Raw genomic sequence first — 54,740 nt, 5'->3', positions numbered from 1 at the left:
CCGCTGGCGCCGCCAGCACGCCGAGCTGGTCCGCACGGGCTGGCGGCTCGCCGACCGGCTGGAGCGCGAGCAGCGGGCCGTGGCCGACCGCGCCCGCCTGCGGGAGAGGGCGCGCATCGCGGGCGACATGCACGACTCGCTCGGGCACGACCTGACGCTCCTCGCCGTACGCGCCGGCGCCCTGGAACTCGACCCCGGCCTGGACTCCCGGCAGCAGGCGGCCGTACGCGAGCTGCGTGAGGCCGCCGCGGCCGCGACCGAGCGGCTGCGCGAGATCATCGGTGTGCTGCGCGCGGACGACGACGAGAACACCGCCGTGCCGCCGCGTGAGGAGAGCGTCGAGACGCTCGTCGAGCGCGCCCGCGACTCCGGCGTGCCGATCGTCGTCGAGCACCTGAACGGCCACCTGAACGGCCACCTGAGCGACCACCTGAACGGCCACCTGAGCGACCACCTGAGCGACCACCTGAGCGGCACCGACGGCCTGCCTGCGATGACCGCGCTCGCCGTGCGCCGGGTGCTCCAGGAGGCCCTGACGAACGCCGCCAAACACGCTCCCGGCGCGACCATACGCGTCCGGCTCGCGTCCGACGACGGCGTCGTCACGCTCCGCGTGGTCAACGACCCCGCCCCCGGGGCGGCCCCGCCGGGCGTGGCCTCGGGCGGTTCCGGGCTCGTCGGGCTGGCGGAACGGGTGCGGCTCGCGGGCGGCGTCCTGCGGGCCGGCCCTGCCCCCGGCGGGGGGTTCGAGGTCGCCGCCGAACTACCCGTCGACGGCGTCCCTACGCCCCATGAGCATCCGCGGACCACAGCCGGCCTCGGCACGGCCGTGACCACTGCGGCCCGGGAGCTGGACCTCGCCCGGCGGCGGGTGCGGCGGCGGCTGGCGCAGGCGGCCGGGATTCCCGTGGCCGTGCTGACCGGGATCTTCGTGCTCCTGATCCCGTTGAGCTTCGTCAGCTCGTCGTTGTCGGTCCTCGACCCGGCGGCGTACGAGGGGCTGAAGGTGGGCGAACCGCGCGACGACGTGCGGTCCCGGCTCCCCGCGTTCACCAGGGACGGCCCGCCGGACGGCGCTCCGGCTCCACCACCGGGCCAGGACTGCGACTACTACACCATGAAGACCGATTCCGCCCGCGCCTACCGTCTGTGCTTCGCCGGCGACCGGCTCGTCTCCAAGGACGTCGTCTCCAAGGACCTCGTCCCCAAGGACCTCGTGCCCGCGCCGTGACAACGCGCCCCACCGCCAGGATCACCGCCCGCGCCGGCCGCCGTCCTGGAGGCGCTCGCGGCCCAGGCCGCCGTTCACGCGGGCGGCTTGTCGAAGGGCGGCGGCTTGTCGGAGGGCGGCTACTTGTTGGAGGGCGGCGGCTTGTCGGAGGGCTCTGCTACACACGTTCCATGACTTCACCCGCCGCCCAGCAGCTCGGCATCGTGCCGTCCGTGTTCGCCGTCCAGCACCTGCCGCAGGCGACGTTCCCCGAAGACGACGACTGGATCGCGCTCGTACGCGCCCCTGAGGGCCTCACGGTGGTCCGGGAGACCTGGCCGACGGGGTCCGGCGACCGGTGGATCGGCCTGTACGGCGGGGGCACGGAACACGGCCTGGACGTCCCGGGCATGCTGGCGGCCATCGTGGGCCCCCTTGCCGAGGCGGCCATCTCGGTGTTCGTCGCCTCGACCTTCCACGCCGACCTGGTCCTCGTGCCCGAGCCGAGGATCAAGGAGGCGATCGCCGTCCTGGAGCAGGCCGGACACCGGGTGGACACCCGCCACCTGCGCGCGCCCGACTCCTGACCGCCCCGGGGATGCCGGGTCACGGCATCAGGGGCAGCTTTCCCACGATCTTGTCCACCCGGTTGCGCGGTCCGACCACGCCGACCGCGTAGTACTCGACGTCGTCGGCCGCGGTCTCCTTCATCGCGGCGAGGTAGTCGGCGTAGACCCGCGTCCGCTGGGCCGCGGCGGGCATGTCCGCCACGAAGCACCCGGCGGACGAGGCGGCCTTGGCGCGGATGGCGCGCAGCGTGGCGGCGTCCGCGGCCAGCACCGAGCACCCCGCCCAGGGCAGGCCCGGGTGCGCGCCGCCGTCGGCGTCCACCGCGTCGTCGCCGAGGAGCCCGGTCACCGCCGTCGAGGTCGCCGCGGCCACGCAGACGGCGGCGTTCACCGCACGGCCCGCGGGAAGGTCGCGGTCGACCACGATCACCCACTTCAGGCGGGCCGAGCGGGTCGGGAGGGCCGGGTCGATCTCCTCGGGGGCGAACCCGACACCCGAGGTCGTCTGTTCATCGGCCGTCATCCCGATCTCCTATCCATGCGTTCGGGTGTACGCCGAAGATGCTAGGCACCCGTACGATTGACATGCAAGGAATCCGTACTTGTATCGGAAGTAAGGGCGTGCGGTCGGGCATGGACGAACTTGATAAGGCGATCCTGGCGGAACTGCAGTCGGATGCACGGAAGACCAACCGTGACGTCGCCGCCGCGGTCGGGGTCTCGCCGACCACGGCACTCGACCGCACGCGGGCGCTCCGCCAGCGTGGCGTCATCCGGGGAGCGATCCTCGACGTCGACCTCGCGGAGATCGGGCGCCCGGTCCAGGCCCTCATCGCCATCCGCGTGCGTCCCCCCTCGCGGCGCAACATCGAGGGCTTCCGCAACTGGGTCAGCACGCTCCCCGACACCCTGGGCGTCTACGTGACGACCGGCACGGAGGACTTCATCGTGCACGTCGCGGTGCCGGACAACGCCAGCCTGTACGCGTTCGTGATCGACAAGCTCACCGAACGGCCCGAGGTCGCCGACGTCCGCACGTCGATCGTCTACGAGCACATCCGCAACACCCGGATCAGCCCCGTGTAAGTGAGCGCCGTCGGCCCAACCTTCGGACACCTCCCCGGCGTCGGTAACGGGTGAGAGGAGTCAGCTTGGACCGCAACGACAGCTTCCGTGAGTTCGTCACGGCCCATCAGCAGTCGCTGATGCGCACGGCGTACCTGCTCACGGGAGACGCCCACCTCGCCGAGGACCTGCTGCAGAGCGTCCTTCTCAAAGTGCTCGGGCGCTGGCGCAGGCTGTCGCGCATCGACAACCCCGAGGCGTACGCGCGCAAGGCGCTGCTCAACCAGCACATCTCGTGGCGGCGGCGCCGGGCCGGCGCCGAGCTTCCGAGCACCTCGCCGCCGGAGAGGTCCTACTCCAGCGAGAACACCACGGTCGTACGGCTCGTCATGCGCCAGGCGCTGATGCGGCTGCCGCCGCGGCAGCGGGCGGTGATCGTGCTGCGCTACTACGAGGACCGTACGGAACGCGAGACCGCCGAGCTGCTCGGCTGCTCGATCGGGACCGTGAAGAGCCAGGCCCACCACGCGCTGGCCCGATTACGTGATCTGGCGCCGGAGCTCGCGCCGAAGTTCGCCGAACTGGAGACCATGCAGGAGGGACGCCGATGACCTGGCTGCGCGACGTGCTGGACGATCTCGCCGACGAAGCCCCGCACGTGGACCTGGCCGAGCGGACCATCGCCATCCACGAGCGCAGGCGGCAGACCGCCGTCTCCCTCATCGCGGCGGCGCTGGTGATCGTGACCGCGCTCGGCGCGACGGCCGCCGTACGGCTGCTGCCCGCCCAGCCGAGGCCCGCCGCGAACCCGGGTGCGGTGACCGACCTGCCCGCTCGCGGAGTCGGCCCGCTGAGTCACGCGTACAAGACCTTCTGCCTGCCCGAGAGCGGGCGGGCACCGGCGGGCTGCAGGGACGGCGAATGGAGGGTGGTCACCCGGACCGGCAGGACCTACCGCGTGCCGCAGGCGCTCCCCAGCCTCGACGCCTACCGGAGCGTGGGGCTGCGGGACAGCCCGCTGGCGATCAGCGGGGACGGTCGCAAGATCGCCTACTACGGCGCCAGGGAGCAGACGTTCGTGGTCCGCGACCTGGCCTCGGGCGAGCGGCTCACGGCCCCGGCCAAGATTCCGGAGGCCTGGCTCGGCAGCGTCTCCCACCTGCTGCTGTCCGCCGACGGCCGCTTCCTGGCCTTCACCAAGAACCCGGCGTTGAAAGATCCGGCCATGATCGTCGACATGCGCGAACGCATGGTGCGCCCGCTGCCCAACGGCTGGAACCCCATCGGCATCTCCGACGACGGCGGCACCATCACCTTGGCGCAGTACTCACCCAAACCGCGGCTGCGGACGATGTCCCGGCTGTGGGCGACCTCCACGGCGGGCAACACCACCACCGCCGACCTGCCGGGGAGCTACTTCTTCAGCCCGCTCGCCCCCGACGGGACGACCGTCATGGCAATCGAGAACCTCAGCACGCAGACACGGCCCTGCCGCCACGGCGACCTCGTACGTCTGGACGCGCGGACGGGCAAGACTCTCAAAACGGTCCCCTTGCGCGGGCTGCCCGCGGATGTCTCGCAGATCTCCTTGCGCACGTGGCGGGGCGCCACCGAGGTGACCGCCCTGACGACGTCCGTCCGATGCAGACCGGCGTCCAAGGACGATGGGCCCGCCGAACCGGAGGAACGGCGCGACCCGCCCTACCTGACCATGACCGCCTACGCGGTGGACGTCGGCACCGGCAGGGCCCGGAAGATCGCCACCTACACGGCGCAGGGCTTCTTCGAGATCGTCCTGCCCGGCCCGGCAGGCGCGCTCTGACCTGGGCATTGTCCGCTGGTGACCGCCCGCTCGGGTCAGCTCCAGCTCAGCCGTTCGTGCAGCAGGGCCTGCTGGGCCGGGTTGGCGGTCAGCGCCAGGGCGCGTTCGTCGCACGCCCGCGCCTCACTCGCGTGACCGAGCGCGCGCAGCAGCTCGGCGCGGGCGGCGTGCAGCAGCGGGTAGCGGGACAAGGCCTCCTCCAGACCGGCGAGCTCCGCCAGCGCCGCCGCCGGCCCCCGGACGTAGCGCAGGGCGACCGCCCGGTGCAGCCGGGTGATCGGCGACGGCGCCACGGCCAGGAGCATGTCGTACAACACGAGGATCTGCGCCCAGTCGGTGCACTCGAAGCTGCCGGCCTCGGCGTGACAGGCCACGATCGCGGCCTGCAGCTGGTACGGCCCCGGCCGGCGATGGGCCCTGGCGGCGCGTGTCAGCAACGCGGTCGCCTCGGCGATCGCGGCGCGGTCCCACAGGTCGCGGTCCTGGTCGGCCAGCAGCACCAGGCGTCCATGGGAATCGAACCGGGCCGCGCCGCGCGCCCGATGCAGCCGGATGAGCGCGAGCAGCCCGGCCACCTCCGGCTCGCCCGGCATGAGGCCGGCCAGGAGCCCGGCCAGCCACTCGGCGTCGTCGACCAGGTGGCGCGCCTCGGCCCTACCGCCCGCGCTGGACAGATAGCCCTCGTTGAACAGCAGGTAGACGACCGCGAGCACGCCTGCCAGCCGCTCGGGAAGCTCCTCGGCGGCCGGAACGCGGTAGGGGATGCCCGCCTCGGCGATCTTCCGTTTGGCGCGGGTCAGCCGCTGCGCCACCGTCGTCTCCGACACGACGAAGGCCGCGGCGATCTGCGCGGTGCTCAGCCCGCACACCACCCGCAGGGTCAGCGCGATCCTGGCGGCCGGCGACAGCGCCGGATGGCAGCACGTGAAGATCAGCCGCAGCCGGTCATCGCCTTTCCCCGGCTCTGGCCACGGCAGCTGCGCCAGCTTGGCGCGGTAGTTCGTCTCCCGCCGCAGCACGTCCAGGCCACGCCGGCGGGCCACGGTGAACAGCCAGGCGTCCGGCCGGTCCGGCACGCCCTCGACCGGCCAGCGGCGCAGCGCGGTCTCCACGGCGTCCTGCACCAGGTCCTCCGCGGCGGAGAAGTCGCCCAGCAGCGACACCAGCCGGGCCGCGAGGCGGCCCGCGTGCTCACGCACCACACGGGTGAGCGCCTCGCGGCTCTCCACACTCCCGCCTCGCGCCCGGCCGGCGCCCTCGCGGTCTGGTCCGATCACGAAACCGGGCGGATCTCCACGACCGGGCACGCCGGCCAGGACCTGACCAGGTTCAACGCCTCGTCCAGATCCGCCACCTCCACCTCGGCGTAGCCGCTGACGACTTCCTTGCCCTCCACGAACGGCCCGTCGGTGACGACCGGCTCGTCGCCGAGACGTACGGTGGTCGCGGTGTGCGCCGGCGCCAGGTGGGCGTGATGCGTGATCTTGTCCGAGTTCTCGGCGAACCACCGGCCCACCGCCTCATAGGCGGCGTCGCGCTCGGACTCGTTCATCGCCTCCAGTCGCTTGGCGAACTCCTCGGTCTCCACGAACATCAGGACGTACTTCATCCTCGGCCCCTTCTGCGGGTTGTCGGTCACCAGTCGAGCCGGCTCATCGTGGGCTCCGGCCGAGCCTTCGTGAACCGCCTCCATCAGTAAGACGATCGGCGACAGGCCGCACACGACGCCATGATGAGGTGACCGACGTCGAAGCGATCGACAGACGTACCACGATCGGGAAAAATGGCCTGGGCCGCCCGCGTGATCGTCTTCCGAGAGCCGCCGGCACTTGAGGGGGGAGCAACCCGGATGGGCCTGGACATCGAGAGCCGGTCGTCCGACTCGCCGTACGTCGAGCGGGTCTGGCGGAGCAGCAGCCATGACGTGGAGCGGATGACGGCGGTCGCGACGGCGCATTGGGATCTGGTCTTCTGGGAGCACCGCGGCAAGGTCAGCGCATCCGTCCAGGGGCCGGAGACGAAGGCGAGCCAGGCCCCCGTACCGGAGGACGCCACGTTCTTCGGGATCAGCTTCTCCCTCGGCACCTCGATGCCCCATCTTCCACTCGGCCGGCTCGTGGACGGGGGCGTGGAGATTCCCGACACGACGCGCAGGTCCTTCTGGCTGAAGGGGTCCACCTGGCACCTGCCCGACTACGACAACGCCGAGGCGTTCGTCCAGCGGCTGGTGCGTGAGGGGGTCGTGGAGCGCGACCCGCTCGTCGCCGCGGTGCTCCGTGGCACGTCACCGGACGTGTCCGAACGCACCGTGCAGCGGCGCTTCGTGGCGGCGACCGGGCTCACCCGGGGTGCCGTACGGCAGATCGACCGGGCCAGGCGGGCGGCGGTCCTGATCCAGGAGGGCGTGCCGGTCCACGACGTGATCCACCGGCTCGGATACTTCGACCAACCGCACCTGGCACGGTCCCTGAGCCGCTATATCGGGCGGACCGCCACGCAGTTGAGCGATCGGAGACCGGCGCAGCCGCTGTCACTCCTGTACGCGACCTGACCACTCGCCCTGCCCGTTCTCGATCCGAGCGTCCTCCCATTCACGGCCAACGCCCACGTGGCCATGAACCGCTCGCCCATGCCGTACGACCGCACAAGGTGCCAAAGACGTTCCGACTGCCGCATGTCGCTCCTTCGTCGGTCGCCCACATGATGCCGGAGACGCGGCGCGGCAGCCGTACGGCTCCGCGGCCTGTCAGAAGTGCGTGGTGACGCCGAACGTCGCTCGCAGGCTCGCCATGTCGTGCAGGTCGCGGTCCCTGGGCTCATAGCCCTGGTGGAAGGCGACCTGCTGACCGACGGACAGGCAGCGCACCCGCGCGCCCTCGATCCTGCCCGCGACGAAAGCCGCGGCCGGGTAGTGGAACGCCGCGCCGCGGTCGTCCAGGTGCTGCACGGCCGAACCGTCCTCCGCGAAGTGCAGCGGATGGAGATCGAGCTCGTGCCCGCGGCCGTCGTCCATGACGAACCTGGCCGGCCGCCCCGGCACCGCACCGGGCCGCTCGGCGTACCCGAGCGCCCCCAGCTCGCCGATCACCAGCGGCTCCTGCTCGGCGCGGTGGAGCAGGTCGAGGTCGTGATGCTCCCGGGTGACGCGCCCGACCAGGACGTCGATCCCCCAGCCACCGGCCACCCAGACCTCGCACCCGGCGGCGTCCAACGCGTCCAGCACCCGCAGCATCTCGCCGATCGGCAGCACCGGTCCCCAGCCCCTCATCTCGATCTTGGGGCCACGTTACCCTCGGGAAACCCCGATCCGCGATCAGGTGCGCACCGTGCTCGACGCGTAGCCGACCTTCGCGCGGCGAACCGCACTGCTCACCTCCCATACCGGGTGCTCGTACTCCTCCTGGCTGAACCGACGGTGACGCGGCGCCCCGATCGACGCCTACGCCGCGGTGAGACAGCGCTGTCCGGGCGTGCCACCACAGGTGCCGAAGGCGCGCGACGATCTCGTAAAGCGATCCGCGCCCTCCACATAGCCCGCATGGTCAGGCACGTACCGCCACCTGCTCCCCTCGGCTGCGTGAACAGATGCGCCGGCAGTCACGCGACGCTCTGCTCGGCCGCGCGTTCGGCATCCACCTGGTGCTGTCCGGTCAGCGGATCGGCTGGCCACATCAGCTGGTTTCGGTTCCGCGGGTGTCCCGGCCGAGCTCCTTCAGAAGCCCGAGGAGGGCTCTGTCATCCCACATCTGCGCGAGCATCACGGCCAGGCCTCAATGATGATCGAATTCGATGGGCCAGAAAAGGCCCGCCAGGCTGGTTACCTGGCGGGTCTTCGTTGTTGAGTGGAGCTAGAAGTGGCGGTGGTGGTGGTGCCGGTGACCGGGGTGGTGACCGGGCTGGTGACCGGGCTGGCGTGCGCGTTGTTCCTCGGCGCCGCCGCCGCCACCGCCGCCGCCACCGCCGCCGCCACCGCCGCCGCCGCCGCCACCGCCGCCGCCGCCGCCACCGCCGCCGCCGCCACCCTGGTCAGGGGTCTGAGGCGTGAGAACGGCGTGGTGTGCAGGACTCGACGTCAGCAGTGACGAGAACGCGTCGTGCGTTGCGGCGGTCTCTGAAGCGCTGGCCACTGACGTGTTCGCCGGGCTCGCTACGGCTGAGGCTTGGGATGCCTGACCCAACCCCAGAGTCAGGGCTCCGATGAAAACCGCGCCCATCGCAGAGAGTCGCTTACCCGCCATCGGCGTCTCCTTTCGGTTTCGCGCGACGATTTCGGGTCGCGCGACGATTGCCCTTACGACCCATCGTTAGCCCGGACGCCGCAAGACGTCCAGATGAGTTGACGCGGACTTGCAGGATTTCGCGATCCCGCCATGCTGATGGCACATATCTGCTTTGGATGACCGCCGACACGGTTTACCTGCCCGATGCGATCACAGGAACTCTCGGAGTGACAACGAGAACACATCCATCGCAACACTTGGCATCAGCCGATCAGATCTAGCCGGACCGACTTCGCCCGGTCCCGCCATTCGCGCTGACGATCATTCCGGCTTTCCTTGATTGATTGACGGTTGATGCGGTTCTCCGCACTCGATGTATGCACAGAGACGCTCCCACTCACTTGTTTTCGAGATTTTCGAACGCCGCCGCAAGCCGTTCACGCACCGCTCCGCCTTCCGTAGCCATTGGAAGTTGCCGCCCGCACACCGTGTGCCGGGGCGACGACCGGGTTGGACCTCGAATCCGTGAAGGCGAACTGCTTGTTCTGGGGGAACGCGTTCGAGTCGGAGTCCTGCCAGTGATCTACGCCCCGGCCGGCCTGCCGATCACTTGGGCCCTGGCCACCCCGAAGATCACGGACGCCGGGTCCACGTTGGTCGGCCGGATTGTGGCCGAACATGCGGACCGCGGGCAGCTTCCGAAGTCGGCCGGCGACGAGTGGTGACGCAGGTTGTTGGACGGGGCGCCCGAGGAATCACCGAAAGAAGTCGTACGGGTGATCCGCCGAGCCGGTGAGGCTGGGACGGATGTAGTGATTCTGGAAAGCTCAACTCCGCTGGCTCGTGACGCCAGAGCGAGGGTGCCGAGGAAGGGCCACGCGGGCGGGGGGCGGAGCCCCTGGGGTTCTTTGCTGTGAGTGCTCGGCCAACTGGGCCTGGTCACCCCGGTCCCGGTGGTCTTCGAGTGTCTGGTGTTCCGCCTTCGGGCTAGGTCGTGTCTGACAAATCATGGCCCTGCTGCGCGTGGCCGAGGCGGCGCCTCGCGGCGGTGCCCCATCCACACTCACGACGGGCGGCATTTGTCAGACACTCCCTAGCGGCCGAGGTGGTGGCCGTGGTCATGTCGGTGGTGGTGTCACCCGCCGCCGCCGCCACCGCCACCGTCGATACCGCCGCCGCCACCGCCGCCGCCGTCACCACCGCCGCCACCGCCACCGCCGTCACCACCACCGCCGCCACCGCCGCCCTGGTCAGGGGTCTGAGGCGTGAGATCGGTGTGGTGTCCAGGACTCGACGTCAGCAGTGACGAGAACGCGTCGTGCGCTGCGGCGGCCTTCGAAGCGCTGACCACCGACGTGTTCGCCGGACCCGCTACGGCTGAGGCTTGGGATGCCTGACCCAACCCCAGAGTCAGGGCTCCGATGAAAACCGCGCCCATCGCGGAGATTCGCTTACCGACCATTACTGTCTCCTTTCGGTTTCGCGCGACGATTTCGGATCGCGCGACGATTGCCCTTACGACCCATCGTTAGCCCGGACGCCACAAGACGTCCAGATGAGCTGACGCGGACTTGCAGGATTTCGCGGTCCCGCCATGCTGATGGCACATTTCTGCTTTGGATAACCGCCGACGCGGTTACCTGCCCGATGCGATCACAGGAACTCTCGCAGAGACAACGAGAACACCCCTCGCAACACTCGGTATCAGCCGATCAGAGCGAGAGCCTGTCTGACAGATGATCACGGCTGGTGCGGTTGCACGATCGTCGTGGTGAGACGTGATGAGCTGACCTACAAGGCCTGGCAGCGGATCGAGCCGTTACTGCCGGCCACGGACGGCAAGGGCCGTCCGTGACGCGATCACCGGCAGATTATCGATTCGATCTTGTGACGGCTGCGGACGGGCGGCCCGTGGCTCGACCTGGTGGCTCCCACAGCGGCTTCCAAAGACCGGTGTTCTACAGGCATCGAAGCCAGGCGACCCGTGGATATCCGCCCCCGTTCGGTAGCTCCATCCATCGATAACCCGCCTCGACCCGGGCACCGATGTTCCTGGTCTCTCCTTCTCCCCACAGGCATACAGGGCGACCACCGATGTGGAGCATGCCGTCGCGACCGGTCCACGGCACCTCGGCTGGAAGCTGCACGGCCTGCCCGCCGTCTGGGGTGAACGAGCCGCCACTGCCGTCGGCAACGAGTTGGGCATACCCCTCAGCAGGGATCAACGAGACCTTTCCAATGGGCAGGTTCTGCGCCACCACGCCCCCGAAAAGGGCGGCACCGGCCACGATCGTGGCGAGAAAAGCAGGCCGTATCGAAACTGCGCGTGTGAGTGAACGGGGCAAGCGGCGGGGGAATGACATGTCGGGACTGTAGCGCGCTGCGAATCCGGTCAACAGGTTATGCCTCTCCCGGTCGTCGTACTACCGAGCTCGCATTCCCTCACCGCCTACCAATCCGACAAGCGCCTTCGGCACGATAGGCCTCCTCAGGATCGCCTTTCGGCAAAACGCGGCGGGTTCCGAGCCCCCGCACCGAGCGCCGGACATGGCAAGGGGGTGGACAGCCGTTCTCAGCCTCCTTCTCGACCTCCGTCCTGCCGGGAACTTCGAGGTTCCGGCCGTCTTCCACCCGGAGATCCGGGGGATCCGTGGGCGGCGCTTGCGCCATGAGGTCCCCCAGGCGGTGTCGGGCCGCCGATCTGCCTGCGGGTCCGCAGATCCCATAGCCGGACCGTGCCGTCCTCGCCGCCGCTGAGCAGCACCTGGTCGCCGTTCAGCACGCCGGCCGCCAGCGCGGTCACCGCTCCGTGATGCTGGACGGCCAGTTCCGCCAGGACCGCACCACTGACAGGATCCCGCAGCTGGATTGGCGCCCCGGAGACCTGGCCCGTGACAAGGACGGATCGCTCGCCGTCGAAGGCCGCGGTGAACGAGGGGAAGCGGGAGAGCCGGTCCTCCTGCCGGCGCTCGATGGGCAGGCCGATCCTCTGCCGGCTTTCGAGATCCCACCGTTTCAGGCCGTAGTCGGAGCCGGCGGCGAGGGTGGGCCGTCCACCGAGGGTGAAGACCTGGAAGCGATCGAAGCTCTCGGCCTCGTCGTCGGCGATCAGGACGCCGCTGGACTTGCGGCGGGTGGCGAGGTCCCAAAGCCGCGCGTCGCCGGGGTCGTCCCCATAGCTGTCGACGGCGACGACGAGGATCGACCGGGAGCGCATCGGCACCGACGCCAGCGCGGTGATCTCCCTGTCCGTGCCGGTGTCCAGGCGCGCGGCGAGTGTGCCCGAGGCCGGATCCCAAATCCGGACACGGCCCCGGCGATCGCCGGTGAACAGCGCCGGAGATCCCCGCAGGGTGCCGAAGGCGAACGCGGAGACGGGCGCCGGAACGTGGAGCAACTCCTCGCGGGTGTCGAGATCCCACAGGCGACCGCCGTTCCTGCCGACGGCGAAGACCGCGGACCGGCCACCCAGCTCAACGACGGCGGCGCGGTCGCCGGGCAGCGGGTCCGCAGCCGGCTCCAGCGTGGGCAGCCACCAGATCCTCACGCGCCCCTCAGTCCCTGCGGTGACAGCCACCGGCCTGCCCCGCAATCGACCGAAGGCCACAGACCGGACATTGACCTGCTCATCGGTATGGCCCTCACCGATCGACGTGCGTACCGGAACGCTCGACGATGCCGGACTCTTCTCCGCGGGGGCACCGGATGCGTACCTCGGAGCGGGCGTCTCGACCACGGAGGAGCACCCGGCGAGCCCGGCCACGCAGACACCGACGACCAGGATGGCGACAATCGATCGCCGCAGAGAAAATCCGTATTGGGTGAACCGCAGCGCTGTCGCCGGCTTCTTCGGACGCCCTGATGCCTCGTTCGCCGGCCTAGCGGTTTCACCGCGCAAATGAACCGCCTTCTGGCCTGCTACTGCGGCAGCGTCAGCTTTTAGGCCCTGCAGAGTAAGCCAAATGATCCCATACATGTAGCGGACGGCAAGCTTGCCGTGCCTCGTGGCCACGGACCGGTGGCGTCGAGTGGGGCTGGGTGTGATCCCGTATTCACCCCTGGCCGGCGGGGTTCTCACCGGCAAGTACAGCGCGACGACCTGACCGCGGCGAACGTCACGTCCGACGATCGTGGGCGCAGGCCACTCCGCACCCTGCCGCGGCGAGCGAGGCGCAGGAGGACGTATGCGAGATGCTCCCGTAAGCTTGAGCGGTTACCGTGGGTGCTGTTAGCTTCACCCGGTGGACGACATGCCTGCACGGGCGGAGGCGATCGAGGACTTCGCGGCGGCACTGCGAGAACTTCGCAAATCGGTCGGCAACCCACCTTTCCGAGAAATGTCTGGTCGGTCGGGGGCGATCTCACACACGACGTTGCACGAGGCCACGAAGGGTAACCGGCTCCCGAGTTGGGAGACCACCGTCGAGTTCGTCAAGGCGTGCGGCGCAGACCCGGCCGCGTACCGCGAACGCTGGGAGAGGGCGAACCTGGCGGTCAGATCGGCGAGCGCCGGAGATCCTTCAAACCGCGCGGGCACCTTGGGGGCCCGTCCGCCCGATGGACGCGGAGCCTCCGCCACGAACGTCGCGGACGGTCGTACCGTGCACAGCGCCACCGGGTCGCAAGCCCCACGGTCGGCTGGTGAGACCTCGGCATCTCCGCCTGCGCCGCCAGCGCCCGACGAGATCGCGGGCGACGTCCAGCCGGTCCCCCCTGCGACAGGGGGCCGAGGGCGACTCCGGCCGACCCGCCCGGCTGCGGCCGCGCTCGCAGTAGCGGCCGTCGGTGTGGCGGCAGTGGTCCTCGTCGCGGTCGCCGTCAATCGTGGCTCCGGGACCGACGGGCACACCGTGAACGCGTCCGAGAGCGAATCGAAGACCGGGCTGTCGGCAGCCGACTGCCCGGTGCGCGCCACCAACCCTCCGTCGAGCCCGCCTGCGCACGAGGGTGATTCGGCGAAGTTCATCGGAGACATCACGCTGCCCGACTGCACACGCGTCGGCCCCCGACAGACCGTGACCAAGGTATGGCGGCTCAAGAACGCCGGGACCGTGCCGTGGAAGGGATATTCGTTGCATCGCCTCGACCTCCCGCAGCAACCTGATCAATGCCAGACCGTCTCCGACGTACCGGTCGAGGACACGCGACCCGGAGAGATGGTCGACATCCGGACCGACATCACCACGCCAAGCAAGCCAGGCCTGTGCTACGTGCGGTTCAAGATGATGGAGGGGTCGGGACAGGTCGCGTTCCCGGGGGGCCGGCCACTCAACTTCCAGGTCATCGTCGACTGACGCCTGTTCCCCGCCGTGCATGACACGGCGGGGAACCAGGGGCGGACGGTATCCGGGGGTTCAGGGTTCGAGAACGATCCCCTTGTAGTAGTACGTGAGGATCCTGGAGTAGCTCCAGCCCGCATTGGCCTTGTCGCGAGAGCCGGTCTGCGACATCCAGTCGCCGGTGACCCAGTGGCGGCACGCCGTCGTCGTGGAGCAGTACTGGGCCTTGAAGAGCTTCCCATTGCGTGTCATCCGGGTGCCCCATGTCGCGTCCACCGCGGCGTTCGTCGCCGCCGTCGCGGAGCCGGGCTTGTACATCTGGCTGGACGTGTCGTCGGAGACGTCGTAGCACTGGCCGCTCGGCGTCTTGCTCGCCGACCTCAGCGCCCAGTACCAGCCGAAGTGCTTGACCGCGATCGCCCCGGCCCTGAGAGACTCCCTCGGCCAGTACGACCGCCACTCGTTGGGCAGGACGTTCTTGATGTAGGTCTTGAACTCCACCCGGTCCACGCGATCGAGGGATTTCCGGTAGACGAGGATCGTCGTGGGCAGCTTGCTGTCCGTGCCGTCGGTCTTGCACCCGGTCGGCGGTGCGGAGCTCAGGAACTGGTGGGAGGCGTTCTGGTTCTTGAGGCCGGCCTTGAGGTTGCCCTTGGCACCGGGCGCGAAGTCCTGGTAGACGCTGCCGCCGTAGTTGCTGTTGAAGTAGACGCGGACGGTCTTACTACTGCGGTTCCAGACCGAGGCGGCGGCGTTCTTGACGCACTTGCCCTTGCCCGTGCCGGGTCCCTTGAAGTCGAAGCAGGAGGGCTGCCGGGTGCCGTAGTCACCGACGGGCCCGGTGAAGTCGGAGAGCGACCCCTGGTTGCCGCTGTTGAAGTAGTAGCAGAACTCGCCGCTGTCGCACACGCCGTCGCGGGCGGCCGCCGAGGCGGGCGAGGCGGTGGCGAGCACCGCCCCGCCAAGCACCACCGCGGCCGCCGCGGCTAGAGGCGAGATCAGCCGTGCAGTTCGTGGAGACACAGTTGCCTTCCTTCTCGTCACAGGCCGCGGTGTGCGTCAGCGGACGTTGTAGCCTTGGGAGATCCAGAACGAGTTCGGGTTCGGGTTGCTCAGAGTCGAGTCGCGGACGCTCTTGGCGGCGCGCGTCTGCCGTCCAGGGCGCATCTCGACGTGGGTGTGCGCGACATCCCTGGACGACACCCCGTGCCACGCCTCGTCCGCGATGATCTGGCCGCGCGAGATCTGCTGGCCCACACGCAGCGAGGACAGCGGAGCGGAGTGCAGATAGATGATCGTCTTGTTCAGCGAGGCGTTGTAGATGGCGATCGTGGAGAGCCCCGAGGCGCCGTTGCGCCCGTGCACGAGGTTGATGATCTGACCACTCACCAGTGCGTGGACATCCGAATCCACGCTGCGGGTGATGTCGATGCCCTCATGCCGGCCGGAGGTGTGGACGTAACCGTCGAAGCCGCAGCTGACGTAGCCGCCGCCGGCCTGGTACAGCGCGTACGACATGTTGACGCGCCCCGATGACGGCGACGGGCCGAACTGGTGCGAGGCGTTCTGGTTCTTGAGGCCGGCCTTGAGGTTGCCCTTGGCACCGGGCGCGAAGTCCTGGTAGACGCTGCCGCCGTAGTTGCTGTTGAAGTAGACGCGGACGGTCTTACTACTGCGGTTCCAGACCGAGGCGGCGGCGTTCTTGACGCACTTGCCCTTGCCGGTGCCGGGTCCCTTGAAGTCGAAGCAGGAGGGCTGCCGGGTGCCGTAGTCGCCGACCGATCCGGTGAAGTCGGAGAGCGATCCCTGGTTGCCGCTGTTGAAGTAGTAACAGAACTCGCCGCTGTCGCACACGCCGTCGCGGACGGCCGCCGAAGCGGGCGAGGCGGTGGCGAGCACCGCCCCGCCGAGCACCACCGCGGCGGCCGCCGTGGTGAGGATCTTGTCAAGCGTTCCCATGGTGTTCTCCTTCGTGTCTGTGCAGCCTGGGTTTCGGATGGTCAGCGGCGCTGGTACTCCTCCCATGTGCGGATGGTCACCTTCGGGCCGTCGTCCGGGCCGCGGCCGGCGAGCCCGTTCAGACCGAGGTAGTAGTCACCGATCTGATGCTGGGCCTGGCTGGACAGGTCGGTGTCGTTGATGGCGGCGGCGTGGATGTGCCATGGCCAGTCGGCTTGATCGGGGCTGCGCACCCATGCCGCGAAGCCGACACGTCGCAACGCGCGGACGACGGCGATGCGGGTGGCGGAATCCATCCCCTTGACCGAGATGTCGACGACGCCACCGCCGTCGTGGGTGCCCGCGGACGTGGGGTCGCCGCCGGGGTTGTACGACCCCTGCAACAGCACGAGGTCGCGGCCGAGCAGCCGCTTCGCCTCGACCAGCATGCTCCGCGTGCGGGTGTCGATGACGACGCCGCCGGCGGACACCCGGGCACCCGGCCCGATGAGGTGGGTGACCGTGAAACGGCCGGCTCCGAGCCTGGTGAGCGACGCCTCGCCCGGCAGGCCGTTGGCGGCGAGACCAGTGAGGCCGAGCGACCTCTGGAACTTCGCGAAAGCGACGACCGTTGTGGTGCCGAAGTAACCGTCCACCCACTTCGCGTCGAGCAGGTGCCGGTCGCACAGCGCCCGCTCGACGAGGAGCACGCTGGCCTTGGCGCCCGGGGTCAGCGTGTCGTCAGACCGCCGCGGGTCGATCTGGGCCGCCTTGACAGTGGCTTCCATGTTCACGCTCGGAAGGGCCCTGACGTCGGCTGCCTGCGCCGCCGACATCCCGGACGCTGCGGTCAGGCAAGCGAGCAGGGCGGCCACCCCGAGGGCAGCGGGGCGTGGCGGCAGCTTCATCGTTTCTCCTGGTGTCGAGCGCTGGCAGGTGATTCCTGCGGCGGATCCACGGTTTCGGATCGCTCACGCTGTCCACAAGGAGATCGTGTTGTCAGCCTGTTCGACAGGCTCTCCGTACAGGCGTACGCGGCGCCTGACAGGCAATCCCACGGCGAGCGAGACGCACAGCCGACGTGGGGCGGTGCTCGGGCAGGTCGACGCGATCAAGCGTCACAGGAGCGGGTACAACGCGGAACGCCTCCAGGCCGGCGTGGATCGAGCTCCGGCACTCGGGGGCCTCGTTGATGCTCGCCCAGGAGACGCCGCTGCACGTCGTCTCCGACGTCCTCGGACACGCGAGCATGGCGATCCCAAGGACGTGTACGGACACCTCGTGGACGGCGACAAGCGAGCGGCGACGGAGGCCATTTCGAGCGCTCTACCGGGCCGGCCGAAACGGGTGGCTCCCACAGACACGGAAGACCGTGTGAAGCCCGGAAACGCTAAGGCCCGTTACCAGGTTTTCCCTGGTCACGGGCCTTCTGCGAGGTGCGCGGCCGAGAGGACTCGAACCTGCGGGACCGTCAGCGAGAGCTGATCAGGCGGTGCAGCCGCGCTTCCGCTCTAACGGGCGATCACCTTCACCTCGGGGAACCGCGAGGAACGCCTGTCGAGCAGGTGGCCTTTGCGCCGTAGATGCAGATCGAAGAAGGCCATGGTGTAGGCGCGGGTGACGGCCACGGAACGCGCCGCCGGCAGTGTCCCGTTCACCGCTCGCAACTGCTCCTTTGACAGGCCGATCACCGGGGCCGCCTGCTCGTACAGCAGCGGCAGGTCGGTATAGGAATTGTGCTTGGCACCCTTGGTCTTCACGTGCAGCCGCCAGCCCTTCAGCCGGGACCAGAAGGCCTTCTGCCCGCGGATGGGCTTGTCGAAGATCTCGGCCTCCATGAGCATGTACGGCTTGGTCAGTCCTTTGGCGGCCACCTTGCCGATGGCGGGTCCGTCCAGGTTCAGAACCGCCTTGACCCGCCGATCCTCCAGCATCGTCGCGGCGGCCGTCGCTCCTCCCGCGGAATGGCCGAACATGCCGACCCTGCTCAGGTCGAACGCGCCACGCAGCCCCTCCGGCAGCTTCCGGCCTTCAACATCGGGGTTGCGCCCCTTGTTCAGCTCCTTGAGCTGGTCCAGCACGAAGCGCGTGTCAGCCACCCGCACCTTGATCTCTTCGGCCTTCTCGTCAAGCCGGCTCACCGGGACCGGCTTCAGGACATGGCCGGTGACCGTGCCGTTGGGGAACTCCACCTCGCCGGCATCGCCCGGATGATCGATCGTGACCACCATGTAGCCCCAGCTGGCCAGTTCTTCGACCGTGGCGGTGTTCATGGAACGGTCGGCGCCGTTGCCGGGTGAGAACAGTACGACGGGCAGCCCTCGGCCCGCCACACGGGCCCCTTCGCGGCCATGGGTCGAAGGCAGGCTGACAGCCGCAGGCGAGAGGCTGCTGTTGCGGTAGAAGGCCTCGGCGGCGCGGGCCGGCAGCCAAGGCGCGGCGGGGTGGCCGTCCGGACGACGCGTGGGGTACCACAGGCTGATCATCAGCTCACGCCGGTCATGTTCCTTGATCCATGGGTCGGCCCTGGAGCCGTCACGCAGGTGCAGCGCGACAGTGCCGATCTCGCGTGGACCTGTCGGCTGGGGCAGGGCCACAGTGACGGGCTTTGACATGGCCTGTACGGCGGGCCCGGTGAGCAGAAGGCCGACCACCACGGCAGAGGCCACGCCCCGTCTGAGCAATGCGCGATTCATAACGGCCACGCTAGGGAGGCTCGCTGTCCGGAAACTCCCCACCGGAGATGACTTTGGCACTCATACGAATGAAGGAAGCACCTGTCCGGCCGGAGGGGAGGTTAAGGCCAACTTGAGCTTGACACTGAGGGCACTCCCCGCTAGAGCCTGTACGAGGTTCGGATCTGCAGGCCGGTCAGAGGCTTCGGATCCACAAGACGGCTCCGCGTAGGCGCCGGCCTGCCGGACAGCTGTCGGGCGTCTTGTCGAACCGGAAGGCCGGCCCACTGCCACTCCTTGATTCGATGGCGCGGTCCGGGTCGCCAGGTCGACCTCCTTGGGCGCGCTCAGCAGGTCGCCCAGCACCGCCGACATCCGCTCATTGCGCTGGAGCATCTCGGAGGCGTCCAGCGCCCGCGCCTCGGCCGCGAAATGGGCGATCGGCCGGAGCGCACGCACCATCGGGGCGATCTGGGAAACCACATCAGCGCGGGGAGGCGTCGGACGTCCCGTGCCGGCCCGTGACCTCTCGATACCGCCCCGGTGTGGTGCCGAACTCCCTCTGAAAGGCGTGGGAGAGTGCGTACGGGCTGCCGTAGCCGACGCGGTCGGCGATGGTGGCCAGGGTTTCCTTGGTGTCGCGGAGCAGGGTGGCGGCCAGGATCACGCGCCACCACGTGAGGTACGCCATCGGCGGGCGGCCGACCAGGGTGGTGAACCGGCGCGCCAGCGTGGGGCGGGAGACGCCCGCCTCCGCGGCCAGGCGCTCGATGCTCCACGGCGCGGCCGGTTGCGAGTGCATCGCCCGCAGGGCGGCGGCCGTCACCGGGTCGCCCAGTGCGCTGGGCCAGGTTCCGCTGGTGGTCTCGGTCATCCAGGCGCGGATCATGTAGACGAGGAGGAGGTCGAGCAGGTTCGGGAGCGCCATGCAGGAGCCGGGCCGCACCTCGTCCAGCTCGCCGGCGAGCAGGTCGATCGCGGCGCGGAGTTCGAGGTGGGTGCCTACGCGGCTGGGAAGGTGGACGACCTCGGGCAGCTCCGTCATCAGCGGGTGCATGCGGCTGCAGTCGAGCCAGTATTTGCCGCACAGTATCTCCGTCCCGTCGCGGTCGGGCCGGGCTCGCGGCCCCGTCGCCCCGAGCCACTGCTCGAACGGCACCGCCTTCCGCGCCGCGACTCCCGCGTCCAGGGGAGAGTCGGCGATCACATGGCCCGTGCCATGAGGCAGCAGCACCGCGTCACCCACGCCGAGGCACACCGGGGCGCCGCCGTCGGTCAGGAGGCAGCAGTTGCCCTTCAGGACGACGTAAAAGCCCGCACCCTCGTACGGGTCCAGCCGCGCGCACCAGCTGCCGCTCGTTCGGACCCGGTGGAACCACGGGTGCCCAAGGTGAACGGCGGAGATCGCGTCACTCACCACATCCATCCGCCCAGATTATCTCTCGTATAGGGCGTGAGACGGATTCGTATTTTGTTGAGCTGAACGCGCATTGAGAGGATCGTCCGCCCCTTCTTAGGGTCGTGCCCATGATGAACGGCAACGAGAGTGCGCAGAGCATGACCCTCGGGGATGTCGAGGTCATCCGGGTCGTCGAGTGGCACGCGCCCTTCCTGCCCCCCTCCGATTTCTTCCCGGAAACTAGCCCCGAGGTGTGGAAGGACAACGAGGACTGGCTGGCGCCGGACCACTGGGAGCCGAGCAGCGGCCTGGTGGTGACTGCCCTGCAGAGCTGGGTGCTGCGCAGCGGTGGGCGGACCGTCCTGGTCGACACCGGAGCGGGCAACGGGCGCGAGCGACCGGGCATGGGGCCGTTCCACCAGGCCCGGAGTGATTTCCTCGACCTCCTGGCGAGGGCCGGCGTTCGCCCGCAGGATGTCGACGTCGTGGTCAACACCCACCTGCACGTGGATCACGTCGGCTGGAACACCGTCGACGCGGACGGGCAGTGGGTACCGGCGTTTCCCAACGCCCAGTACCTCATTCCGGCCGCCGACGACTTCCACTACGGCCCGGACAACGCGTACGGCAACGGCGCGCATAAGGTCGACCGCCTGATCTACGAGGACAGCATCGCGCCCATCCACCAGGCCGGACAGGCCGTGCTGTGGGACGGCCACCACCGCATCGACAAACACCTCACCCTGGAGCCCGCGCCCGGCCACACGCCCGGCTCGTCGGTGCTGCGACTCGCCTCCCGCGGCGACCGGGCGGTCTTCGTCGGAGATCTGCTGCACAGCCCGGTGCAGATCCTCGACCCCTGCCTCAACAGCAACGCCTGCCTGGCCCCCGAACAAGCGGCGGCCAGCCGCCAGCGAATTCTCGGGCGGGCGGCCGACGAACGGGAACTGCTCGTCCCCGCACACTTCGGCGGTGCGGGCGCCCTGGAAGTCCGGCGGAACGGTGCCGGGTTCGCCCTCGGCTCATGGGCAGCAGCCGGCCCGGCGAGGGGATCCTCCGCCTCTGAGTGAGGCGTGTCCCCACGCCACCCCACCCCACCCCACCCCGCTCGCGAGCGCGAACGCGAGGCACGCAACGCCCCGGACGGACGGCGCGACCGTCGCCACCTGGCCCGGCCTGTGGACTTTCACGGGCCGAGCCAGGCGAATCCGGCATCCCATACGAAACCACACGCCCCCGGCCTGGAGACCGTCCCTCATGACACACACGTCGACCGACCCTCCCGCGGCCAGAGCGAGCGGCGCTCTCGTCCCGGTGCTCGCCTTCGTGGGCATCGTGGTCTCGGTGATGCAGACCCTGCTCATCCCGGTGCTCAAAGACCTGCCACACCTACTGGGCACCGAGCCGGACAACGCGACCTGGGTCATCACCTCGACCCTGCTCGCCGGCGCCGTCGCCACGCCGATCATGGGCCGCCTCGGCGACCTCTACGGCAAGCGCCGCATGCTGGTCCTCAGCCTCGCGATGATGGTCGGCGGCGCACTCGTCAGCGCCCTCACCAGCGACCTCTACGTGATGATCGCAGGCCGGACCCTCCAGGGCTTCGTGATGAGCGCGATACCCCTCGGCCTCGGCCTGATGCGCGACCTGCTCCCCCGCGAGAGGCTTGGCCTGGCGATGGCCATGATGAGCTCCTCCATGGGCATCGGCAGCAGCCTCGCCCTGCCCGCCGCGGCCCTGGTCGCCCAGCACGCCGGCTGGCGCGCCCTCTTCTACAGCTCCGCCGGCCTCGGCGTCTTCTGCATCGCCCTCACTCTCCTCGCCATCCCCGAGTCCCCGGCCCGTGCGCAGGGCACCTTCGACGTTCGCGGCGCGGTGGGGCTGTCCGCCGGTCTCGTCCTTTTCCTGCTGCCGATCACCAAGGGCGGCGACTGGGGCTGGACCTCCGGCGCCACCCTCGGGCTGTTCGCCGCAGCGGTGGTCGTCCTCGTCCTGTGGGGCGTGATGGAGCTACGGCTCAGGACACCGCTGGTGAACCTGCGCACCACGGCCCGCCCCGCGGCGCTCTTCACCAACCTCGCCTCGATCATGGTCGGCGCCTCCTTCCTGGTCGTCTCGCTGGTTCTTCCCCAGCTCCTCCAGTTGCCGACGAGCACCGGCCACGGCCTCGGCCAGTCCATGGTGGTCGCCGGCCTGTGCATGGCGCCGCTCGGCCTGACCATGCTGCTCACGGCCCCCGTCTACGCCCGGCTGTCCGCGGCACTGTCCCCCAGGGCCGCCCTGATCCTCGGCATGGTGATCATCGCGCTCGGCTACGGCGCAGGCCTCGGGCTGATGAACGCCCCCTGGCAGAGCCTCGTCATCACGGCGATCCTAGGCGTGGGCATCGGCCTCGCCTACTCCTCCCTCCCAGCCCTGATCACCGACGCGACCCCCGCATCGGAAACGGGCTCGGCCAACGCCGTCAACACGCTGATGCGCTCGATCGGCTCCTCGGTGGCCAGCGCCGTCATCGGCATGGTCCTCGCCGGCACCGCGCACCAGGTGAAGGGCGTCACCGTCCCCACCCTGCACGGCTTCCGCGTTTCCTTCCTGATCGCGGCGGGCGCGATGGCGATCGGCCTGCTCACGGCCCTCTTCTTGCCCCGGGCCCGCCCGCCCGGCCGGCCAGGGCACCGGGCCGGCGGCGAGGAGGACGCCAAGGAGCCGGCCGGATTCAGCCGCTGTCGGCGTCCAGGTCGGGCGGGCAAGTCCGGGGCGAAAGGCGGGCATACGGCTACGCGCGGCAGGACCGCCGCTGGTCACCGTCCTACGACGACGTCGGGCAACGCTCCTGATCGCGCCGCCGCCGCGAGCCCCGTCGACATCAACCACTCCACGCACCACAGATCATCCAGTGCGTGACGAACCGCAGCGGAGATGCCGTGTTGTTCCAGGCGACGCCGGTGACATCTTCGCGCTGGGGAACCTGAAGCGGCGCCGGAAGGCTGCCGAGCGCCTCGCCCGCGCAGCCGCCGACGCCGGTAACACCTCGGCACTGGAAGAGCCGGCCCGGCTACGGCTGCAGGAGGGTATGAGGGCTTCTGTGATGTGCGCGGCCGAGAGGGCTCGAGCCCTAACCTTCTGATCGGTAGGTCCCCGAGCGACATCCGCGGTCGTCCAGATCCGTTCGCCGTGCTGCTCCTCGGGACTGTGGTTGTTCGGATCCGTCCGACTCAGTTCGTGATCGTCCGTCCGGGTGGCTCCCAGATCGGGCTAGTCGTACAGGTGGGCGGCGTGGATCTGGAGAGCGAGCGACTGCCATGTCGGCGGGTCGACATCGTCCTTGAACGGGGCTCCTTCACGAATACAGCCGTCCTGGAGCCATCCTGCCCAAGCTCTGAGGAAGTCGCCAACGTACATGCTGCTCCAGCGGCCCTCGACAAACCGCTTCCCCTCGCAAACTTGACGTTCGCGCTCGGCGCGATCGGCATCGAATTCGTCCGCCATGATCTTCAGGTAGGCGGCGAAGTCGCGCATGTCACGAACACGCTCGACCTTCGGGGGAACTTCACGCGGTGGTGTCATGAGGACGAGGGTAAAAGGCGGGCTGTCAGCTTGGGAATTGCATGGATCACGGCCCGTACGGGCGCTGACCTGGGCGTGAGGCGGGTCATGAGTGACCGTGGTTGCCCACCCCTCGTCACCCTCCTTAATGGCACGCTAATGGCACGACGGAGGGCGGCTCTGCGGGGATGAACGAGCAGGTGGCAGCTGAGATTGCAGAGGAGTACCTGTCACGGTGGCGTCGTGTCGCTGTCTATGACGAACTCGTGGTCATGGAGGAGAACGGCGATAAGGACTGGGCGAATGTCACCGGAGAGGACGGGACCGTCTACAAGATCCTGGCTTACGTGCTTCCCGAGGCCGATCGGGCACTCCGGTTGGTTATCGCGGTGAACGATCGCGTGCCCCGTGCAACCGGCGCTCCTGTGACGCGGACTGCGGTCATGCGCCCGGATGGGACGTACACGGGCAACCAGGAGCGATCGTAAGGCCGATACCTATGACGGCGCTCTCCGGCAAACCCACCATTGACATCGTTTCAGCCTCTGAACCGGCCAGCGAGAGGTCTCAACGGTTGGGCAGTGTTGGATGCGGGGCGCTGGGAACGATGCCGATCATGTCGTTGGTGATGGCCCATCGTTCGTGACCTCGCCAGGCGCCGTCAATGAACAGCAGATCCGGTGAGTAACCCTCGTAGCGGAAGCCGTGGCGTTGGACCAGTTTGATGGACGCCTGGTTATCGGGCTGGATCTGCGCTTCCAGCCGGTGCAACCGTAGCTCCTCAAACGCATGACGCAGCACGAGGCCAAGACCTTCTGACATGTACCCCTGCCTAGCGTAGGGCGCGAAGGCCGCGTAGCCCAGCGAGCCGCCTTGGAAGCGTCCGCGAATGATGCTGTTGATGTTGACGTTGCCCGCGATGGCACCCGTGTCACGCAGACAGACCAGTAAGCCTTCGGCGGATTGCCCCTCATCGAATCGGCCAAGGAACGCCTGGAACGCCTCCGGCGTCGCCGGCAGGGACATCCTCGGCTGGTGCAGGTCGACGCTGGCATGGACCCGTTCGAGAAACTCATCTTGATCGAAACTGGTGATCCGGCGCAAAGTAACGCGTGGGGAGCGCCCCAGATCTTTCGCTGGTCCTGCTGTTTGCTCTGCTTTTTTGATCCTGCTGTTCTCAACCATGGACGAGACGCTATCGCGCGATCGCAATCGTGACAGGCGTCTGTCCTGGCGCGCGACGGCATGGGAGCCCATTAAGAAGATGGTCGAGACCACGGGGATCGAGGAGTTGCAGCGGACGTGCTGGAGTCCCGCCGTCCTGATATGCCCAGCTCCCGAAGACCATGCTGCCGTACGGGACGGCGCACTCTTCCCGTTGGCGAAGGAGGGGCTTCTGGAGACCAGCAGGGAGCGGCTTGAACAGGTCTTCCCTGCTGACTGGGTTCGCCGCCTGCGGGAGGATCTCGGCGGCGCCTGAGCGAAATCGCCAACCTATAGCGTGTAGCGACTCGCCCCCTGGGAGGGGCATCCTCCGCGGTACCGGTGCGGACATCCCCCCGGGCCGGCTATGGACCCGCAGCAGTCGCGAGAACGCCTGTGTGGGGCGGTTGCTGTACTCCGCTGCTGTACGGAGATCAAAAAAGGCCCTCCGGATAAATCCGAAGGGCCTTTGAGCTGCTGCGCGGCCGAGAGGACTCGAACCCCTAACCTTCTGATCCGTAGTCAGATGCTCTATCCATTGAGCTACGGCCGCTTTGCTGCCTGTTCACCTGCGGTGCCCGGCAACGGGTGTAACTCTACCAGACCCCTCACCCCTGCTTGCGCCAATAAATCGCTCCGCCCCCGGTCAAGCCACCCCCGCGCTCTCGGAGCCCGGCCGAGGGCACGGGGGTCACTCCTGGGGAACGAAGAGCGTGAGCGTGTCGGCGATACAGGCCGGCCTGTCGACTCCCTCGACCTCGATCGTGACGCGGAGGTTCACGAGGGCGCCCGAGGGAGTGCCCTTGACGTCGACGACCTCCGCCCCCGCCCGTACGCGGGATCCGACGGGGACCGGCCGGGGGAAGCGCACCTTGTTCAGCCCGTAGTTGATCGCCATGCGCAGGCCGTCCACGCGGTACAGCTCGCCGACCAGCGACGGCAGCAGCGAGAGCGTGAGGTATCCGTGGGCGATGGTGCCGCCGAACGGGCTGCCCTTGGCCCGGTCCGGGTCCACGTGGATCCACTGGTGGTCGTCCGTCGCGTCGGCGAAGCGATCCACCCTCTCCTGGCCGATCTCTCGCCAGTCGCTGTATCCGAGGTGCTCGCCTTTGGCCGCCTTGAGTTCGGCGAGGTTCGTGAAGATCCGCATGGCTGCACCCTATTCACGCGAACCCACGAATCGGACCCCGTCGCCGTCCACACTGGTTCCATCGGGGAGCGAGCACATTCGTCACCTTCCGCAACACGCACGTCTCCGTAAGTGACGAACTGGTCATGACCTGCGGGGGTATCAGCTCAAGGCGGGGTGCACGCCGGAACACACCCCGACGTGGAGGAGAAGTGGACGAGCAATCCGGCCCACCCGGCAAGCGGTATCGGCTCCGCGGGCTCATCGCGGTCGTGGTCGCGGGTCTCGTCTGCTGGGCGCTGATCATCCTGCTGCTCGTCAAGTTGTTCGGGTGAGCCTGCCCGGGGGAGGGGACGTGCCGGCCGGAGACCAGCCCCGGCCGGCACCGGTCGTCACTCACCGCTCTGAATGCTCTCGACCAGGTTGAGATGCTCCTGGACCACCGGCTTGGCGTCCCGGGCCAGGTTCTTCACCTCCTGGGAAGAACCGCTCGAGACCTCCTTGTCCAGGAAGTCCAGGGTCTTGCGGTGGTCCTTGACCTGCGCGTCGATCCACGCACGGTCGAACGCGGTGCCGCTCTTGGCGGCGAACCGCTGCAGTTCGGCCTGCTGCTCCTCGCTCGGCTTGCCCGGCAGGTCCACGCCCAGCTTCCCGGCCACCCGCTTGAGCTGGTCGTCGAGGGAGGTGTGGTCCTCCACGAACTTCCTGCCGGCGTCCTTGACCGACTGCTTGCCGGCCTGCCGCTCGGCGATCTGCCCGCCCTGGATCTCCGCGAGGTTGTCCTGATGCGCACCGACCAGGAATGCCTTGTCCTGGTCGCCGACATCCGGCGGCGCCGCATAACCCGCGGTGACCCCTGACAGCGCCGCGACCACGGCCGCCACCAGGACGATGAGCCATCTCAGCATCAGATCCCCCGATCCTTCACCGGACGGCCGAGCACCGGCTGATCGGCCTCAACCATCCGGGCATAGCGCTTCAAATGCCTCATACCCACCAGTGGCGTCCCTCGTACGGCTCAATCCGTCGCGAGCCGATAGCCCCTCACGTAGTCGACCACGAACTCCTTGGGGTACGGCCCCGTCCGCTCGGGCCCTTCGGCGTCGGGAAACTCGTAGATCCCGAGCATGAGCTGCATCGGATAGTCCGGGGACTGCCGGATGGTCCTGACCTGCCGGCCGTCCACGAAGAACGTCACCCGATCCGGGGTCCACTCGGCCGCGTACACGTGGAACTCGCGTGCGTCGATGGGGAGGACCTCGGCGGCGAACTCGTCGGTGATCGTGGGGTCGCCGAACGGGTGGACGCCCATGCCGACCGCCGTCGCGTCCGGCCGTACGTCACGCCCGAAGATCTCACAGACGCAGATCTCCGCGGAGCGCTCGGGCGCGTCCTCGAAGCCGATCATCCACAGCGCGACCATGGCGCGTGGATCGGCGGTGGCCCGGGCGCGCATCTCGATCAGGCCGAAGTGCGGGGTGTAGAGCCGCGCCTCGTCCTGAGCCTCGCGGACGACGGCCCGGCCGCCCCGCCCGTGCTGGCCGACGGCGCTGCCCACCGGCCCGGAGAACACGCCTGTCTGCAGTGAGGACACGCGCATCCGCCCCTCCATCTCCGGCGACCACGGCGGCTGGTCCTCCTCGACGAGCAGGCGCAGGCAGCCGTCGCCGACGCGATATCGGGCCGCCGAGGCGGCGCTCGTGGTCCACTGGGGCAGGTAACGCGGGATCCAGCGACTCTCGTCGAGCTTGTCCCCGTCGAAGGTGTCCTCGAACTCCAGCACATAGCCGGCCTTCGTCACCGGATCCGGCACGTTCTTGGCTTCGCTCATGCGTCAATCCTGGATCGATCTATAGAGGAACGAAGCACACCCCGGGGCATACGGAAAAAGACGACGGGAGTTCACCAATCTCTACCTTGGTTCGTCCTGGTTTCGAGGTGATGCTGACGGATGTCTGTCCCCTCGCCCCCACAAGGAGGTCTCGTGCAGACTCCGCGACGCTTCCGGCCCTCCTGGCCCGGACGGCTCACCGTCGTGATCGCCGCCATCGTGTCCCTCACCGGAGTGGCCGGCACCGTCCCCGCTCACGCCTCGGTCTACAGCTCCTGCACAGTCTCCCGCTGTGCCGACGCCCGCTCGGCGAACGCGATCTGGGCCGGGAAGGGCTATCCCACCAGCAGCGGCTGGTACTCCTGGCCGGACGGCAGGTACAACTACACCGGCGGGCGCTTCTACAACCGGGAGGGCCAGCTCCCCAGTGGTGCCACCTACTACGAGTACGACGTCTACTCCCGCGCGTACGGCGCCTCGCGTGACGCGTACCGGATCGTCGTCAACCGCAGCACCGGCGTGACCTGGTTCTCGCCCAACCACTACACCGACTTCTACCGGCTCTAGGACCTCTCATGGCCTCCGCCGCGCGTCCGCTGCCTCCGTGGCTCACGGTGACCACCGATCCGGCCCCGGCGGTCGTCGACGGGCGGGCCTGCCGGACCCGTGCCGCCTTCTTCGACGAGGTGGCACGGGTCCTGCGTCTCCCCGCGTACTTCGGCCGCAACTGGGACGCCCTCACCGACTCCCTGCGCGACATCGGGCCGGTCCATCTGGTCGTGGAGCACGCCGAGGAACTGCTCGACGCCGAGCCTCCCGGGCAGTTCGCCACCCTGCTGGCCGTCCTCTCCGGCGCCGCCGAGGCCGGGCTGACCCTGACCCTCCGCACGGACCCCGCTCACGAGCCCCGGCTCCGCCACCGGGTGATCGACGCCCTGCCCTGATCGCCCCGATCAACGGAGCCGGACCGTCAGGGGGAAGGCGGGACGAGGAGTGCCTCGGCGCCGATCGGAACGTAGCCCGCGGCCAGGAACGCCCGTACGCTCGCGGCGTTGCCCGGGGCGATCTGCGCCCAGAGCGGGTGCGAGGTCAGGTGCCTGGCCGCGCGGGCGAGGGCGCGGCCCAGACCGCGCCCGCGGCCGGCCGGGTCGACCTCGAGCGCGACCTCCCACCGCCCGCCCACTCCCCTTCCGATGAGCACGAGCCCTCCCGGGCAGGTCCAGACGCGTACGTCGTCGCGGTAGAGGTGGGCACGCTCGACGCGCGGATGGGCCGCGTCCGTGACCTCGACCAGCTCGATGGGCGCAGGACCCGCGGCGGGGGCGGCCAGGGTGAGCATGTCGATGTTGTTGACCCGGCGTCCGGTGCATTCTTCCAGGTCTCTGAGGAACGGCGGGTTGAGCGGCGCCGACAGATCGTCGTCAGGCAACCGGGACCTGATCCAGTCCTCGTCCACATCCGCGAAGATCACGTTGTGCGCGGTGAAGGCGATGACTCCCGCATGGCGTGCGGACGGCTGCGGGAGGATGGTCGGACCGGCACCCGGCTCGGGCATGTGCCCGTCTGCCGCACGAGCGAGGACGTCAGGCAAGGTGATCACCGGGAAACGGTAGCCATCGCCCGCAACCCGCTCAAAACGGTTTCGTCCAGCCGCCGGCCGAGCCGGTGCACGACATCGGACCGGCCGTGCCGCCACCGGACACCGCTCGGCCGCTTTGCGTTCCGGTCCTGCCGTCACCAGGGCATGGGCCCGAAGCGGTCGATGAACCGTCCCGTTCCGCCGTCCGCTCCCTCGGTCGCGAGCGTCACGATCGCGTCGGTCCCCTCCGTCACGGTCTGGGGACCGCTGTGCCCGTTGAGGTCGGTCGCGGTGTAGCCGGGGTCGGCGGCGTCGACCCGGATGCCGGGCAACGCCCTCGCGTACTGCGTCGTGAGCATCGTCACCGCCGCCTTCGAGGACGTGTATAGCGGCGCGACGACCGTCGACTCCACCCGGTCAGGGTTGTGGGTCAGCGCGAACGACCCCGTACCGCTGCTGACATTGATGATCGCCGGGTGCTCCGACCGCCGGAGAAGGGGCAGGAAGGCGTTGGTCACCCGGACGATGCCCACGACGTTCGTCTGGAAGACCTCGAGGGCGTGGTCCGCGGTCAGCTCCTCGGCGGGCACGTGCGGGCCGGTGATCCCGGCGTTGTTGATCAGAACGTCGACGCGGCCCTCGTGCGCGGCGACGTCGGCCGCCGCCGCGGCGACGGATGCGTCGTCGGTGACGTCGATCCGCACGAAACGTACGCCGAGCTTGTCGGCCGCCGTCTGCCCGCGTTCGGGGTCCCGGGCGCCGAGGACCACGGTGTGGCCGAGGTCGGTGAGGCGGCGGGCGGTCTCGAATCCGAGGCCCTTGTTGGCCCCGGTGATGAAGGTGATGGTCATGGAACGAGCATCGGCCTGCCGGGCGCGGGCAGCCAGGGAGAGCCCGCCGGTAGGACAGGCAGTACCACCCTGGCGTCTCACCGCCGACGCAGAATGAGCGCATGACGACAGACGAGACGAGCCTCGGCGCGACGATCCGCGCCTGGCGCGACCGGCTGTCCCCCGCGGCGGTCGGTCTGCCCGCCGGCCGCGTACGCCGTGCCGCCGGGCTGCGCCGCGAGGAGCTGGCCGACCTCGCGGGCGTCTCGGTGGACTACGTCGTACGGCTGGAGCAGGGCCGGGCGACCACTCCGTCGGCGCAGGTCGCCGCCGCCCTGGCGCGAGCGCTGCAGCTCAACCGCGCCGAGCGCGACCACCTCTACCGGCTCGCCGGGCTGCGGCCGCCTTCGGACGGCGTGATCAGCGATCACATCCCGCCCGGGATGCAGCGGGTGCTCACCCGGCTGGGCGACGCGCCGGTCGCCGTGTTCGCCGCCGACTGGCGGCTGCTGTGGTGGAACCGCAGTTGGGCGGCGCTCCTCGGCGACCCCTCCGTGCTCGCGCCGGAGGAGCGGAATCTGGTGCGTTCGCGCTTTCCTGTGCCGTCCGACCGCGGGCGCCTCGCGGCGTGGCCCGTCGTCTCGGAGAACGCGGAGGCGACCGACCGGGCCATCGTCGCCGACCTGCGCCGCGCGTCCGGCCGTTACCCCCAGGACGTTCGCCTGAGCGGGCTGATCCGCCGGACGCTGGACGGCAATCCGCGATTCGCCCGGTTGTGGCACTCCGGCGCCGTCGGCAGCCACGCCGAGGACCGCAAGACGATCCGGCACCCGGTGATCGGGGAGATCACCGTCGACTGCGACGTGCTCTCCGACTCGGACACCGATCTGAAGATCGTCATCTACACGGCCGTCCCCGGCAGCGAAGACGAGACCAAGCTCGACCTCGCCCGCGTCGCCGGCGTCACGGCCCCGGGATTGTGAGGGCCCAGGCGTTCAGTCCTCGCGGCGTACGAGCTCGGGGCGGAACGCGATGATGAGGCCGAGCGTGGTGTATCCCACGAGCAGGTGGGCCGCACCGACGATGTCCGACACGGACGTACCGAAGATCGCCATGGTCGGGAGGGTCACGACCACCCAGCTTTCGGCGACGAGCGGCCAGAAGCGGGCCGCACCGCGCCAGCGCCCGCTGACGGCGACCTTGACGCCGATCACGAACATGCCCAGCATCGACAGCGGCCAGAACGCGTCGAGGATTCCCATCCATACGCTGTCACGCTCGGAGGGCAGGAAGGCGTGGGTGACGCTCCACGCCATGGCCAGGGCCAGCAGCACGCGCTCGACCTGCAGCATGGCGCGCGCCACGCGGCTCACGCCGGTCGCGCGGGTACGGACCATGATCGCAAGGAGGCACAAGGCGCCGAACTGGAACGCCAGAGCGCCCAGGTCCGTGATCTTGATTCCCGCTTCGGCCGTGGGGTTGAAGCCGTAGAGGAAGCTGACGGCCGACCAGGCCAGTGCACCGGTGGAAAGGCCCAGGGCCAGCCGGCGTACGGTCGTCTCGGCGAGCGGCGCGGACGAGGACGCGCCGGGGGTGTGACTCTGGGCGTGAACGGACGAGGTCTCGGTCATGGTTGTTCCTTCGACTGGGGGAGGCTTGTCGTGGAGGCGACGAGGACGATCCTCATGAACGGCCGACCCAGACGGTCAGGGCATCGTGTCCCGATTCCCGGCCTCTCTCGCGTCCCAGGCCAGGTGGGACCCGCGTCCTAGGGACATCGGCCACCTGCTGAGGCACACTTTCCTGGTGCAGATTGTGACGGTTCGTCGGCCTTCGCGCCTGAGCCTCGGGCCTGTGCTCCTCGCGATCGCCGTGACCGCCACACCCGTGGCAGCGCTCATCGATCTGCGAGTGCCGCAGGCCCACCGTGCCGTGCTCGAACTGCAGCCGGGCGGGTTCGACGCGATAGCGGGTGTCGCACTGGCCGCGGCCGGCATGGTGGTGCTCCGCAGTTGTCCGCGTCATCCCCTCGGACGCCTGATGTCGGGCTTCGGCGCCTGGTGGGCGCTGGACGGCGTCGCGTCGTCGTGGCTCGCCTACGCCACCACGCACGATCCCGCGCTCCCGGGCGCGTCCGCGGCCTTCATCGTCTACCAGCGGCTCGGCGCGGGCCTGGTGCTGCTGCTCCCCCTGGTGCTGCTGCTGTTCCCGGACGGGAAGCTGCCCTCCGGGCGGTGGCGGGTCGCCTCGCTGCTCAGCCTCGCGCTGACGAGCCTGCTCCCGCTGGCCCTCATCGCGGCGCCGTCCGCCATCGCCCAGGCGACCGCGGAGTCCACGCCGCTGCCCGTGCCGCTGCGCAGGCTGAACCTCGAGGCCCTCTATCTCCCGCTGCCGGACGCCGTCTGGACCGGTGTGCTGCTGGTGGCACAGCTGAGCCTCCCGCTGAGCCTGGTCACCCCGTTCGTCGTGGTGGTGCGGCGCTACCGTACGGTGACCGGCGTCGACCGCGCCCGGATGCGCTGGCTGCTGTGGGCGGCCGTGGTCGACCTCCTGGTCATGCTGACGTTCCGGCTGCTGCCCGGTTGGCTCGGCGCCGTCGGCCTGACCGTCGCCGTGGTCCTCACCTCCGCGTCGGTCGCGATCGGGATCGTGCGCCCGGACCTCGTCGACGTCGACCGGCTGCTCGGCGGGACGCTGGTGTACGGCCTCCTGCTCGCCCTGACGTTCGTCCTCGACCTGCTGGTGCTGGGCGGAGCCGGCCGGCTGCTCGGGCCGCGCCTGAACGAGGGGGAGCGGCTGGTCATCGCCGTCTTCGCGGTCGCCATCCTGTACGCGCAGCTCCGGCACCGGCTGTGGCGTCTGGTGCGACGCTGGATCGTCGGGGATCGGGACGACCCCTACCACGTGATGTCCGGGCTCGCCGAGCGGCTGGAGCGGACCGACGACTCGGAGGCGCAGCTCGTCACGCTGGCCAGGACGGTGGCCCGGGCCTTCCGTACGCCCTACGTGGGCGTGGAGATCACCCAGGTCAGCGGCGAGGTGCTGCTCGTCGAGGACGGCGAGCGTCCCGCCGGGACGCAGGCGCTCCCCATCACCTATCGGGGGGAGAGGATCGGGCGGCTGCTGCTGCCGCGCCAGGCCGCCCGCCGCAGGCTCACCGCCGATGACGAACGGCTGCTGGCCGACCTGATCCGCCAGGCCGCCGCGGCGGCCCGTGCCGTACGGCTCGCGGAGGAACTGCAGCGCAGCCGTGAGGGCATCGTGACCGCCGTGGAGGACGAGCGCCGCCGCCTGCGTCGCGAGCTCCACGACGGCCTCGGGCCGGCCCTGGCGGCGGTCGCGTCCCGGATCGACACCGCCCGGATCACCGCGCGGCGGTCGAACGAGGACGCCGACCGCATCCTCGGCCTGGCCCGTCAGGAGCTCACCGGGATGCTCGCCGAGGTGAGACGGCTGGTGCACGGCCTGCGTCCGCCCGCGCTCGACGACGTCGGCCTGGTCGGGGCGATCCGCCAGCAGGCGGAGCGGCTGCGAGCCCCGGGACTGACCGTACGCGTCGAGGAGCGGGGCGACCTCACCGGCCTGCCGGCCGCCGTGGAGGTGGCCGCGTACCGGATCGCGTCGGAGGCGATCACCAATGTGGTCCGGCACGCGGAGGCCGGCGAGTGCGTGGTGTCGCTCTTCCGCGACGCCGGAGGCGGGCACCTCGACGTGGAGATCGTCGACGACGGCGTCGGCCTCGCCGCCGAGGCGGTGGCCGGTGTGGGCCTGGTGTCGTTGCGCGAACGGGCCGCCGAGCTCGGCGGATCGTGCACCGTGACCGCCGCGGAGCCGACCGGTACGCGGGTGCGGGCGCGGCTGCCCGTCGCGTCGTCCGGGCAGGCGCCCGTGCTCACGGCTACAGGAAAGGGGAGAGATGACCGGTAAGCGGCCGGTGAGGGTCCTCGTGGTGGACGATCATCCGGTGTTCCGTGAAGGCTTCGCGGCACTGCTGAGCAGCATCGACGAGGTCGAGGTCGCCGGGACGGCCTCGACCGGCGTCGAGGCCCTTCAACAGGTGGACGAGCGAGAACCCGACGTGGTGGTCATGGACGTGCAGATGCCCGACATGGACGGCATCGAGGCCACCCGTCGCATCATCGAGAAGCACCCGGAGATCGGCGTCGTGGTGCTCACGATGTCCGAGGAGGACGGCACCATTTTCGACGCGCTCCGCGCCGGTGCCCGCGGCTATCTGCTCAAGGGCGCCGAACCGGACGAGGTCGTCCGCGCGATCACCACCGTGGCGGGCGGCGGTGTCGTGTTCGGTGCGGTCCTGGCCTCGCGTATCGCCGACTTCCTGGCCCCGAGGCCGCAGAGCGGCGGCGTCACGCCGTTCCCGACCCTGACCGCCCGGGAACACGAGGTGCTCGACCTGGTGGCCGCCGGCCTGTCGAACAGCCAGATCGCCGCGCGGCTGTTCCTGTCCCAGAAGACCGTACGCAACCACGTGCACGCGGTGCTCAGCAAGCTCCAGGCCGCCGACCGGGCGGAGGCGATCATCCGCGCCCGGGACGCCGGCCTCGGCCGCTGATCGCCGCAGGTGAGCCGGGGGGCTTTCCGCCTGCCGGCCATCCCCGGCGTGGTTCGGTCGGGCGGCGGAAGAAGGGGGCTCATCCGGCAGTACCGCTCAAGCAGAGCCGTGGAACCGATCACTGAGCAGCTCAGGCAGCGCGCACTCCGAAAGGGTTGTCGATGACGTACCGCCAGCGGCCGTCCTGCCCGCGCCGGGCGACATCGGTGGCGGTGCCCTCGATGTGCACCGGCCGCCCGTCGCGGTCGGTGCCGTCGATGACCCAGTCCACGATCAGCAACGCGATGTCGCCCGTGCTGTAGACGTGCCGCGGCCGAACGGTGATCGGCAGCCCGAGGCCCACGAACCGGCCGTTGGCGGCGTGGGCCTGTGTCCCGGTCAGCGGAGAGCCGGGCTCGGGCACGAACACGGCGCCGGTCTCATAAACTTCCGCCACCGCCTCGAGATCGCCGCTGTTGAACCGCTCGGCGAACACCATGGGCACGTCCTCGGGACGTTCGGCAAGCCTGCGCATCCTCAACGCATGTCCTCCAGGTAGAGATCACTCAGACCCCCGCAACGCTAGGAGGCGCCCTCGTGACTCACCAAAAGGTTGGTCACCGTGCCCGGCCGGGCCTGCCCGACGACCCTCACGCGTACGTCACCGAGCCCACCCCGTCCTGCCCCGTGGAGATCGCTCTCACGGCCCTGCGTGGTCGCTGGACGACCTTGTTGATCCGTGAGCTTCTGCGAGGCGAACGCACCTTCACCGAGCTTCGGCAGGCGCTGCCGATGCTTTCGGACAAGGTGCTGTCCGATCGTCTGGCACACCTCGGCCACGCCGGCGTCCTCACTCGCCATCGCCGGCCCGGCTGGCCGCCCCGCACGTACTACCGGCTCACGCCCCAAGGGCACGCTCTTGGCCCCGTCCTCCAGGCACTCTGGGACTGGGGTGCCGGGGGTGTCCAGGGTGACGAGGGCGTCGGGCGTGCCGCCACCAGTCGGCCCGGGGAGCATCCGGAGCCTATGTAGATCGGCCAGAACCTGAATGACCTATTTATAGATCATCACTACTATTTGCGCCGTGATGAGAAAAATGATCTCTTTGGCCGCCGCTGCCGGTGCCGTCATCGGTGCCGTCGCCGTGGCCGGCGCCGACCGCGCCTCCGCCTCCTCCACCGCTTCCCTGCGGCTTTCCGGCGGGCTGACCCTGGAGATCCCCCGCACCTGGCGGGTCTATCGGAGCGCCGACCAGGTGCACGTGGTGACCGGCGCCTGCGCCAAGCCCAAGGGCCACTACTTCGAGCCCCGGTGCCGCGGGTTCTGGGTGATGGGAGCGAAGACGCTCAAGACCGGGGGCGAGGGCTACCGGCGCTACAACCCCGTCAATGGACCGTTCTATCCCGCCGTCGACGTGGCTCCCTGCCCGACCGACCCCAAGCTCGGCCATGTCCTCGGCAAGGCGATCGCGCTCGGTTACCGGAACATCGGAGAGGGCCACAGGGCGCACTACCGCGTATGGCCGGGGCGCTGCGTCACGTACGACGACGCGACGGAGAAGTCGACGTTCAAGCAGCGTGAGTGGTACCTCCCGAAGGAGAGGCTCCTGATCGTCGACCAGTGGGCCACCCCCGGGCTCGCCACCGTGCTGGAGAACGCCACCTGGGAGAACTAGGTCGTGTCCCGCGCGGGCGGCCGATGCGACGCCCGCGCGGGACCTGTTGATCGGGGTACGGAGCCGGACCGGCCACCACGTGCGCCGGCGACGTCCACAGCTCCGGTGTTCGGCTGTGTTCGTGGGCCAGGTTGGTGAGGCGCGTATCAGGCTTCCTCCGCGGGTTCCTGGTGGGTACACCCGGTCAGTGCGGCCGCGGTCAGGGTGAGGTGCCGGGTCAGCAGCCCGGCGGCGGTGTCGGCGTCGCGGGCCAGCGCCGCCTCCTCCAGCCGGCGGTGCTCGCCGACGGCGTCCCTGTCGGGATTGCGCTGCGCCGCCCAGCGGCGAGCCAGCTCGCTCGCGGTCCACAGCCGGTCGAAGGTCTCCAGCAGGACGGGGTTGCCGCACCCCTCCAGCAGCGTGCGGTGGAAGACCCGGTGGGCTTCGGCCCACGCGCCGCTGTAGTGCTCCCCCTCCTCCGGCACGTACGCCGGGGTACGGGCCAGACGATGGTGGGCGGCTCGTACGCGGGCCTCCCAGTCGACGTCGCCACGCTCGATGGACATGCGCAGCACGACCGGTTCGATGGTCCGGCGGGCCTCCGCGACCTCCTGCCAGCGGCGGTCGGAGAAGGCGGGGACCGCGAAGCCGCGGTTGGGCAGCCGGTCGGCGAGGCCCTCGCCGACCACCCGTACGAGCGCCTCGCGCACGACGGCCAAGCTCACGCCCTGCTCCTTGGCGATGTCCTGCGGTTTGAGGGCGTCACCGGGGGCGTGGTCCCCGCGCATGATCGCGTCCCGCAGCTGTGCGTAGACCTGCTCGGAGAGCATCTGCTTCCCGGGCGAGTTCGTGGGATGGGCCGTCTGGGTCATGCGGCCAGCATAGACGATTCGACAAATAATCGATTATCCGTGCTATGGTCGATTGCGACGGAAGACCCGGCGGTGGCCACTACGCGAACCGCGGCTCTCCGTCGGCCGCACCACCGCCAGCACGCAGCACGGCCTGAAAGGAACGACGCGATGAGCGCCAACGACCCCTTCGCCCGCCTCCCCGAGGCGGCCTCCTTCACCGTCACCAGCACCACCGTCGCGGACGGCGCCGCCTGGCCGCCCGAGCAGTTCTCCTCCGGCGTCCCGGGAGGGAAGGACGTCTCCCCGCAGCTGTCCTGGAGCGGCGCCCCGGAAGGCACCAAGAGCTACGCCGTCACCGTCTACGACCCCGACGCCCCCACCGGGTCGGGATTCTGGCACTGGGCGGTCGCCGACATCCCCGCCACCGTCACCGAGCTGCCCGAGGGCGCCGGTGACGACACGGGCTCGGGCCTGCCCGAAGGCGCCTTCCAACTGCCCAACGATGTCCGCGCGGCCCGCTTCATCGGCGCCGCGCCGCCGGCCGGGCACGGCCCGCACCGCTACTTCGTCGTGGTGCACGCCCTCGACGTCGAGTCCATCGGCGTCCCGGCCGACGCCACCCCGGCCCTCCTCGGCTTCACCATGGCCGGCCACACCCTCGGCCGCGCGGTCCTGACCGCGACCGCCGAAACCCCCGCCTGACGAACAGCATGTCCGGGCTCATCGACACCACGGAGATGTATCTCCGCACCATCCTGGAGCTGGAGGAGGAAGGCGTGGTCCCCATGCGCGCCCGCATCGCCGAGCGCCTGAGCCAGCGGGGGCCCACCGTCAGCCAGACCGTCGCCCGCATGGAGCGCGACGGTCTGCTGCAGGTCACCGGCGACCGGCACCTGGAGCTGACAGAGGAGGGCCGGCGGATCGCCACGCGTGTGATGCGCAAGCACCGGCTCGCGGAGTGCCTGCTCGTCGACGTGATCGGGCTGGAGTGGGAGCAGGTCCACGCCGAAGCCTGCCGCTGGGAGCACGTGATGAGCGAGGCCGTCGAACGCCGCGTCCTGGAACTGCTGCGGCACCCGACGGAATCGCCCTATGGCAATCCCATCCCGGGCCTGGAGGAGCTCGGCGAGGAGGGCGTCGCGGATCCGTTCCTCGACGAGACCATGGTCAGCCTCAGCGACCTGAAGCCCGGGCCGAACGGCGCGAGCGCGGTCGTACGGCGCATCGGGGAGCCGATCCAGACCGACCTCCGGCTGATGTACACGCTGCGGCACGCCGGGGTGCGGCCCGGCGCGGTCGTGAACGTGACGTCGTCGCCCGGCGGCGTGACGGTCGGCAGCGGCGGGAAGGCCGCCAAGCTCCCCAAGCGGACCGCCGCGCACGTCTTCGTGGCCAAGCGCTGAGTCCAGCGGGACACCGGCCCCGTTCGCCGTGGCCCGTGGACGGCCCTCGACCATGATCGCGGTCGTGGGCCGTCCTCGTGGCGGCAACCCACGACGTCACCGCGACCAGGGGCGCGACGCCCACTCAGACGCTCAGAACTGTCGGCGTGTGATGTGATCATTCGCCCATGACACATGACGAACTTGCCCTCCACTACGAGCGGATGCTCGATGTCGCCCAGTTCCTTGATGTCGGAATCTCCTGGACGGTCCTTCAGCCACTCGGCGGACCGATCAGCATCGACCAAGTAGCCGAGTTGGTCGCAGGGCCTGACTACGAGCTCGAGGAATCCGATGTCGAGGGCTCCGGGGTGTTCATCGACGAGTCCGGCCCTTCGATCATGCTCCTCGATCTCGAAGGCGGGCTCTTCTCGTACTACAGGCCCTCTGAATTGGAGCGCCTGAGCGTCGGCGCTCGGGTGTGGCATCTTGAATGGAACGTCAACGGGGGTGCCTGCCTGACCTACGCGGCTGATGGGCGCGTGCGACTCGTCATGCCTCGTTTGGACCCTGGCGAGGTGTACGGGCCGGATCCGCACGCGCTGGATCACCGACTGCGCAGACTGCCGGAGCCCTCCGCCCCGTTGTCCCACGCGAGCGCGATGGCGCTGGTACAGAAGGACAGCGGCGCGCACCTGGACCTGGAATGGCTGGACAGCCCACAGCACAGGCTGATCTTTCCGGGAGAGGAATAGTGGCCGTCGCCAGGAGCCGTACAGGCACCTCGATCAAAAGCCGCATAAGAGACAACCCGTCACCCCGTCCCGAGACGTATCCCCACCGGAGGCTATCTGTCGGTGATGCACTGTTCGTGGGACAGTTCCGGGCATGGAACTGTATCGACGCTCGATCTGGTACCGAGCGGGGCGAGCCTTGGCCCTCTTCGGCATCGGCTGGCTGGCTGCAGGCACGTACTTTGTGCTCGTCGTTGAGGGCAACGAGCGGCCATGGCCTCCAGCTCATCTGTACATATTCTTGGGTATCCAGATGCTTGTGCTGCTGAGCAGTTTGATCGGTCGGATTCGGCACCGGGCCTGGTCTAGAAGCACGCCGGATACTCCAGTAGGACAGGTAGCCGACACAGGCGGGCGGTAAACCCAAACCGCATCGGCAGCTCGGCTCTCGGCCGTCCCAATTAGTTCCACCTGGACCAACACCGCTCGACGGTCCTTCTCGAACGGCCTGGTACGGCGGGGAACTGCAACTGAAACTGCAACTAAAGCGGGCTTGTGACCTGCGCGAACTCGCACGCTCGCCCTCCGCGCATCCCGTATGCCGTCGACCCACCGCGAAGCGGCGGCGGGCCGGAGACGGAGGCGCAAGCCCGTCTTCGCGGTACCTCAGCCGGTCGCCGTTCCACGGCCATTGGACGCCAAGAGTCACAGACGGGCTTGAGCCGCAGGAGCCGGTCTGCTGGGCTTGCCCGGGTCGATGACAGAAGGACGCACGGGCTCCTACCTCTACCACTTGCGGCCCTTTCAGCTCGGGAGGCATCCCGGAGCCGGAGCGCCTCTACCGGCGGCAAAAGAGAAGGGGTGGGAGATGCGGCGAAGACGGCCGAGGGGACTGCTCCAAGCGGCCCTCAACAGCATCCTGGGGTCGCTCTGCGCAGGCTTCCTGTTGAGCCTCTTGGCCATGTGGGTGTTTCACGATAGGCGATGGCCATTCGAGTATGACTTCGGGTGGGACCACGTCCTCGTCTTCACGGTGATGAGCGGCATCCTTGGAGTGCTGCGCGAGATTCGCGACGAGCGGGCCCGCAGGAAATCGGCAAGGCGTGAGCTCGGCGCCAATGGAGATCAGGGAAAGCGGGGCGCGTCCGACGGAGTGTCGTAGCGCGTCAGGAGCGGCAGCGAGGTTCGGCAACCCTCTCCTGGACACTGGCCCTCGGCCTGAATTCTTCTGTTTACCGATCAGGTCCCAATGCTCGCTACCAATCGCATTGTCAGCGAACTTTCGTACTGACTGATCTACTTCCATTTGGTGCTCAACATCAAGCCGAACGGGCGGAGGCCGGAGAGCTCTGGGAGGATCACGACCTGCTCTTCCCGACCAGCCGGGGCCGGCCGATGGAGCGCAGTGAGGACTACAAGATGTGGAAGGCGCTCCTGCGCCAGGCCGGGGTCAGGGAAGCCCACCTCCACGATGCCCGCCACACCGCCGGGACGCTTCTCGTCGAGCAGGGCGTCCACATCCGGGTCGTGCAAGAGATCCTCGGCCGTGCGGGGTGACCACCACGGAGCGCTATGCCCACATCGCCGGTCCGCATGTGAAGGACGCCGGCGACCGCATGAAGGGCCGCCCTGCGGGGCGAGGGCTGAAAGCAACTGCAATCAGAGGCCCTGGGGAGATCAAAAAGCCCCCCTCGCTGAAGCCAGCGAGAGGGGCTTTGAACTGCGGAGGCTCGGGGATTTGAACCCCGGATGGGCTTAAGACCCAAACCGCATTAGCAGTGCGGCGCCATAGACCTGACTAGGCGAAGCCTCCTGGTAGCGCGTTGCTCAGCACAGCGTACCGGCGATCGTCCAAGGCGGCAAAGCGGATTGCCGGGTGAGCTTCACCCGCCGTGCCGGAGCACTCCGGGGGGCCCGCGCGGCGGGGCGTTCGAGGCGGCACACAGCCCTTGTCCACAGGATGTGGACAAGGGCTGTGCACACAGTGTGGATATCCCGCCTCAGCCCCCGCCACAGGCTACGCCTGACGGACGGCCTCGCCCTCGATCTCGATCTTGACCTTCTTGCCGACGAGGACGCCGCCGGTCTCGAGGGCCTGGTTCCAGGTCAGGCCGTACTCCTCACGGTCGATCTCGGCCTCCGCGCCGAACCCGAAGATCTCCTGGCCCCACGGGTTGTTGGCGGCGCCGTTGAACTCGACCTTGAGCTCGACCTCCTTGGTCACGTCACGGACCGTGAGGTCGCCGACGAGCGTGAACTCGTTGCCCGACAGGTTGCTCACCCGCTTGCTGCGGAAGGTGATCTCGGGGAACTTGTCGGCGCTGAGGAAGTCGTCGCTCCGCAGGTGGCCGTCGCGGTCGGCGGCGCCGGTCTCGATCGTGCCCGCCTTGATGACGACGTCGACGCTGGAGTCGAGCGGGTTCTCGGCGATGACGATCTTGCCCTCGTAGTCGGCGAAGTGGCCGCGGACCTTGCTGACCATCATGTGCTTGACGACGAAACCGACACGCGTGTGGGCCTTGTCCAGCGCGAACTCGCCGGCCGTCGGGACCTTCAGGCCCTCCCACTCACGGATGCTCATGGCTGCTCCCCAGATTGTTGCTGCGCGGATGTCTCACTCAGCAAATGTCTACCGGAAAAATATTCCTCGCGTCAACTATCGTGCCGTAGACTTGGACCATGGACCCATTCGACGACCCGCGGCTCACGGCGATGGGCCTACTCGCGGAGGTCTTCACCGGACTGGTCGTCAAGACCAGCCCCACGCTGGCCGCCGCCGGACTTTCCGAGGTCGACTTCGAGACACTGATCCGCCTTGCCCGTTCGCCCGAGCGACGGCTGCGGATGAGCGACCTCGCGGCCCAGACGTCGCTGTCCACGAGCGGGATCACCCGCGTGGTCGACCGCCTGGAACGTGACGGGCTCGTCGAACGGCATGCCTGCGCCACCGACCGCCGCGCCTCGTACGCCGTGCTGAGCGAGGTGGGGGCGGAACGGCTGCGGACCGTGCTCCCCCAGCACGTCGAGGACATCGAGACCTGGTTCACCGGGCTGCTGACCGAAAACCAGCTCGCCGACTTCCTCAAGGCACTGCGCGTGATCCGCGACGTCGTACGGCCCTGCGCGACCGCCGGCGTACGGGAGGTCAACAGGGCTCCGCGGGCCAAGACGGGCTGAGCCGCACCGGAATCGTGATTCGAGGGACCTGACCGGACGGACTGGCGTAAACGATCGTTTTCTGGTGGACTCCATAATCCAGGAAACGGCTCCACGACAGCCGACGCAGTCCCCCGTACCCGAGCCCATGGAGCGCCCGTGCGTTTCCCCTCACACGCACTCGCCGTCCTCGCCACCGCGGCCCTCGCGGTTCCCGTCGCCGCTTCCACCTCCGCGTTCGCCGCGGCCACGGTGACCCCGAGCCCGAGCCCCACACCCTCGCAGACGCCCGCCGCGACGAGCCCGAGCCCCAGCGCGAGCCCCAGCGCCAGCCCCGTCCCGCAGCCGACGGTCACCGTCACGAAGACGATCACCCCGAAGGCGACGAAGAGCACGGCGGCGAAGACGACGAAGTACACGCGGCCGAAAACCGTGCCGAAGGACGCCGTCCAGGTGACGGTCAAGAAGATCGTGAGCGGCGACACCGCGGATGTCGTCACCGCCAGCGGCAGGACCGTACGGATCGGCCTGCTGGACGCGGAGGCCCCCGGCAAGGGCGCCTGCTGGTCCGAGGAGGCGTTCGCCCGGCTGATGACCCTGCTCCCGCCGGGCAAGCCCGCGTACGTCCGGGCCGCCGAGCAGGTGCGCGAGAAGGGACGCATCCTGATCTACCTGTGGTCGTCCACGGGCGTCTACGTCAACGGCGACATGGTCAGGAACGGCCTGGCCCAGCCCGGGATCGCCTTCTACGAGCACAGCTACACCGAGTGGCAGTGGCAGGAGCAGGCTCGCGCGCAGACCGCCAAGGTCGGGGTGTGGTCGGGGTGCTGGGCGCCCGACGCCTTCGGCAAGCAGAACAGTGTCCAGGCCCCGCCGGGGGCCGACGACGCCCTGACCCCGGCGCCGATCGAGCCGGCGGACGCCTCCCTGGCCCCGCCCGGCACGACGTACTCCCCTGAGCCCATTCCCCCGGGGAGCACCTTCGGCCCGGTCGCCACGGTCAGGCCCTCCCCCTCCCCCAGCCCGAGCGCAAGCCCGAACCCCAGCCCCAGCCCCGGCGGCTCGACCGACCCCAGGTACAACACCTGCGAGGAGGCGAACGCCCACGGATACGGCCCGTACTACCGCGGGACCGACCCCGAGTACGACTGGTACATCGACCGCGACGGCGACGGCAAGGTCTGCGAGACGTGACGCGGCGCGTCAGTTGACCCTCTTGCGAGCGTCGGGCACGACGAGGTCGCCGCGCAGCTTGGCCATGCCCCGTGAGACCGAGCTCTTGACCGTGCCCACGCTGATCCCGAGGGTCCTGGCGATCTCGGGCTCGGTCATGTCCTCGTAGTAGCGCAGCACGATCGCCGTACGCTGCCGCGCGGGGAGGCGGTCGAGCGCCTGCTCCAGCTCGTCGTACCGGTGCCGCGCGTCCTGCTGCACCGGTACGTCGGGGAGCTCCTCGGAGGGGTATTCCTCCAGCTTGCGCCGCCGCCACCAGGAGATGTTGATGTTCACCATCGCCCGTCGCACGTAGCCGTCGAGCGACGACCGGTCGCGGATGCGGTCCCACGCCTGGTACGTACGCGCGAGGGCGGTCTGCAGGAGGTCCTCGGCGTCGCTGGGGTTCCCGGTCAACTGGTTGGCCACGCGGAGCAGGGCCGCCCCGCGAGACTGGACGTACGTGCGAAACTCCTCATGGTTCACGATCAGGGATCACCAACCCGGCCAGAGAGGCATCTCGTGCCAGAATCGCAGCCGCGCCCCCGGATCCGGCTGAACCGAAATCCAGGTTTCGCACCCGCCTGGGCAAAGACCGGGCAAGCCGGTGGCGGCCCGTGGCGCATGCCGTACGTCCTGTCGGGCGGTGGTTTGCCCGAAACGGGTGGCAACGCCTTGCACCGGGAGGAGGAATATTGATCCCGGACGCCACCATCGCCCGGAAAACCACCTCTCCATCCCCGTCCGGCATGTGAGGCTGGAGAGCGTGGAAGGGGCGATGCCGTACCGGGCCGGGGAGCGTAGGCGGAAGCTGGCGGCGGCGGTTCTCGGCCGCGACCCCGGGCCCGCGCCGCGGTCGCCGGAGGAGACGCAGCCGTACGACGTGGTCAGCGGCGACCTCCTCGACGTGAGCCCGCACCTGATCATCCTGGAGACCGCCGACGGCGAGCAGCGGCGCCTGGTGATCGCGCCGTGGGCGACCGCGTGGCGCGGGGGCGTGGTGGCGCCCGCCGATCTGCCGGCCGGGGCACGGGTCGTCGTCCGGGCGCTGCGCGGCGGCACCGTGGCAGAGCGCATCTGGGCCGACATCACCCGCATCACCGGCGTCATCCGGGAGGTCCGCGGCCGGCGCGACCTCACCATCGAACTCGACTGCGGCCCGCATCGGCGGGAACGCTCCATCGTCGTTCCCTACCGCGCCTCCGGGCGGATCCGGGTGCGGCATCCCAAGCTGGAGCCGGGCTACCTGTTCGACGCGATCGGGCTGCTCGACCAGGGCACGTCGTTCGCGCATCTCCCGGCGACCTCGCAGCCGCCGTACCGGGCCACTGCCGTGCCCCCGCCTCAGATGACGTACGGAGGAGGCCAGGCGGGCATCTCGGGCACCGCCGTGTGGGCGGACTTCGCGGATCTCACGAACCTCGCGGACTTCGCGGACTTCGCGGAGGAGGGCATCGCGGAGGGCGTCGCCTATCCCATGCTCGAACGCGAGGACGCCGGCTGCGACGACACCGGCGTCTCCTGTGCGGGCCTGCCATACCTCGCGCTGGGCTCGCTGCTGCGCGTGCGCAACGTGTGCGACGGCCGGGCGGACGCACTGCCGATCGTCGCGTGCGGGTGCCTCGCGGGGCGGTTCTGCGACCGATGCCTGGAATGCGGCACGTCCCCGCGCGGCAGGATCGTGGAACTGGCCGCGTCCTCGTACGTCGCGCTCGGAGGAGACTTGACCAAGGGCTGCTTCAATGCCCGCGTCGGATTGGGGTGACCGTGCTTTCGACCATCGCGGCTGCCGCGCTGCCGATCCTCGTGGTGACGCTGGCGCTGGGCGGCGTGGCCAAAACGGCCACGGCCGGGCGCGAGACATCGCCGGGCGCTTTGGCCCGGCTCGGCCCGGCGGTGCTCATGCCCGAGCGCTTCGCCAGGGCCGCAACGTACGCCTGCGCGCTTGTCGAGTTCGCGCTGGCGGCCGGCCTGCTGGTCGTGGATCACCCGGCCGCCCGGTGGCTGCCGGTCGCGTTCTTCGCCGTCGCGACGTACGTGCTGTGGGACCTGCGCAGGCGGCGGCCGGACGTGGGGTGCGGCTGCTTCGGTGACGTGAGCGACGCGCCGGTCGGGCTGCGGTCGATCGGGCGGGCCGCGGCGCTCACCGCGATGGCGGCCCTCGTCGCGGCCGTGGGCGTCACAGGACTGCCTCATGTCACCGTGGAGACGGCGCCCTGGATCGGTGGAGGGGTCGCCCTGCTGCTCGCTCTCTCACCCGAGATCGACGAGGTCGTCTCCCGCCTGCGTCACCGGGCGCCGTGCGAGCAGCGGCCGATGCCGCCCGGACGGGCGCTGTCGCGCCTGCGGGGCAGCGGGGAGTGGCGGGTCCACGCCGGGTCGCTGCTGGCGGACGAGCCGTCCGACATGTGGCGTGAGCTGTGCTGGCGCTTCTTCGTCTTCCCCGCACAGGGCGACGCGGAGGTCGTGTTCGCCGTGCACCTCAGCGGCCGGCGTCCCGCCGTACGCGCCGTCGTGGTCGGCGCCGACGGCCGCGTGGCCGCGACCGACGATCGCGGCGACGCCTCTCTGCGGGAATCTACGCCTGTATCGGCCTGACGCTATACATGCGTAGATTCCCGCATCGAGGACTTTCACTTCAGCTCTCTACGGCTCTCTAGCTTCCCCTCTAGAAAGCCGTAGAGAGGTCGATGGGCACGCCGCTTCAGAGCGGCTGCGCACGGAGGAACCTCCCGAAATGCGGAACGGTGAACCCGATCACGCCGCGCTCGGCGCTGTAGATCAGGCCCTTCTTGATCAGGCTGTCGCGGGCCGGGGACAGGCTCGACGGCTTGCGGCCCAGCGCCTCGGCCACCTCGGCGGTCGGCACCGGGTCGTCGCCGAGCTGGGCCATGGCGTGCATGTAGTCCCGCTCGGCGGGGGTGGCCCGCTCATATCGGCTGCCGAAGAAGCCGACCGCGAGCTCCTCCTCGGCCTCCGGAGCGGACACCTTGATGTCCTCGGCCGTGATCGGGCTGCGCGGGGCGAAATCCCAGGCGACCTTCCCGTACGCCTGGACGAAGTAGGGGTAGCCGTCGGCCGCCTCGTACAACGCGTCGAGCGCGTCGGGCGTGAACTCGACGTCCTCCCGGGCGGCCGGGGCGATGAGCGCCAGGTCGGCGGCGTCCCGGTCCAGCCGGTCGATGCGCGCGTACCGGAACAGCCGCTCGGAGTAGCTCTTGCTCGCCGACAGCACGCTCGGCAGGTGGGGCAGGCCGGCGCCGACGACGATCAGCGGACCGCCGTTCTGCGACAGCTCGTGGCAGGCCGCACACAGGGCCGAGACGTCCGGCGCCTGCACGTCCTGCATCTCGTCGATGAACAGCGCGATGCCGACGCCGAGGTCCGTCGCCACTCCCGCGGCGTCCACGAACAGCTCGGTCAGGTCGATCTCCAGGTCGCCGGAGTCGGCCCGGCCGCGTGCGGCGGGCACGTCGATGCCGGGCGACCAGTGCGAGGTGCCCTTCGCCGCGGCGGGATCGCGCATCGCGAACGCCTTGAGCACGCCGAGGAACTCCTCGATGCGCTCGGGGGCGCGGTGCCGGGGGGCGAGTTCCCTGATGGCCATGTGCAGCGCCGCGGACACCGGGCGGCGGATCGACTGGTCGGGCCTGGCCTCGATCTTGCCGGTGCCCCACAGCCGCTGCATGGCCATGGACTTGAAGGTGTTGAGCAGGACGGTCTTGCCCACGCCGCGCAGGCCGGTGAGGACCATGCTCCGCTCCGGGCGGCCCCGGGCCACCCGCTCCAGCACGATCTCGAACTGCTGCAGTTCGCGGTCGCGTCCGGCGAGTTCCGGGGGGCGCTGGCCGGCACCGGGGGCGTAGGGATTTCGCACGGGGTCCACGCTCTCGGACTTTATGACGGGATATAGCGGCCGTCGTAGATTTCCGTAGAGAGCGCTACGGCGTGTCGCCCGGCGCGCCCGCGGCACGCACCGGCCGGCGGTGGGCGGAGCCTGAACCGGGACGACCGGGACGACAGCGGGCGGAGCCGGGGAGGGCACGACCGGATCGAAGGCCACGGGAACGGCGACAGCCGGAACGGGGGCGGCGGACACCGTGGGCACAGCCATCACACACCCCTTACCTGCCGGGACTCGACCGAACCCGTGTTCGATCCGATGGCCATGACTGTAGCGCGTCATCGAACACCTGCGCGAGCTTTCCGCGAAAGCTCCGTCAAACGCCGTCGTTCCGCAGCTCACACAGGCCCGGCACCGCGACCTAGTCCTCCAGGGCGGCGAAGTCCTCCGGCGTCAGCCGGATCCCTCCCGCCCGCATGTTCTCCTCCAGGTGGTCGAGGGACCCCGTACCGGGGATCGCGAGCAACGCGGGCGAGGTCGCCAGCAGCCACGCGAGCGCGATCTGTGCGGCGCTGGCCTCGTGACGCTCCATGACCGCCGCCAGGCGCGCCTGGTCGATGGGCCGCCACCCGCCGCCGAGCGGGAAGAAGGGCACGAAGGCGATGCCGTCCTTCTCGCACCGGGCCAGGAGCTCGGCGTCGCCCCGGTCCTGCACGTGGAAGCTGTTCTGCACGGCGGCCACCGGGGCGATCGCCCGCGCCTCGTCCAGCTGGGCGGCGTCGACGTTGCTGAGGCCCAGGTGCCGGATCAGCCCCTCCTCGCGCAGCTCGGCCAGGGCCGCGAACCTGTCGGAGATCGACTCGCCGCCCGGGGGGTTTATGCTGCCGACCCGCAGATACACGAGGTCGAGCCGCTCCACGCCGAGGGTGCGTAGGTTGTCCTCCACCAGCCCGCGCAGCTCGGCCGGGCCGGCCTGGCCGCTCGGCACGCCGTTCTCGTCGAGCAGGGGGCCGACCTTGGTCGCGATCACCAGGTCGTCCCCGTACGGCGCGAGCGCCCGGCGGATCAGGTCGTTGGCCGCCACGCCCTCCCTCCGGTAGAACCAGGCGGTGTCGATGTGGTTCACGCCCAGCTCGACGGCGCGGCGCAGCACGGCGACGCCCGTCTCCGGGTCGCGGACGGCGCCCTGGAAGGTGCCGGTCGGCAGCCGCATGGCCCCGAAGCCGAGCCGGTGAACGGGGAGGTCGCCGCCGAGGAGGAACTCGCCGCCGAGCGCGGCGTTCGTGTTGGTCGTCATGCCCTCAGCCTCGTCCAGCCGGGGCCGGCGGCCAACGCGGTGGCAGCAAGCTGCCACCTCCGGCGAGTCATAATGGGCGGGTGACAGCCGATCAGGTCATCACCGTCCACGGCGACGCGGAGCTCGTGGCCCGGGCCGGTCATCTGTTCACCGGCGTCCGGCACGAGTTCGTGTGCGCGGCCCGCGACCTGGACACGTGGTCGCAGCCCGAGGCGCGGCAGGCCGTCGTGCGCCGGATGCCCAGCCCCGGCACCCAGGACTTCGCGGTCAAGAAGCTGCTCAGCCCCTCCGCCCTGGCCGGCGAGGCCGCGCGGGCGCACCTGCGCGAGGTCATGGCCCACGGCGTCGAGGTGCGGATCAGCTCCACGCCGCTTCCGCACGAGACGATCGTCATCGACCGGCGCGTGATGATCCTCGCGGGACGCGACGCGCCCGGCCCCCGAGAGTTCACCGTGACCTCCTCGCCCACGCTGGTGGAAGGCGTGTACTCCCTGTTCGCGGCCGCCTGGGACACCGCCACCGAACTGACCGCCTACCTGCGCGGCGACGCGCCGAACCTCGACGACGACAGCCGGGCCGTCCTGCGCGCGCTCGGCGCGGGCTACACCGACGAGACCGCGGCGCGGCACCTCGGCCTGTCGTTGCGTACGTACCGCAGGCGTGTCGCGGAGCTCATGGCGGTGCTGGAGGCCGGCTCACGGTTCCAGGCCGGGCTGCGCGCGGGCGAACTCGGACTCACGGGATAGCCGGGCGCGTTCAACGGGACACGTGCGGGAGCACGAGGGCCGCCGCGGCGACCAGGGCGATCAGTCCCAGGTAGGCGAGGACGAGCCGGGTGTCCCTGAGATAGCACTTGCTCCTGGTGAGCCCCGCACGGCGGGCCCGCCAGTATCCGGCGAATCCCAGGGCCGCGAACCCGAGCACGGCCCACGCGCCGAACAGCCAGGCGAGCAGCGCCACCGTCGCGTAGACGCACAGCTTCAGCGGATCGTACGGCTTGGCCTGCCCGCCATCGGAGGCACGGGCCGCCTCGGCGGCACGCGCCTGCTCGTACGCGACGCCGGTCGGCCGGTCGCCGGGTGCCGGTTCTCCGTCGGCGGTCACGGCCGCGCCGCGCCTCTCATGTGATCTCCAGCAGCGGGAGCCGTACGCCGGTGTCGGTCGCGGCGACGGCGGACAGGCGCTGACGCGCGAGCGCGGGCCAGGCCTGGACCGCGCAGAACGGCGCGCACTGGTCCTGGTCGGAGCGGGTGCCGACGTGGACGCAGCACTGCACCAGACGCTCCTCCAGCATCGTGGACATGTCCATGAACGGCTTGATCGTGATGCGGACGACCCGTTCCCCCAGCAACCGGCGCAGCCGCCGCTTGCGCCCGGGCAGGGCCGAGGACGCAAGTGTCAACAGGGTCGTCATCCCGAGGTCGCAGTTCTCGCAGATGTCGCGCCAGACCTTGCCGATCTCAGGGTGCGACAGCGACGACTGCTCCGACAGCAGGCCGAGCAGCGACTCCTGCACGGCCATGCGGAGCTGGCGGGGGATCTCGGAGTCGGCGATGCGGTTGGAGACGAGCCCGAGGTTCTCCTTGAGGCGGTCGTGCCCGATCAACGCGGTCAGCGAGCGCCACCGGTCGCCGTCGTCCTTGATCATGTAGCCGACCGAGCAGCAGTGCGGATGCGAGCAGGGCAGGGCGGTCAGGTCGCGCCAGGTGACCAGGCCGTCCGTCTGAGGACCGAGCCGCTTGAGCACCCCGGTGTGGGTGAGCCGGTCCATCGGGTCGATCGCCCCGGACCGCCCCGAGCCGAACTGCGGCTGGATCGAGACGCCGCCGACGTACGGCGTTTCGAGGGCCAGACGCACGACGTCGCCGATCTCGCCGTCGTTCACCCCGAGGGCGGCCGTCATGACCAGCGTGGTGAAGATCTCCCGCTCCGAGAGCCGCCGCAGCGCCTCCGCCTTGAGCCGCCGCAGGTCGCCGCCCCGGTGGTGCCGGGACGCCTCGGCCGACAGGCCGTCGTACTGCAGGTAGACCTCGACGCGCTCGCGGTGCTCGGTGAGCAGATCGAGCAGGGCGTCGTCCCGGGCCACCAGCAGCCCGTTCGTGTTGATCAGGATGCGGGTGACGGGCCGGGCCGTCAGCTCGGCGAGCAACTCGGGCAGGTCGGGGTGGAGGGTCGGCTCGCCGCCGCTGAGCATGAGCACGTCGAGACGGCCGTTCTCGCGCGCCAGGCGCTGGTCGACGTTGGCGAGCACCTCCCGGACCGGCACGATTCCCCGCAGGTCGGGCGAGGAGTCGGTGAAGCAGGTCGGGCAGCGCAGGTTGCACGCCTCCGCCACGTCCTCCAAGAGGATGCACGTGTGCTGGGTCTGCATCTCCGGCAGCCCCCGCAGGTACGCCTCCGGGACCGGGTCGAAGTTCCCCGCCACGTCGGGCAGATGCGCCTTGGTGGGGGCGGTCCACTCCTCCAGGTAGGCGAGGATCTCCGGGTCCTCGTCGTAAAGGGTCCTGACCATGCCGTGTGTTTGGCAGCCGCGCTCCAGGTAGACCCGGCCGTCGCGGGCCGCGAGCCAGCCGGACAGGCGCGGCACCTCCGACAGCGGACGGTCCGGCCGCTCGTCGTGGCAACGGGGGCAGAACGCGTTGACGTAGCGGAGGATGCGGTCTCCCCGCAGCGGCATCCCGGTGGTCACAAGGCACCGTCCGTGTAGAGCGAGGGGTTGACGCCGGTGCAGAAGCCGGCGGTGAAGATCGTCATAAGCGCCCAGCCGATCATCAGCCCCAGCCCGAGCCCCCGCGACCAGGGCTTACGGAGAAGGAGCAGCAGCGTTCCGCCACCGAACGCGATCACGGCCAGGATCACGGATCCCCCGATGAGCGCGACGTTCTTGTGATCGCTCGCGACTCCGTCCGCCGCCGCGAGGGTCGCGAGGAAGAGCACGAAGTTCACGGCCACGTAGGCCACGATCCCCACGATCGTCATCGCGACGACCACGCCGGTCGTGTTCTGGGTGGGGGACGGCGGCCACGGGCGCGGCGCCCCGCCCCCCGGGCCGTACGGCGCGTAGGGACCGGACGGACCGGGGGGACCTCCCGGGCCGGGGCCGTGAGGACCACTTCCGGGCGGCGTGTGGGGACCCGGGCCGTGGAACCCGCCGGGCGGCGGAGAACCCTGGGACCCGCCGGGGCCGGGCCCATGCGGCCCGCCCGGGCCCTGGGACGGCTGCCCGCCCGGACCGTACGGCGGTGGGCCGGCCGGACCATGAGGCGGTGGGCCGGCCGGACCGTGAGGCGGTGGGCCGGCTGGACCGTACGGCGCGCCGGGAGGCGGCGGCACGGGCGGACCCTGCGAGAGATCGCCCGGCTGGGGACCGCCCGGCTGCGGATCGCCCGGTTGGGGACCGCCCGGCTGCGGATCGCCCGGTTGGGGACCGCCCGGCTGCGGATCGCCCGGTTGGGGACCGCCCGGCTGGGGACCGCCCGGTTGGGGATCGTGCGGCTGGGGACCACCCGGTTGGGGATCGTGCGGCCGCTCGGGCGGCCCGGGGGGTGTGCTCATCTGTCCTCCTCGCCCGTGGGCGACAGCCGGGCGCCCAGTAACAGCGGTGGCCGCTCGCCCCGCCGGGGGAGCAGCCGATCGTAGAAGCCCTTGCGGTATCCGATCCCGAGGCGGACGGTGAGGAGCACGAGCCCCGGGACGAGGAACCACTGCGGGCGGGTCAGGTCGAGCCAGACCGTCTCGTTCGCCCTGGTGAACTCGACGAGGAACCGGAAGGCGGCGTACGCGCCCAGGTACAGGGTGAACAGCTCGCCCGGCCTGTCGACCCGGCTCCGCGCCCACAGCAGCGCGCCGAAGGCGGCGAGCTGGAAGACGGTCTCGTACAGGTACGACGGGTGCATGGCCTGCCCGGACACGCAGCCGGGGCATTCCGGGACGGTGGCGGGCGCGTGGACGCCCCAGGGCAGGCTCGTGGGCCGGCCGGGGGCCTCGGTGAGGAAGCAGCCGACGCGGCCGACGGCCATGCCGAGCGCGACGGCGGGCGCGAACAGGTCTCCGGTCCGCTCCCGGTAGCCGATCAGCCGTTTCGCCACCAGCACCCCGCCGTACGCGCCGGTCAGGCCGCCGAGGATGCTGCGGGCGCCGAACATCCACGCCTCGAGAAGGCCGGGGTTGAGCGCGGGGTCGAGATGCTCGGCCCATCCGGACAGCCGCATGCCTATCGCCCCGCCGACCAGCGCGCCGGTGACGGCGACGAGCGACTCCTCCCGCAGGGCCCCCCGGCGCCGCGCCTCAAGGACGAACACCACGCTCGCGAGGAGCACGCCGAGACCCACGAAAAACGCGTGGGTCGGCACGCTCACCCCGCCGAAACGCAGTTGCTCAAGCACGACGCCACCCTAGCGGCGGCCCACGACGATTCCGATCGTCAATTCGTACGGCTTGCACCCCTTCCATACGGCGATTCCGGCCAACGACTTCTGTGCGGAGAATGCGGCCGGCAGCCGGAGTTCTGTCCACAGGAGTCTCGCTGTCCACAGGAGCGTGCGCGGCCGCCGGCGCACACCTCATCCACGGGTAACCTGCGCCTATGACCTCCTTGTGGAACCGCAGGTCAGCGGTAGTGATGGCGGCTCTCGTCGGAATGACCGGCTGTGCCGGGGTCGGCGACGCCGGCGCGTCCGCCACCGCCCGGACCCGGGTGTCGGCGCCCGCCCCGGCGTCGTCGGCTCCGGACTCGCCCGCGTCTGCCACTTCCTCGGCCGCGCCGGCCTCCTCCGCATCCGTCACCCCGTCGTCCGTCACACCCTCGCCCGTGCCGGTCTCGCCCACGCCCGAGACCGGGCCCACGCCGAGCCCGAGCGGACCGCCTCCCTTCTCCGCCACGGTCGAGAAGGTGTCCCGCGACGACGTCCGGCACTCGTGGCGTCCGGGCTGCCCGGTTCCGCTGAGCGGGCTACGCAAGATCACCATGACCTACTGGGGCTTCGACGGCCAGGCGCACACCGGAACGCTCGTGGTCAACAAGAAGGTGGCCGAGGACGTGGCCTCCGTCTTCGGGAAGCTCTACGACATGCGTTACCCCATCCGCCGCATGGAGCCCGTCGACGTCTACAAGGGCAGCGACTTCGACTCCATCGAGGCCGACAACACCTCGGCCTTCAACTGCCGCAACGCCACCGGTTCCGGCAGCTGGTCCAACCACGCGTACGGCCTCGCCGTGGACCTCAACCCGCGCGAGAACCCGTACGTCTACGCGAACGGATCCAACGCCCACCGCAACGCGGACGCGTTCGTGGACCGGCCGCTCAAGAAGCCGGGTGTGATCAACAGTGGAGACCGCGTGGTGCGCGCCTTCGAGCAGATCGGCTGGGGCTGGGGCGGCTCCTGGTCGGGTGCCAAGGACTACCAGCACTTCTCCGTCAACGGCCGCTGAGACCGGGACCGAGACACCGGAAGGGCTCCTGGCCTACGGTTCTGTCCCACGTCTCTGTCCCACGTCGTTTCTCGTCGCTTCTCGTCGCTTCCGGGCGTCTCGCAGGTTCATGTGCCCTAAGGGTGCCCGGCCGCCGCAGGCCGTTCCGACGGGCGGAACCGTTCCCGGATCTGGAAGCTCCGTCCGGTCCCAGCAGGCAGCGGTGGTGTCCTCGGTGAAACCAGTGGCTCCAGGCCTAGGGCGTGTATTTGGTTGTGATCAAGGGGTGGTCCGGGTGAGGTCTTTGATCCAGATCATCGCGGCGCGGAGGTGGAGGCCGGCGAGGTAGC

At 69.8% G+C, this 54,740-nt stretch carries 59 protein-coding genes and 2 tRNA genes (1 of these 61 running past the window's edge); 31 read left to right on the top strand and 30 right to left on the bottom strand.

Features of this window, described 5'->3' with window-relative positions; all coding sequences use genetic code 11:
- Positions 1-1,231: the 3' portion of a histidine kinase gene (locus ABZ857_RS02720; RefSeq protein WP_357036399.1), read on the top strand. Its footprint begins 425 nt before the window's first position; 1,231 of the gene's 1,656 nt are visible here — the last part of the coding sequence; the start codon falls outside the window, past its left edge; its stop codon occupies positions 1,229-1,231.
- A gap of 170 nt (positions 1,232-1,401) precedes the next feature.
- Positions 1,402-1,797: an ACT domain-containing protein gene (locus tag ABZ857_RS02715; protein ID WP_357036395.1), complete on the top strand. Its 396-nt coding sequence runs from the start codon at positions 1,402-1,404 to the stop codon at positions 1,795-1,797.
- 19 nt (positions 1,798-1,816) lie between these two features.
- On the opposite strand, the gene ABZ857_RS02710 is transcribed toward ABZ857_RS02715, so the two are convergent.
- The gene (locus tag ABZ857_RS02710; protein WP_357036392.1) at positions 1,817-2,302 is read right to left on the bottom strand and encodes a DUF2000 domain-containing protein; all 486 of its coding nucleotides are present in this window, start codon (positions 2,300-2,302) and stop codon (positions 1,817-1,819) included.
- Positions 2,303-2,412: 110 nt separating this feature from the next.
- On the opposite strand from ABZ857_RS02710, the gene ABZ857_RS02705 reads away from it, so the two are divergent.
- The 3 genes from ABZ857_RS02705 (at position 2,413) to ABZ857_RS02695 (ending at position 4,666) form a co-directional block, all read left to right on the top strand.
- On the top strand, positions 2,413-2,865 hold the full coding sequence (locus tag ABZ857_RS02705) for an Lrp/AsnC family transcriptional regulator (RefSeq protein ID WP_357036389.1): 453 nt from the start codon (positions 2,413-2,415) through the stop codon (positions 2,863-2,865).
- 65 nt (positions 2,866-2,930) lie between these two features.
- A complete protein-coding gene (locus tag ABZ857_RS02700) occupies positions 2,931-3,455 on the top strand; it encodes a SigE family RNA polymerase sigma factor (RefSeq protein ID WP_357036386.1) in 525 nt (174 codons plus the stop codon).
- Positions 3,452-4,666, top strand: a complete 1,215-nt coding sequence (locus ABZ857_RS02695; protein ID WP_357036383.1) for a hypothetical protein — start codon at positions 3,452-3,454, stop codon at positions 4,664-4,666. Before ABZ857_RS02700 ends, ABZ857_RS02695 begins: the two co-directional genes overlap by 4 nt.
- Before the next feature lie 35 nt (positions 4,667-4,701).
- On the opposite strand, the gene ABZ857_RS02690 is transcribed toward ABZ857_RS02695, so the two are convergent.
- Positions 4,702-5,943, bottom strand: a complete 1,242-nt coding sequence (locus tag ABZ857_RS02690; RefSeq protein WP_357036380.1) for a sigma-70 family RNA polymerase sigma factor — start codon at positions 5,941-5,943, stop codon at positions 4,702-4,704.
- Positions 5,940-6,359 carry a YciI family protein gene (locus ABZ857_RS02685; protein WP_357036377.1) on the bottom strand — a complete coding sequence of 140 codons (420 nt, stop codon included), beginning with the start codon at positions 6,357-6,359 and terminating at the stop codon, positions 5,940-5,942. Before ABZ857_RS02685 ends, ABZ857_RS02690 begins: the two co-directional genes overlap by 4 nt.
- Positions 6,360-6,515: 156 nt before the next feature.
- Between ABZ857_RS02685 and ABZ857_RS02680 the strand changes: the two genes are divergently transcribed.
- Complete coding sequence (locus ABZ857_RS02680) at positions 6,516-7,217, top strand: helix-turn-helix domain-containing protein (RefSeq protein WP_357036374.1); 702 nt, start codon at positions 6,516-6,518, stop codon at positions 7,215-7,217.
- Positions 7,218-7,412: 195 nt separating this feature from the next.
- Here ABZ857_RS02680 and ABZ857_RS02675 read toward each other — a convergent pair whose 3' ends face one another.
- A complete protein-coding gene (locus ABZ857_RS02675) occupies positions 7,413-7,934 on the bottom strand; it encodes a hypothetical protein (protein WP_357036371.1) in 522 nt (173 codons plus the stop codon).
- Between the two features lie 586 nt (positions 7,935-8,520).
- Here ABZ857_RS02675 and ABZ857_RS02670 point away from each other — a divergent pair.
- Both ABZ857_RS02670 and ABZ857_RS02665 read left to right on the top strand, forming a co-directional pair.
- Positions 8,521-8,748 carry a hypothetical protein gene (locus ABZ857_RS02670; protein WP_357036368.1) on the top strand — a complete coding sequence of 76 codons (228 nt, stop codon included), beginning with the start codon at positions 8,521-8,523 and terminating at the stop codon, positions 8,746-8,748.
- Between the two features lie 1,252 nt (positions 8,749-10,000).
- A complete protein-coding gene (locus ABZ857_RS02665) occupies positions 10,001-10,192 on the top strand; it encodes a hypothetical protein (RefSeq protein ID WP_357036365.1) in 192 nt (63 codons plus the stop codon).
- A gap of 1,266 nt (positions 10,193-11,458) precedes the next feature.
- Here the strand turns inward: ABZ857_RS02665 and ABZ857_RS02660 are convergent.
- The gene (locus ABZ857_RS02660) at positions 11,459-12,433 is read right to left on the bottom strand and encodes a WD40 repeat domain-containing protein (RefSeq protein WP_357036362.1); all 975 of its coding nucleotides are present in this window, start codon (positions 12,431-12,433) and stop codon (positions 11,459-11,461) included.
- Positions 12,434-13,682: 1,249 nt separating this feature from the next.
- Here ABZ857_RS02660 and ABZ857_RS02655 point away from each other — a divergent pair.
- Entirely contained in the window at positions 13,683-14,180 is a 498-nt protein-coding gene (locus ABZ857_RS02655; RefSeq protein WP_357036360.1) for an NBR1-Ig-like domain-containing protein, read from the top strand.
- A 60-nt stretch (positions 14,181-14,240) separates the two neighbouring features.
- Here the strand turns inward: ABZ857_RS02655 and ABZ857_RS02650 are convergent, their stop codons facing one another.
- The 5 genes from ABZ857_RS02650 to ABZ857_RS02630 all read right to left on the bottom strand — a co-directional run bounded on the left by ABZ857_RS02650 (position 14,241) and on the right by ABZ857_RS02630 (position 20,204).
- Positions 14,241-15,188: a SpoIID/LytB domain-containing protein gene (locus ABZ857_RS02650; RefSeq protein ID WP_357036357.1), complete on the bottom strand. Its 948-nt coding sequence runs from the start codon at positions 15,186-15,188 to the stop codon at positions 14,241-14,243.
- 36 nt (positions 15,189-15,224) lie between these two features.
- On the bottom strand, positions 15,225-16,124 hold the full coding sequence (locus ABZ857_RS02645; RefSeq protein WP_357036354.1) for a peptidase inhibitor family I36 protein: 900 nt from the start codon (positions 16,122-16,124) through the stop codon (positions 15,225-15,227).
- A gap of 41 nt (positions 16,125-16,165) precedes the next feature.
- Entirely contained in the window at positions 16,166-17,011 is an 846-nt protein-coding gene (locus ABZ857_RS02640) for a peptidoglycan-binding protein (RefSeq protein WP_357036351.1), read from the bottom strand.
- Positions 17,012-17,614: 603 nt separating this feature from the next.
- Positions 17,615-18,799 carry a lipase gene (locus tag ABZ857_RS02635; protein ID WP_357036348.1) on the bottom strand — a complete coding sequence of 395 codons (1,185 nt, stop codon included), beginning with the start codon at positions 18,797-18,799 and terminating at the stop codon, positions 17,615-17,617.
- A gap of 463 nt (positions 18,800-19,262) precedes the next feature.
- The gene (locus ABZ857_RS02630; protein WP_357036345.1) at positions 19,263-20,204 is read right to left on the bottom strand and encodes an AraC family transcriptional regulator; all 942 of its coding nucleotides are present in this window, start codon (positions 20,202-20,204) and stop codon (positions 19,263-19,265) included.
- A 101-nt stretch (positions 20,205-20,305) separates the two neighbouring features.
- On the opposite strand from ABZ857_RS02630, the gene ABZ857_RS02625 reads away from it, so the two are divergent.
- Both ABZ857_RS02625 and ABZ857_RS02620 read left to right on the top strand, forming a co-directional pair.
- Entirely contained in the window at positions 20,306-21,247 is a 942-nt protein-coding gene (locus ABZ857_RS02625) for an MBL fold metallo-hydrolase (RefSeq protein WP_357036342.1), read from the top strand.
- Positions 21,248-21,434: 187 nt separating this feature from the next.
- Entirely contained in the window at positions 21,435-23,081 is a 1,647-nt protein-coding gene (locus ABZ857_RS02620; protein ID WP_357036339.1) for an MFS transporter, read from the top strand.
- 351 nt (positions 23,082-23,432) lie between these two features.
- Here ABZ857_RS02620 and ABZ857_RS02615 read toward each other — a convergent pair whose 3' ends face one another.
- Entirely contained in the window at positions 23,433-23,744 is a 312-nt protein-coding gene (locus ABZ857_RS02615; protein WP_357036336.1) for a hypothetical protein, read from the bottom strand.
- Between the two features lie 167 nt (positions 23,745-23,911).
- Here ABZ857_RS02615 and ABZ857_RS02610 point away from each other — a divergent pair, with 167 nt between their 5' ends.
- A complete protein-coding gene (locus ABZ857_RS02610) occupies positions 23,912-24,211 on the top strand; it encodes a hypothetical protein (RefSeq protein WP_357036334.1) in 300 nt (99 codons plus the stop codon).
- Positions 24,212-24,290: 79 nt separating this feature from the next.
- On the opposite strand, the gene ABZ857_RS02605 is transcribed toward ABZ857_RS02610, so the two are convergent.
- The gene (locus ABZ857_RS02605; protein ID WP_357036331.1) at positions 24,291-24,908 is read right to left on the bottom strand and encodes a GNAT family N-acetyltransferase; all 618 of its coding nucleotides are present in this window, start codon (positions 24,906-24,908) and stop codon (positions 24,291-24,293) included.
- Between ABZ857_RS02605 and ABZ857_RS02600 the strand changes: the two genes are divergently transcribed.
- A complete protein-coding gene (locus ABZ857_RS02600) occupies positions 24,907-25,203 on the top strand; it encodes a hypothetical protein (RefSeq protein ID WP_357036328.1) in 297 nt (98 codons plus the stop codon). The two genes, ABZ857_RS02605 and ABZ857_RS02600, sit on opposite strands and share 2 nt — an antisense overlap.
- A gap of 203 nt (positions 25,204-25,406) precedes the next feature.
- Here the strand turns inward: ABZ857_RS02600 and ABZ857_RS02595 are convergent.
- Together ABZ857_RS02595 and ABZ857_RS02590 are read right to left on the bottom strand one after the other, a co-directional pair.
- Positions 25,407-25,479: transfer RNA gene (locus tag ABZ857_RS02595), tRNA-Arg, on the bottom strand.
- Positions 25,480-25,617: 138 nt separating this feature from the next.
- The gene (locus ABZ857_RS02590; RefSeq protein WP_357036326.1) at positions 25,618-26,076 is read right to left on the bottom strand and encodes a MaoC family dehydratase; all 459 of its coding nucleotides are present in this window, start codon (positions 26,074-26,076) and stop codon (positions 25,618-25,620) included.
- Positions 26,077-26,267: 191 nt separating this feature from the next.
- Here ABZ857_RS02590 and ABZ857_RS02585 point away from each other — a divergent pair, with 191 nt between their 5' ends.
- Complete coding sequence (locus ABZ857_RS02585; RefSeq protein ID WP_357036323.1) at positions 26,268-26,390, top strand: hypothetical protein; 123 nt, start codon at positions 26,268-26,270, stop codon at positions 26,388-26,390.
- A 57-nt stretch (positions 26,391-26,447) separates the two neighbouring features.
- Here the strand turns inward: ABZ857_RS02585 and ABZ857_RS02580 are convergent, their stop codons facing one another.
- Complete coding sequence (locus ABZ857_RS02580; RefSeq protein ID WP_357036320.1) at positions 26,448-26,963, bottom strand: DUF4142 domain-containing protein; 516 nt, start codon at positions 26,961-26,963, stop codon at positions 26,448-26,450.
- A gap of 110 nt (positions 26,964-27,073) precedes the next feature.
- Positions 27,074-27,886, bottom strand: a complete 813-nt coding sequence (locus ABZ857_RS02575) for a glycoside hydrolase family 16 protein (RefSeq protein WP_357036317.1) — start codon at positions 27,884-27,886, stop codon at positions 27,074-27,076.
- A 153-nt stretch (positions 27,887-28,039) separates the two neighbouring features.
- On the opposite strand from ABZ857_RS02575, the gene ABZ857_RS02570 reads away from it, so the two are divergent.
- Positions 28,040-28,453, top strand: coding sequence for a ribonuclease domain-containing protein (locus ABZ857_RS02570; RefSeq protein WP_357036314.1), 414 nt, complete (start codon positions 28,040-28,042; stop codon positions 28,451-28,453).
- 8 nt (positions 28,454-28,461) lie between these two features.
- Positions 28,462-28,830 carry a barstar family protein gene (locus ABZ857_RS02565; protein WP_357036311.1) on the top strand — a complete coding sequence of 123 codons (369 nt, stop codon included), beginning with the start codon at positions 28,462-28,464 and terminating at the stop codon, positions 28,828-28,830.
- Between the two features lie 26 nt (positions 28,831-28,856).
- Here ABZ857_RS02565 and ABZ857_RS02560 read toward each other — a convergent pair whose 3' ends face one another.
- Both ABZ857_RS02560 and ABZ857_RS02555 read right to left on the bottom strand, forming a co-directional pair.
- Positions 28,857-29,486: a GNAT family N-acetyltransferase gene (locus ABZ857_RS02560; protein WP_357036308.1), complete on the bottom strand. Its 630-nt coding sequence runs from the start codon at positions 29,484-29,486 to the stop codon at positions 28,857-28,859.
- Between the two features lie 134 nt (positions 29,487-29,620).
- Positions 29,621-30,316 carry an SDR family NAD(P)-dependent oxidoreductase gene (locus tag ABZ857_RS02555; RefSeq protein ID WP_357036305.1) on the bottom strand — a complete coding sequence of 232 codons (696 nt, stop codon included), beginning with the start codon at positions 30,314-30,316 and terminating at the stop codon, positions 29,621-29,623.
- A gap of 101 nt (positions 30,317-30,417) precedes the next feature.
- On the opposite strand from ABZ857_RS02555, the gene ABZ857_RS02550 reads away from it, so the two are divergent.
- Positions 30,418-31,278 (top strand): helix-turn-helix transcriptional regulator, encoded by an 861-nt coding sequence (locus tag ABZ857_RS02550; RefSeq protein WP_357036302.1) that lies wholly within the window; start codon positions 30,418-30,420, stop codon positions 31,276-31,278.
- Between the two features lie 12 nt (positions 31,279-31,290).
- Here the strand turns inward: ABZ857_RS02550 and ABZ857_RS02545 are convergent, their stop codons facing one another.
- Positions 31,291-31,926: a hypothetical protein gene (locus tag ABZ857_RS02545; RefSeq protein ID WP_357036299.1), complete on the bottom strand. Its 636-nt coding sequence runs from the start codon at positions 31,924-31,926 to the stop codon at positions 31,291-31,293.
- Positions 31,927-32,149: 223 nt separating this feature from the next.
- On the opposite strand from ABZ857_RS02545, the gene ABZ857_RS02540 reads away from it, so the two are divergent.
- A complete protein-coding gene (locus ABZ857_RS02540; protein WP_357036296.1) occupies positions 32,150-34,222 on the top strand; it encodes a sensor histidine kinase in 2,073 nt (690 codons plus the stop codon).
- Positions 34,212-34,868: a response regulator transcription factor gene (locus ABZ857_RS02535; protein WP_357036293.1), complete on the top strand. Its 657-nt coding sequence runs from the start codon at positions 34,212-34,214 to the stop codon at positions 34,866-34,868. Before ABZ857_RS02540 ends, ABZ857_RS02535 begins: the two co-directional genes overlap by 11 nt.
- Before the next feature lie 130 nt (positions 34,869-34,998).
- On the opposite strand, the gene ABZ857_RS02530 is transcribed toward ABZ857_RS02535, so the two are convergent.
- Positions 34,999-35,382 (bottom strand): DUF4440 domain-containing protein, encoded by a 384-nt coding sequence (locus ABZ857_RS02530; RefSeq protein WP_357036290.1) that lies wholly within the window; start codon positions 35,380-35,382, stop codon positions 34,999-35,001.
- Between the two features lie 62 nt (positions 35,383-35,444).
- On the opposite strand from ABZ857_RS02530, the gene ABZ857_RS02525 reads away from it, so the two are divergent.
- Positions 35,445-35,879: a helix-turn-helix domain-containing protein gene (locus ABZ857_RS02525; protein WP_357036287.1), complete on the top strand. Its 435-nt coding sequence runs from the start codon at positions 35,445-35,447 to the stop codon at positions 35,877-35,879.
- A 64-nt stretch (positions 35,880-35,943) separates the two neighbouring features.
- Positions 35,944-36,522, top strand: coding sequence for a hypothetical protein (locus ABZ857_RS02520; protein ID WP_357036284.1), 579 nt, complete (start codon positions 35,944-35,946; stop codon positions 36,520-36,522).
- 146 nt (positions 36,523-36,668) lie between these two features.
- On the opposite strand, the gene ABZ857_RS02515 is transcribed toward ABZ857_RS02520, so the two are convergent.
- Entirely contained in the window at positions 36,669-37,373 is a 705-nt protein-coding gene (locus ABZ857_RS02515) for a GntR family transcriptional regulator (protein ID WP_357036282.1), read from the bottom strand.
- A 150-nt stretch (positions 37,374-37,523) separates the two neighbouring features.
- On the opposite strand from ABZ857_RS02515, the gene ABZ857_RS02510 reads away from it, so the two are divergent.
- The 4 genes from ABZ857_RS02510 to ABZ857_RS02495 all read left to right on the top strand — a co-directional run bounded on the left by ABZ857_RS02510 (position 37,524) and on the right by ABZ857_RS02495 (position 41,028).
- Entirely contained in the window at positions 37,524-38,057 is a 534-nt protein-coding gene (locus ABZ857_RS02510) for a YbhB/YbcL family Raf kinase inhibitor-like protein (RefSeq protein WP_357036279.1), read from the top strand.
- A gap of 8 nt (positions 38,058-38,065) precedes the next feature.
- The gene (locus tag ABZ857_RS02505) at positions 38,066-38,758 is read left to right on the top strand and encodes a metal-dependent transcriptional regulator (protein WP_357036276.1); all 693 of its coding nucleotides are present in this window, start codon (positions 38,066-38,068) and stop codon (positions 38,756-38,758) included.
- A 167-nt stretch (positions 38,759-38,925) separates the two neighbouring features.
- Positions 38,926-39,492 carry a hypothetical protein gene (locus ABZ857_RS02500; protein ID WP_357036273.1) on the top strand — a complete coding sequence of 189 codons (567 nt, stop codon included), beginning with the start codon at positions 38,926-38,928 and terminating at the stop codon, positions 39,490-39,492.
- A gap of 1,185 nt (positions 39,493-40,677) precedes the next feature.
- Positions 40,678-41,028 (top strand): tyrosine-type recombinase/integrase, encoded by a 351-nt coding sequence (locus tag ABZ857_RS02495; RefSeq protein WP_357037376.1) that lies wholly within the window; start codon positions 40,678-40,680, stop codon positions 41,026-41,028.
- Positions 41,029-41,194: 166 nt separating this feature from the next.
- Here the strand turns inward: ABZ857_RS02495 and ABZ857_RS02490 are convergent.
- Both ABZ857_RS02490 and ABZ857_RS02485 read right to left on the bottom strand, forming a co-directional pair.
- Positions 41,195-41,284, bottom strand: a tRNA-Ser gene (locus ABZ857_RS02490).
- A 204-nt stretch (positions 41,285-41,488) separates the two neighbouring features.
- A complete protein-coding gene (locus tag ABZ857_RS02485) occupies positions 41,489-42,052 on the bottom strand; it encodes a YceI family protein (protein WP_357036270.1) in 564 nt (187 codons plus the stop codon).
- A 98-nt stretch (positions 42,053-42,150) separates the two neighbouring features.
- Here ABZ857_RS02485 and ABZ857_RS02480 point away from each other — a divergent pair, with 98 nt between their 5' ends.
- Both ABZ857_RS02480 and ABZ857_RS02475 read left to right on the top strand, forming a co-directional pair.
- Positions 42,151-42,648: a MarR family winged helix-turn-helix transcriptional regulator gene (locus tag ABZ857_RS02480; protein ID WP_357036267.1), complete on the top strand. Its 498-nt coding sequence runs from the start codon at positions 42,151-42,153 to the stop codon at positions 42,646-42,648.
- Between the two features lie 138 nt (positions 42,649-42,786).
- Positions 42,787-43,821, top strand: coding sequence for a thermonuclease family protein (locus ABZ857_RS02475; RefSeq protein ID WP_357036264.1), 1,035 nt, complete (start codon positions 42,787-42,789; stop codon positions 43,819-43,821).
- A gap of 9 nt (positions 43,822-43,830) precedes the next feature.
- Here the strand turns inward: ABZ857_RS02475 and ABZ857_RS02470 are convergent, their stop codons facing one another.
- A complete protein-coding gene (locus ABZ857_RS02470; RefSeq protein ID WP_357037373.1) occupies positions 43,831-44,331 on the bottom strand; it encodes a SigE family RNA polymerase sigma factor in 501 nt (166 codons plus the stop codon).
- A gap of 274 nt (positions 44,332-44,605) precedes the next feature.
- Between ABZ857_RS02470 and ABZ857_RS02465 the strand changes: the two genes are divergently transcribed.
- Both ABZ857_RS02465 and ABZ857_RS02460 read left to right on the top strand, forming a co-directional pair.
- Positions 44,606-45,604 carry a hypothetical protein gene (locus ABZ857_RS02465; protein WP_357036262.1) on the top strand — a complete coding sequence of 333 codons (999 nt, stop codon included), beginning with the start codon at positions 44,606-44,608 and terminating at the stop codon, positions 45,602-45,604.
- 2 nt (positions 45,605-45,606) lie between these two features.
- Positions 45,607-46,437: a MauE/DoxX family redox-associated membrane protein gene (locus ABZ857_RS02460; protein ID WP_357036259.1), complete on the top strand. Its 831-nt coding sequence runs from the start codon at positions 45,607-45,609 to the stop codon at positions 46,435-46,437.
- 106 nt (positions 46,438-46,543) lie between these two features.
- Here the strand turns inward: ABZ857_RS02460 and ABZ857_RS02455 are convergent, their stop codons facing one another.
- Together ABZ857_RS02455 and ABZ857_RS02450 are read right to left on the bottom strand one after the other, a co-directional pair.
- The gene (locus ABZ857_RS02455; protein ID WP_079320107.1) at positions 46,544-47,725 is read right to left on the bottom strand and encodes an ATP-binding protein; all 1,182 of its coding nucleotides are present in this window, start codon (positions 47,723-47,725) and stop codon (positions 46,544-46,546) included.
- Positions 47,726-48,104: 379 nt separating this feature from the next.
- Complete coding sequence (locus ABZ857_RS02450; protein WP_357036256.1) at positions 48,105-48,980, bottom strand: aldo/keto reductase; 876 nt, start codon at positions 48,978-48,980, stop codon at positions 48,105-48,107.
- A gap of 80 nt (positions 48,981-49,060) precedes the next feature.
- Between ABZ857_RS02450 and ABZ857_RS02445 the strand changes: the two genes are divergently transcribed.
- Complete coding sequence (locus ABZ857_RS02445) at positions 49,061-49,726, top strand: DNA-binding response regulator (RefSeq protein ID WP_357036253.1); 666 nt, start codon at positions 49,061-49,063, stop codon at positions 49,724-49,726.
- A gap of 10 nt (positions 49,727-49,736) precedes the next feature.
- On the opposite strand, the gene ABZ857_RS02440 is transcribed toward ABZ857_RS02445, so the two are convergent.
- The 4 genes from ABZ857_RS02440 to ABZ857_RS02425 form a co-directional block, all read right to left on the bottom strand.
- The gene (locus ABZ857_RS02440) at positions 49,737-50,084 is read right to left on the bottom strand and encodes a hypothetical protein (RefSeq protein ID WP_357036250.1); all 348 of its coding nucleotides are present in this window, start codon (positions 50,082-50,084) and stop codon (positions 49,737-49,739) included.
- 16 nt (positions 50,085-50,100) lie between these two features.
- A complete protein-coding gene (locus ABZ857_RS02435; protein ID WP_357036247.1) occupies positions 50,101-51,669 on the bottom strand; it encodes a radical SAM protein in 1,569 nt (522 codons plus the stop codon).
- The gene (locus tag ABZ857_RS02430; RefSeq protein ID WP_357036245.1) at positions 51,666-51,959 is read right to left on the bottom strand and encodes a hypothetical protein; all 294 of its coding nucleotides are present in this window, start codon (positions 51,957-51,959) and stop codon (positions 51,666-51,668) included. The genes ABZ857_RS02435 and ABZ857_RS02430 overlap by 4 nt, the downstream gene beginning before the upstream one ends.
- Before the next feature lie 572 nt (positions 51,960-52,531).
- Positions 52,532-53,365: a prolipoprotein diacylglyceryl transferase family protein gene (locus tag ABZ857_RS02425; protein ID WP_357036242.1), complete on the bottom strand. Its 834-nt coding sequence runs from the start codon at positions 53,363-53,365 to the stop codon at positions 52,532-52,534.
- A 200-nt stretch (positions 53,366-53,565) separates the two neighbouring features.
- On the opposite strand from ABZ857_RS02425, the gene ABZ857_RS02420 reads away from it, so the two are divergent.
- The gene (locus ABZ857_RS02420) at positions 53,566-54,411 is read left to right on the top strand and encodes a M15 family metallopeptidase (RefSeq protein ID WP_357036239.1); all 846 of its coding nucleotides are present in this window, start codon (positions 53,566-53,568) and stop codon (positions 54,409-54,411) included.
- The last annotated feature ends 329 nt before the right edge of the window (positions 54,412-54,740 follow it).

It is taken from the genome of Microbispora sp. NPDC046933 (assembly GCF_040644635.1).
Lineage (GTDB): Bacteria > Actinomycetota > Actinomycetes > Streptosporangiales > Streptosporangiaceae > Microbispora.
Note: the sequence above shows the minus strand (reverse complement) of the source record. Positions and strands in the feature narration are given on the sequence as shown.

What these genes read in the sequence shown, in the direction of transcription:
- ABZ857_RS02715 (WP_357036395.1), top strand. Translation starts at nt 1,402, where the DNA reads ATGACTTCACCCGCCGCCCAGCAGCTCGGCATCGTGCCGTCCGTGTTC.
- ABZ857_RS02710 (WP_357036392.1), bottom strand. Translation starts at nt 2,302, where the DNA reads ATGACGGCCGATGAACAGACGACCTCGGGTGTCGGGTTCGCCCCCGAG.
- ABZ857_RS02705 (WP_357036389.1), top strand. Translation starts at nt 2,413, where the DNA reads ATGGACGAACTTGATAAGGCGATCCTGGCGGAACTGCAGTCGGATGCA.
- ABZ857_RS02695 (WP_357036383.1), top strand. Translation starts at nt 3,452, where the DNA reads ATGACCTGGCTGCGCGACGTGCTGGACGATCTCGCCGACGAAGCCCCG.
- ABZ857_RS02685 (WP_357036377.1), bottom strand. Translation starts at nt 6,359, where the DNA reads ATGGAGGCGGTTCACGAAGGCTCGGCCGGAGCCCACGATGAGCCGGCT.
- ABZ857_RS02680 (WP_357036374.1), top strand. Translation starts at nt 6,516, where the DNA reads ATGGGCCTGGACATCGAGAGCCGGTCGTCCGACTCGCCGTACGTCGAG.
- ABZ857_RS02675 (WP_357036371.1), bottom strand. Translation starts at nt 7,934, where the DNA reads ATGAGGGGCTGGGGACCGGTGCTGCCGATCGGCGAGATGCTGCGGGTG.
- ABZ857_RS02645 (WP_357036354.1), bottom strand. Translation starts at nt 16,124, where the DNA reads ATGGGAACGCTTGACAAGATCCTCACCACGGCGGCCGCCGCGGTGGTG.
- ABZ857_RS02640 (WP_357036351.1), bottom strand. Translation starts at nt 17,011, where the DNA reads ATGAAGCTGCCGCCACGCCCCGCTGCCCTCGGGGTGGCCGCCCTGCTC.
- ABZ857_RS02635 (WP_357036348.1), bottom strand. Translation starts at nt 18,799, where the DNA reads ATGAATCGCGCATTGCTCAGACGGGGCGTGGCCTCTGCCGTGGTGGTC.
- ABZ857_RS02630 (WP_357036345.1), bottom strand. Translation starts at nt 20,204, where the DNA reads ATGGATGTGGTGAGTGACGCGATCTCCGCCGTTCACCTTGGGCACCCG.
- ABZ857_RS02625 (WP_357036342.1), top strand. Translation starts at nt 20,306, where the DNA reads ATGATGAACGGCAACGAGAGTGCGCAGAGCATGACCCTCGGGGATGTC.
- ABZ857_RS02620 (WP_357036339.1), top strand. Translation starts at nt 21,435, where the DNA reads ATGACACACACGTCGACCGACCCTCCCGCGGCCAGAGCGAGCGGCGCT.
- ABZ857_RS02615 (WP_357036336.1), bottom strand. Translation starts at nt 23,744, where the DNA reads ATGACACCACCGCGTGAAGTTCCCCCGAAGGTCGAGCGTGTTCGTGAC.
- ABZ857_RS02610 (WP_357036334.1), top strand. Translation starts at nt 23,912, where the DNA reads ATGAACGAGCAGGTGGCAGCTGAGATTGCAGAGGAGTACCTGTCACGG.
- ABZ857_RS02600 (WP_357036328.1), top strand. Translation starts at nt 24,907, where the DNA reads ATGGACGAGACGCTATCGCGCGATCGCAATCGTGACAGGCGTCTGTCC.
- ABZ857_RS02605 (WP_357036331.1), bottom strand. Translation starts at nt 24,908, where the DNA reads ATGGTTGAGAACAGCAGGATCAAAAAAGCAGAGCAAACAGCAGGACCA.
- ABZ857_RS02590 (WP_357036326.1), bottom strand. Translation starts at nt 26,076, where the DNA reads ATGCGGATCTTCACGAACCTCGCCGAACTCAAGGCGGCCAAAGGCGAG.
- ABZ857_RS02580 (WP_357036320.1), bottom strand. Translation starts at nt 26,963, where the DNA reads ATGCTGAGATGGCTCATCGTCCTGGTGGCGGCCGTGGTCGCGGCGCTG.
- ABZ857_RS02575 (WP_357036317.1), bottom strand. Translation starts at nt 27,886, where the DNA reads ATGAGCGAAGCCAAGAACGTGCCGGATCCGGTGACGAAGGCCGGCTAT.
- ABZ857_RS02565 (WP_357036311.1), top strand. Translation starts at nt 28,462, where the DNA reads ATGGCCTCCGCCGCGCGTCCGCTGCCTCCGTGGCTCACGGTGACCACC.
- ABZ857_RS02555 (WP_357036305.1), bottom strand. Translation starts at nt 30,316, where the DNA reads ATGACCATCACCTTCATCACCGGGGCCAACAAGGGCCTCGGATTCGAG.
- ABZ857_RS02550 (WP_357036302.1), top strand. Translation starts at nt 30,418, where the DNA reads ATGACGACAGACGAGACGAGCCTCGGCGCGACGATCCGCGCCTGGCGC.
- ABZ857_RS02545 (WP_357036299.1), bottom strand. Translation starts at nt 31,926, where the DNA reads ATGACCGAGACCTCGTCCGTTCACGCCCAGAGTCACACCCCCGGCGCG.
- ABZ857_RS02535 (WP_357036293.1), top strand. Translation starts at nt 34,212, where the DNA reads ATGACCGGTAAGCGGCCGGTGAGGGTCCTCGTGGTGGACGATCATCCG.
- ABZ857_RS02530 (WP_357036290.1), bottom strand. Translation starts at nt 35,382, where the DNA reads ATGCGCAGGCTTGCCGAACGTCCCGAGGACGTGCCCATGGTGTTCGCC.
- ABZ857_RS02520 (WP_357036284.1), top strand. Translation starts at nt 35,944, where the DNA reads ATGATCTCTTTGGCCGCCGCTGCCGGTGCCGTCATCGGTGCCGTCGCC.
- ABZ857_RS02515 (WP_357036282.1), bottom strand. Translation starts at nt 37,373, where the DNA reads ATGACCCAGACGGCCCATCCCACGAACTCGCCCGGGAAGCAGATGCTC.
- ABZ857_RS02510 (WP_357036279.1), top strand. Translation starts at nt 37,524, where the DNA reads ATGAGCGCCAACGACCCCTTCGCCCGCCTCCCCGAGGCGGCCTCCTTC.
- ABZ857_RS02505 (WP_357036276.1), top strand. Translation starts at nt 38,066, where the DNA reads ATGTCCGGGCTCATCGACACCACGGAGATGTATCTCCGCACCATCCTG.
- ABZ857_RS02500 (WP_357036273.1), top strand. Translation starts at nt 38,926, where the DNA reads ATGACACATGACGAACTTGCCCTCCACTACGAGCGGATGCTCGATGTC.
- ABZ857_RS02485 (WP_357036270.1), bottom strand. Translation starts at nt 42,052, where the DNA reads ATGAGCATCCGTGAGTGGGAGGGCCTGAAGGTCCCGACGGCCGGCGAG.
- ABZ857_RS02480 (WP_357036267.1), top strand. Translation starts at nt 42,151, where the DNA reads ATGGACCCATTCGACGACCCGCGGCTCACGGCGATGGGCCTACTCGCG.
- ABZ857_RS02450 (WP_357036256.1), bottom strand. Translation starts at nt 48,980, where the DNA reads ATGACGACCAACACGAACGCCGCGCTCGGCGGCGAGTTCCTCCTCGGC.
- ABZ857_RS02430 (WP_357036245.1), bottom strand. Translation starts at nt 51,959, where the DNA reads ATGACGATCGTGGGGATCGTGGCCTACGTGGCCGTGAACTTCGTGCTC.
- ABZ857_RS02420 (WP_357036239.1), top strand. Translation starts at nt 53,566, where the DNA reads ATGACCTCCTTGTGGAACCGCAGGTCAGCGGTAGTGATGGCGGCTCTC.